Source organism: Streptomyces sp. NBC_01689 (genome assembly GCF_036250675.1).
Taxonomy (GTDB): Bacteria; Actinomycetota; Actinomycetes; order Streptomycetales; family Streptomycetaceae; genus Streptomyces.
The window spans coordinates 2,877,405-2,935,075 of sequence record NZ_CP109592.1 but is presented as its reverse complement, the minus strand read 5'-3'; the positions used below and the strand labels follow the sequence as shown (position 1 = coordinate 2,935,075).

Below are 57,671 nucleotides of genomic sequence, written 5' to 3'. Positions count from 1 at the left end.
GTCGGGCAGGCGGGCCTGGGGCCCCGGGCACCCGGTGTCCCGTCGGCGGGTGGACAGGCGGGCACGGGGCCCTGGGCACCCGGCGTCGCGGCGGTGGGTCGGACAGGCGGCACCGGGGTCCCGCGTGCCTGCCATTCCGGGCGGTGGGTCGGGCAGGCGGGTGCCGGGGTCTTGTGCGGCTGCCGTCCTGGCTGGGGGTTGCGCAAGCGTGTGCGGGGGTCGTGCGTGCTCGCCGTCGCGGGTGGTGGGCCGCACAGGCGGGCATTGGGGTCCCGCGTGCCTGCCGTCCGGGCTGTAGGTCGCACCGGTGGGGGCTCCGGGCGCCTGCTGTCCCGGGCTGGGTCGGGCAAGCGGTCCTCGGCACCCCGGGCACCCGCCGTCGCGGCTGGGGGTCGCGCAGGCGGGTGCCGGGGTCTTGGGTGCCTGCCGTCCCGGTCAGTGGGCTGCACAGGCGGACGCGGGTACCCCGCTGCCCGCCGTCCCGGACGGCGGGTCGTACAGGCGGGCACCGGGGTCGTGCGTGCTCGCCGTCGCGGGTGGCGGGCCGCACGCGGACCATGCCGCCCCGGGCGCCCGCGATCGTGGGTCGCGGGCATCGGGGTGCCGCCCCGCGCACCCGCGGCCCGGGCGCGTGAGCCGCGCAGCGGGGACCGGGTCGGGCTCCGGCCGCTCCGTCCACGCGGAGGGAGGCCAGGGCCCGCTCATGCGCCGGCGCGGGGCCGGGGGCGAAGGTCGCCCCGGCCCCGCGCGGCCCTCACCCGCCCGCGGTCAGCGACTCCCTGATCCGTGCGATCGCCCCGGGACCGACCCGGCAGCAGCCGCCGATCAGCCGGGCCCCGCCGCGCCGCCAGCCGGCCACCTGGGCGGCGGTGAACGTCGGACGCCCGCTCCACGCACGGGCCTCCGCGTCCCACACCTCGCCGCTGTTCGGATAGACCACCACCGGTCTGCCGGTCACCCGTGCCGCCGTCGCGACCGCGCCGTCCACGTCCTCGGGCGCGCAGCAGTTCACACCGACCGCGATGATCTCGTCCGCGTCGGCGGCCACCGCGAAGGCCTCCTCCAGGGGCTGACCGGCCCGGGTACGGTCACCGGCGACGCTGTACGACAGCCACGCGGGCACACCGAGACCGCGTACCGCCCGCAGCAGCGCCAGGGCCTCGTCGCTGTCCGGCACGGTCTCCAGGGCCAGCACGTCGGGCGCCGCGGCGGCCAGCACCTCCAGGCGGGGGCGGTGGAAGCGCTCCAGCTCGGCGACGCTCAGCCCGTACCGGCCCCGGTACTCGGACCCGTCGGCGAGCATCGCCCCGTACGGGCCCGCCGACGCGGCCACCCACAGGGGCCGTGTCACGCCCTTCGCCCGGGCGCGGCGGGCCGCCTCGCGCGCCGACCCGACGCTGAGCCGCAGCAGGTCGGCCGCCCGGTCGCGGGCGATCCCGCGCCGTGCGAAGCCCTCGAAGGTGGCCTGGTAGCTGGCGGTGATCGCCACGTCGGCGCCCGCCTCGTAGTAGGCGAGATGGGCCTCGGTGATCGCCTCCGGCCGCTCGGCGAGCAGCCGCGCCGACCACAGTTCGTCGCTCAGGTCGTGTCCGGCGGACGCGAGCTGGTTGGACATCCCCCCGTCCAGCACGACCGTTCCGGACGCGAGGGCGTCGGCGAGAGCGGGGGGACGGTCACCGCGGGGGGTGTCACTGGTCATGCCACGACGCTAGTCGACCGCCGGGGAGGCGCCCGCCGGTGTCCGGTGCGCGAACGCACCGCCCACGAGGCGCGACCGGGCGGGCGACGGTGAGTGACGCGGGCGGACCCGCTCCGCCCCGGCCCGCCGCACCGCCACTCGGCTCTCCGACCGGGGGTGCCGGCCGCCCCCGGCGCCCGCGCGCGGGCCGCCGGACCCGTTGACCTCCCCGGACCGCACCTCTACGTTTTCGGCGTTCCCCCGGCACAGAAAGGAAGTCCGCCGGTGCCGCCCCTTTCACCGCCGTCGTTCCTCGCCCTCCCCGAGGACCGCGGCCTCAGCCCGTACACCGGCTGCACACGAGCCCACTGGGAGGCGGCCGCCGACTCCCTGCTCGCGGCGGTCGCGCCGTACGCCACCGCCGACGGCGCGCTCTACCATCTGCCCGGGGACCGCACGAGCTGGTCGGGCAGGCTCTCCGACGGCCTGGAGGGCTACGCCCGTACCCTGCTCCTGGCCGCCTTCCGACGCGACGAGAAGGTCCTGGAACGCTACGCGGACGGCCTCGCCGCGGGAACGGCCGGCGTCTGGCCACGGATCCGGGACCGCAGCCAGCCGCTCGTCGAGGCCGCGTCCGTCGCCCTCGCCCTGCGACTGACCCGGCCCCTGCTGTGGGACCGGCTGGACGACGCCGTGCGGCAACGCGCCGCGGGTTGGCTCGGCGACGCGCTGACCGCCGAACCCTGGCCCTGCAACTGGGAGTTGTTCCCGGTGACGGTGGGCGGGTTCCTGGCCGAGATCGGTCACGAACCGGAGGCGGCCCGCGCCGCCGTCGACCGCGGCCTCGACCGCGTCGAGCAGTGGTACCTCGGCGACGGCTGGTACAGCGACGGCCCCGGCCGGGCCTTCGACTACTACAACGGCTGGGCGATGCACCTGTATCCGGTGCTGCACGCCCGGTCGGACGGCGACGAGCGGCTGCTCGACCTGTACGGCGGCCGTCTCGCGCGCCATCTGGAGGACTACGCCCGGCTGTTCGGCGCCGACGGCGCGCCGGTGCCCCAGGGCCGCTCCCTGACCTACCGTTTCGCGACGGCCGCACCGCTGTGGCTGGGGGCCCTGACCGGACGTACCCCGCTGGCGCCGGGCGAGACCCGGCGCCTCGCCTCCGGAGCCCTGCGTCACTTCCTCGACCGGGGTGCCGTCGACGCCCGGGGGCTGCTCACCCTCGGCTGGCACGGCCCCGACGGGTCGGTCCTGCAGGGCTATTCGGGCCCGGCGTCCCCGTACTGGGCGAGCAAGGGGTTCCTCGGCCTCCTCCTCCCGCCCGACCACGAGGTGTGGACGGCCCGCGAGGAACCGGGCCCGACGGACCGCGCCGACGCGGTCACCCCGGTCGGCCCGCCCAACTGGCTGCTCCAGAGCACGGCTTCGGACGGTCTGGTCCGCCTCCACAACCACGGCAGCGAGGACGTCCGCTGGGACCCGTACTACACGCGGCTCGCCTACTCGACGGTGACATGGCCCGCGGAGCCGCCCGGGGACAGCACCCCGGCCGCCGACGACCCGCCCCGCGACAACAGTGTGTCCGTCGGCGGTGATCCGAGCCGTACGCACATCGAACCGCTGGGCGCCGGGAGCGGCTGGGCCGCGTCCCGGCACACGAACGGGGACGGCGTCCGGGTCACGAGCCTGGTCGTCGCGCACGGCGCGGCCGAGGTGCGGGCGCACCTGGTGGCGGGCGCGGCCCCCGGCACACCGGTACGGGTGACGGGCTGGCCGCACGACGGCGCGGCCCGGTCCGAACTCCTGCCCCTGCACGGCCTGTCGGAGGAGAGCAGCAGCACGGACACGGACACGGAGGCGACCGGCACGGACACGGAAGGGACGGGTGTGGTGGGGACGGGTGTGGTGGGCGCCGACGCCACCCTCTTCGTCGCCCTCGCCCGCCTCACCGCCGAACCCGGCCCGCGCCCCCTCGCCGAGCTGGTGTCCGTGACGGTGGAGGACACGTACGACGTGTGCGTGAGCTGGGCCGCCGGTCCGTCGGCGCGGTTCCGCTTCGGCGCCGTGGACGGGAGCTCCCCGGCGGCCTCGTGGTCGGTGGCGCCCCGGTGACCGCCGGTCCGCACGCGCGAGGGCCCGCACGGTTCGGCCGGTGCCGAAGAGTCGTGCCCCTAGCGTGGGGAACATGAACGCCGACCAGGCACGTCCTCCCCGTCCGGCGGTCCGGGGCACCGGTGAACCCGAGCGCTCCGCCCCGGGAACCGTGCGTCCCGCCTCCGGCCCGGGCCGCTTCGCCGCGCTCCACCGCACCGGCGCCCCGCTGCTCCTGCCCAACGCGTGGGACCACGCCTCGGCCGCTCTTCTCGCCGCCGAGGGCTTCGAGGCGATCGGGACGACGAGTCTCGGGGTGGCCGCCGCGGCCGGGCTGCCGGACGGCGCGGCGGCGACCAGGGACCTGACGGTCCGGCTGGCCCGGCGGCTCGCCACCGGACCGTACCTGTTGTCCGTGGACGCCGAGGACGGCTTCGGACCGGACCCGGACGAGGTCGCCGCGACGGCGCGCGAACTGGCCGCCGCGGGCGTCGCCGGGGTCAACCTGGAGGACGGGCTCGGCCCGGCCGAGGAGCACGCCGCGAAGATCACGGCGGTCAAGGCCGCCGCACCGGACCTCTTCGTCAACGCCCGCACCGACACCCACTGGCTCGGCGACGCCCGGGACGCGCGGGAGACACACCGCCGGCTCGATCTCTACCGACAGGCGGGCGCCGACGGCGTGTTCGTGCCCGGCCTGACCGATCCCGCCCGGATCGCCGCCCTCGTGAAGAGCCTCGACGTGCCGCTCAACATCCTCTACTCACCCTCCGGACCGTCCGTCGCCCACCTCGTCGACCTCGGCGTACGCCGGGTCAGCCTCGGCTCGTTCCTCTACCGGCGGGCGCTGGGCGCGGTCCTCGACGCGGTCGGCGACATCCGGGCCGGCCGGCCCGCGCGGGGCACGGCGCCGACGTACGACGCGGTGCAGGCGTTCAGCAGGCCGGCCGCCGGCCGGTGAGGGGAGGACCGTCAGACCGCCTCGGACCCGGTGAGGAGGCCGGCGAGCCGGTCCGCGAATTCCACGGGGTGTTCGACGACACCGAGGTGCCCTCCGGGGAACCCGGCGAAGCCGCCACCGCTGAGCTCCGCCAGCAAGACGGCCGTACGGTGCGGGAGTTGGCCCCGCGAGTCGTGTCCGGCACCGAGGGTGAGCCGGGCGGCACGGGACTTCAGGGCGGGCAGGTCCGGGCTGTGGCCGGTGAAGGGCTCCAGCACGCGGGTGAGGAAGACGCCCATGGGGGTGTCCGGGTCCACCGCGGGGACCGGTGTGGGCGGCCCCTCCCACGCATGGCCCAGCAGCCCGGCCTGGAGGCGGCTCATCGCGGCACCGAGGCCCCGCGTGCGGCCGGTCTCCGCCACCTCGGCGATCATCGCCCGCTGCTCCGCGGCGTCGGGCAGCACGGCCAGGCTGGGCGGCTCGTGGGCGATCACGTGCCGCAGCCGCCGCGGGTGCCGGGACAGCAGGTCCAGGGCGACGATGCCGCCGGAGCTGCTGCCGAAGACGTACGGGCTCTCGCCGTCCGGAAGCAGCGAACCGAGGAGAGCGTGGGCACCGTCGCCCCACTCCTCCACGCGCTGCTCGCCGACCGGGCCGTCGAGCGGGCCGGCGGACAGTCCGAGTGGGTCGAAGGTCACCACGGTGAACCGTTCGGCGAGGCGCTCGGTCGCGCCCTCCAGCCCCATGGGGTGACCGGCTCCGCCCGGTAGGACCAGGAGTACGGGCCCGCTGCCGCGCACGTCGTGACGGGATCGGCGATCAGGCATGGAAGGGGTCCTCCGTGGTCCGTGGCCAGTGCGTGCATACGTACGTGATTGCGTGTCAAAGTCAGTGCCGGGCACGGGCCGTCCGGCGCCCGCTCCCTTCCGGCCGTACGCCCCTGGAGGTGCCGCGGCCGCCGAACCGCCTCCGGGCCCGGTCCGGGTCCGAGCATGCCGTGGGCGGCGGTCTCGGCGGCCGGGAGGGGGAGGGCGACGGGGACGTCATGGGCGCCGTGCCCGGACTCGCGTACGCCCGGGGCTCGTTGCGCGGTACCCGAGTCGCTCCGCACGGTTTCGGCCCGTTTCCGGCACTCGGTGCCGGCATCGCGGCGAGGGTCCGGGTTTCGCCAAATATACACAGCCGTGTGGGGAGTGGGAGGCTGGTGTGGTGGTGGAACAGTTGCCCGAGGGGCTTGTCACGCCGGTCCTGGTCGTCGACGCGGACGTGCTGGACCGGAACATCGCACGGATGGCCCAGGCGGCCAGGACCGGTGGGTTCGCCCTCCGGCCGCACGCCAAGAGCCACAAGTGCGCGGAGATCGCGGGGCGTCAACTGCGCGCGGGAGCGGTCGGGTTGTCGGTGGCGACCCTGAGCGAGGCGGAGGCGCTCGCCGCGGCCGGCGTGGACGACCTGTTCGTCGCCTATCCGCTCTGGCTGGACGCGGGCAAGGCGCGCCGCCTGCACCGGCTGGCCGACAAGGTCGCGTTGCGGGTCGGCGCGGACTCGGCGCAGGCGGTACGCAGGCTCGCGGACGCGGTGCGCGGCAGCGACCGCCGGGTGGAGGTGCTGGTCGAGGTGGACTGCGGGGCGGGCCGGACCGGGGTGCCGGCCGCCGACGCGGGCCGTGTGGCCGAGGCGGCCGCGGAGGCCGGTCTGCTGGTGGTGGGGGCGTTCACGTTCCCCGGCCAGGGCTACGACCATGATCCCGGAGCCCGCGAACGGGCGGCCCGGGACGAGGAACGGGCGCTCGCGGAGGCCGCGGAGTCGCTGCGGGAGCGGGGTCTTCGGGCCGAGGTGCTGAGCGGCGGCTCCACCCCGACGGCCGCCCATCGCAGACCCGGACCGGTCGGTGAACTCCGGCCCGGTGTCTACGTGTTCAACGACGCCCAGCAACTGGCGATCGGCACCTGCACCGCCGACGACCTGGCCCTCTGCGTCGCCACGACCGTCATCAGCCGGCCCGCTCCGGGCCGGCTCGTCCTGGACGCGGGCAGCAAGGTCCTCGGCAGCGACCGTTCGCCGTGGGTGACCGGGCACGGCTACCTGCCGCGGTATCCGGACGCCGTCGTCACCGCCCTCTGGGAGCACCACGCGGTGGTGCGCCTGCCCGAGGGGGTTCCCGCCCCCGCCCTCGGGTCGGTCCTCGCCCTGGTCCCCCACCACGTCTGCACCCCGGTGAACCTCGCCGACGAACTGCTGATCGCCCGCGGGGGAGTGGAACTCGACCGGTGGCGGGTGGCCGCGCGGGGGGCCAACACCTGAACTCCGGTCGCCCTCCAGGCTGTTCGGGAAGCCCATCACGCGGCCGCGTCTCGTGCGGGCCCGGTCGGTCCCGTGCCGTACCGACCGGCCGCGGGGACGGGGACGGTCCCGGGCCCCCGCGCCGGGGTCAGCCGTCCGTCGTCGTCATGAAGAAGAAGGTGAACTCGGCCGGAGCGGCCCGCAGTCGGTATCCCGGTAGCACTCCGGGGCCGCACGACTGGGAGCCGATGCCCTGCTGGCCGTGGTCCAGATTGACCCACACGGTGTCGCCCGCCGTCAGGTCCGTGAGATGCCGGGCCGCGTCGAGCTGTTCCGACGTCCAGCGGCGCGCGGTGAACCAGAACTCCGGCTCCCCGTCGATCCGCAGGCCGCCGATCTCCGCCCAGCGGACGTCGGGGCGGGCGCCGTTCTCCTGCGGACGGACGTACGGCGTCTGGAGCCCGTCGACGGTCGACTCCCAACGGGCCACCAGGCAACCGGATCGCGTGTCGGGGTAGCCCTCGCCGGGGCCCCCGCCGAACCACCGCACCCGGTCGGCCGTGCCCGCGAGCCCCAGCCGGACCCCGAGGCGGGGCAGCGGCAGGGGCCAGTCGCCCTCCGGCGTCACCGACACGGTCAGCCGCAGCCGGGTCCCGTCGGACGTCCACCGGTACGCCGTGCGCAGGGCCGAGCGTGCCGCCGCGGGCGCCACCCGGGTCCGTACGGTCAGGGCGTCGTCGCCGGGCTCCACCGCCTCCAGACGGTGCCGCATCCGGTGCAGCCCCAGCCCCCGCCAGAGCGGGCCGAGGCGCGGATCCGGCTGCCAGTCGGCGCCGTCGTCGTTGTCGGTCGTCGCCCGCCACACGTCCAGGCGCAGACCGGTGATCCCGACCCCGCCGACCGAACGCAGCGCGCCCGTACGGGCGTCGAAGGTGCCCGGACCGAGGGTGATCAGGCCGCCGTCCGGCACGGGCCGCTCGCCGGCGGCGAGGGCGACCGGTGCGCGCGCGGCGACCGGGACCCGGGTCCAGGCCACCTCGTGTCCCTTCGGCGCCCAGGCCGTGTCCGCCGCCAGCAGCGCCCGTACCGTCCACGCGGTCTCGGCGCCCCAGCCGTGGACGGGCCGCCGCGGCAGTCCCACCACGGCCGACCCGTCCGGCGGCAGGGCGGGTACCGTCAGCGGCCCCGACACGACGGTCTCGCCGTCGGCCTGGAACGACCAGACGAAGGCGAGTGCGGAGAGGTCCGCGAAGTCGTGGGCGTTGGTGATCCGCACGGTGCCGTCCGCGGCGTCTCCGTCGATCCGGACCGGTTCGATGACCTTCTTGTACTCGACGAGTCCGGGCGAGGGCGTGCGGTCGGGGAAGAGCAGTCCGTCGCAGACGAAGTTCCCGTCGTGCAGCTCCTCGCCGAAGTCACCGCCGTACGCGAACCCGTACCGCTCGTCCTTGATCCCGTGGTCGATCCACTCCCAGACGAAGCCGCCCTGGAGGCGGTCGTGGGCGGCGAACAGCCGCTGGTAGTCGGCGAGTCCGCCGGGGCCGTTGCCCATGGCGTGGCCGTACTCGCACAGGAGGAAGGGAAGCCGGCGCCGCTCCGGCGGGCCGCCGTCCAGGCCCCGGCCGATCCGTTCGACCTCGTCGTGGGCGGTGTACATCCGGGTGTACACGTCCGTGTCCCGGCAGTCGTGGTCGCCCTCGTAGTGGATGAGCCGCGAGCGGTCCCGGCCGCGGATCCACTGGGCCATCGTGGTGAGTCCGCGCCCGGTGCCTGCCTCGTTGCCGAGCGACCAGATCACGACCGAGGGGTGGTTCTTGTCCCGCTCCACCATGCGGGACGCGCGGTCGAGCAGGGCAGGGGTCCAGCGGTCGTCGTCGGCCGGGTTGTCGTGCCAGGCCCGCGCCACGAAACCGTGGGTCTCCAGGTCGCACTCGTCGATCACCCACAGGCCCAGCTCGTCGCACAGATCGAGGAAGGCGGGGTGCGGCGGGTAGTGCGCGGTGCGGACGGCGTTGATGTTGTGCCGTTTCATGAGCAGCACGTCGGCGCGCATGGTCTCCGGGTCCAGGGCCCGGCCGCGCTCCGGATGCCACTCGTGCCGGTTGACGCCCCGGAAGAGGACCGCCCGGCCGTTGACCTTGATCAGGCCGTCCTCCAGTGCGACCGTGCGGAAGCCGATCCGCAGGCCGACGCGCTCGCCGCCGGTCGCGAGCACCCCGTCGTACAACCGCGGTGTCTCCGCGGTCCACGGCCGGACCGGCACGGTCGCGGACTCGCCCGTCGCGATGTCGATGCCGAGGGCGGGCACGGTGACCCGCCCGTCCACGTCGGAGTCGACGCGCAGGGTCCCGGTGCCCGTGCCGTGGTCGTACGAGGCGTGCACGAAGAAGTCGAGCACCGCGTCCGCAGGACGGTGCAGCAGCGTGACGTCACGGAAGATGCCCGGCAGCCACCACTGGTCCTGGTCCTCCAGATAGGAGCCCGCCGACCACTGGTGGACCCGGACGGCCAGCACGTTGCCGGTGGGTTCGAGCAGCGGCCCCACCGCGAACTCGTGCGGCAGCCGCGAGCCCTTGAACTCCCCGACGTGCGTGCCGTTCAGCCAGACCCGGGCGCAGGACTCGACGCCGTCGAAGCGCAGCACCGCGTCGCCGCCGGGGGGCCACCCGGACGGTAGGTCGAAGGCGCGCAGATGGTCGCCGGTCGGGTTCTCGGTCGGCACCCGCGGCGGGTCGACCGGGAACGGGTAGCGGTGGTTGGTGTAGACGGGCGCGCCGTGTCCCTGGAGCACCCAGTGGCCGGGCACGTCGACGCGGTCCCAGTCCCCGGCGTCGTAGCGCGCCGCCGCGAAGGAGTCGTCCCGCGCGTCGGCCGTGGGGGACAGCCGGAAGAGCCAGTTCCCGTTCAGCGAGAGGGAGACGGCGTCCGAGGACGTGCCACGGGCGCGTGGGGGCAGGGCCCCGCTCCCGGGTGAGACGTCCTCGACGTGGGCGATGCCGGACGGAGGGGTCCCCGGGCCGTGGGCGGCCGGGGGCCTGGGCGGGGTGCGGAAGGACATGGCTCTCCTGGGTCGGCCCCGCACGCGGGTCCGCGCGAAACCGGCACCGGCCGGTGCCGGGGGCGGAGGCGCACGGGCGGCGGGGGCGGGGACGGACGGAGCGGTGTGGCGGGGAGCCTCCCTTCCGGCGTCAGGACGGCGGCGCGGTGCGGCCCTGCACGAGGACGGGTCGCGCGGGGACCGGCGGCGTGCGGACGGACGGCACGGCGGCGGACTCGGCGGGGACGGAGCGGCGCGCGGCGGTTCTGCCGCGCGCGGGCCGGGGCCCCACGGTGTCGAGCGCCCCTTCCAGGGCGAAGGCGGCGGCGCCCAGCCAGACCGGGTCGCCCGGAACGGGTCCGGGACGGTGCGCGGGGGCCCCGGACGGCGGCGCAACGCTACGGCCGGGGAAGGACGTTCGGCAAGGGGTCAGGAAACGGGGTGGAGGAAGTCCGACACGAAGGCGTTGGCGAACTTGCCCGCCGGGTCCGTCGCGCGGACCAGCGCCCGGAAGTCGTCCAGCCGCGGATAGCGCCCGCGCAGCACGTCCGACGGCACGGTGAACACCTTGCCCCAGTGCGGCCGCGGAGCGAACGGCTCCAGCGCCGCCTCGACCTCGCGGACCACCGGCAGCACGGCCGCCGTGTCGTCGACCCAGGTGAAGTGCAGGGCCACGGTGTCCCGTCCGTAGGCGGGGCTCAGCCACTGCCGGTCCGCGGCCACCGTCCGCACCTCGCAGATCTGCAGCAGCGGGGCGACGGCACCGCGCACGCCGTCGAGCGCGCGCAGCGCCTCGGCCGCGTCGGCGCGCGGCAGCAGGTACTCCGACTGCAGCTCGGACCCGCTGCTGGGGGTGAACTCCGCCCGGAAGTGCGGCAGTCGCTCGTGCCAGGGGCCCGGGACGCCGAACTGCCGGGTGCAGTTCCCGGCGGGCATGCCCGGGACCGGGTGCACGGCCTCGGTGGCGGGCGTCCCCCACGGGAAGTCCGCCGCCGGCTGGTCGGTGCGCCGCTTCAGCCACGCCTGCCGGAAGCCCGGCCGCCTCCAGTCGGTGAACAGGCTCACGCTGTACGCGGCCGCCGCCACCGCCTCGAAGTCCAGCCCGTCCTCGGGGAGTTCGGTGAACACGTGCTGGCTCACCCCGAAGTCCGGTTCCAGGTCGAGGGTGAGCGCGGTGACGACGCCGAGCGCGCCGAGGGAGGTCACCGCCCCGTCGAAGCCCGCGTCCCCGCGGCCGATGGCCAGGACCGAGCCGTCGGCCGTGACCAGTTCCACCTCGCGGACCGCCGAGGCGAGCGAGCCGTTGCCGATGCCGGAGCCGTGCGTGCCGGTCGCCACGGATCCCGCCACCGAGATGTGCGGCAGCGAGGCCATGTTGTGCAGGGCGAGCCCGTGCTCGTGGACCCGGCGCGCCAGCTCGGCGTACCGGACGCCGCCGGCGACCCGGACCGTACGGGCCGCCGTGTCGACGTCGACGACCGGGGGCAGCGCGGCCAGCGAGAGCAGGACGCCGTCCGGGCCCGGGTCGGCGATCTCGTTGAAGGAGTGTCCGCTGCCCAGGACCCGTACCCGGGCGCTCTTCGCGACCAGGGCCGCTAGCGCGTCGGGCGACTGCGGCCGGTGCAGTTCCTCGGCGGTGTACGTGATGTTGCCGGCCCAGTTGGTCAGGGGCTTGGTCATCCCTGTCGTCCCTCCCCGGGAGATCGTGGTCCGTGGCCGTGCGGTGCGCGGTGGCCACTGCTGGAAACTACCTGGTCGCCCCGGGCGTCCCGGCGGCCCGTCCATTGACCCTCTCACGCGGCGCCGCCTAACGTGGAGAACGCTTTCCCCCGAGGCTGCCGAGCCGGAAGGCCGACTCCTTGTCCGAGCGCCCCGCCCCGTCCGAACCCCCCGCCCCGTCCGAGCGTCCCGTCGCGATGTTCGCCATGACAGCGGAGAACGTGCCGCGGATCTTCCCGCCGCACGTACTGGCCCGGCTGCGGGACCTCGTCGACATCGATCCGGCGCTGGTCGCCGAGGACTTCACCCGGCCCGCCGTCCGCGAGGCGCTGGCCGCGACCGAGATCCTGATCAGCGGCTGGGGGTGCCCGCCGCTGGACGCGGCCGCGCTGGACGCGGCGCCGAAGCTGCGCGCGGTGCTGCACGCCGCGGGCTCGGTGAAGGGTTTCGTCACGCCCGCCGTCTGGGAGCGGGGGCTCGTCGTGTCGTCGGCGGCCGGGGCCAACGCGCTGCCCGTCGCCGAGTACACGCTCGCCATGATCCTGCTCGCGGGCAAGGACGTCCTCACCCATCGGGACCGCCTGCGCACCGAGCGGGTCTTCCCGCACCAGGGGGTCGTCCCCGGCATCGGCAACTTCGGCCGCCGCGTCGGCGTCATCGGGGCCTCGCGCACCGGGCGCCGCCTCATCGAACTGCTGCGGCCCCTCGATCTGCGGGTGAGCCTGGCCGACCCGTACGTCGACGAGGCCGGGGCCGCCGCCCTCGGGGTCCCGCTGCTGCCGCTCGACGCCCTGCTCGGAGGCAGCGACGTCGTCAGTGTCCACGCACCGCAGACCGCCGAGACGCGGCATCTGATCGGACGCCGCGAACTCGCCCTCATGCCCGACGGATCGGTGCTCGTCAACACCGCGCGCGGCTCGCTCGTCGACCACGACGCGCTGATCGAGGAGCTGCGGAACGGCCGGCTCGCGGCGGTCCTCGACGTGACCGATCCGGAGCCGCTCCCGCCGGACTCCCCGCTCTACGACCTTCCGAACGCCTTCGTCACCCCGCACCTCGCGGGCTCCCAGGGCAACGAGCTGGCCCGGCTCGGCCTGGTGGTCGCCGACGAGGCGGAGCTGCTGGTCTCCGGCCGGGAACCGGAGTTCCGCGTGGACGCGCGGGAGCTCGGCCGGATGGCGTGAGGGCGCACGACGGCGACGACGGCGGCGTCACCGGAATCGGCAAGGCCGACAGGGGCGACAGGCGACGGGGCCGAAGGGATCGACGGGGCCGACGGGAGGGACGGACGCGCCAGGACCGGTGACGACCGATCTAGTCGCCCGAGGCTTGTGCGGGTACCGATTCCGTCGAATCCTGGTCCGGTCTCGACGCTATCGGTAGCATGCGACACATGGTCCACCATGCGCTGCCCGAGACCGACCTCACCCGCCACCGTCGGCTGCGCGAGCAGGGCTCCCTGGACAGGGGCGAACTCGACGCGATCCTGGACGCGGGGTTCGTCTGCCACCTGGGCGTGGTCGTCGAGGGCCGGCCGGTGGTGGTGCCGACGGTCTACGGGCGGGACGCGGAGTCGCTGTACGTGCACGGCTCGGTCGCCAGCCGGAGCCTGGCGGCGGGGACTCCGGTCTGCGTGACCGTCACCCACGTCGACGGGGTCGTCCTGGCGCGGTCGGTGTTCGAGCACGGGGTGAACTACCGGAGCGCCATGATCCACGGCGTACCGCGCAAGGTCACCGACCCGGCCGAGAAGACGGAGGGGCTGCGCCTGCTCAGCGAGCACTCGGCTCCGGGCCAGTGGGACTACGCCCGCCGCCCCAGCCGCAGGGAACTGGCCGCGACCACCCTCCTCGCCCTCTCCCTGGAGGAGGCCTCCGTGAAGATCCGTACGGGCGCGCCGGGCGACGGCGACGGCCCGGACGCGGAGCTCGGACTCTGGGCCGGGACGCTGCCGCTCACGACGGTCTGGGGCGCGCCCGACCCCGACCCACTGCTGCCGCCCGGACTGCGGCCGCCCGCGCACATCGCGCGCCGTGAGGGGACCCGGCACGGCTGACGCACGAGCGGGGGCATACCGTGAGGAGTCGAGCCACGGGGCTCGGAGCGAGCCGGGAGCGAGGAGAACGGGATGGGCGGCAGCCGCACCGCGCTGGTCGAGGATCTGATGGAGCGGTTCCCGCACGTACCGAGGGAAGCCGTCTTCAAGGAGGACCTGCTCCGGGGCGGAGTCGCCTTCGATCCCTCCGCGCTGAGCGACAACGAGAGCGGTGACGTCAAGCCGAAGTCGTACTTCATCTTCTCCTTCGACCACGGCACCCTGCCCGAGCTGGGCGAGGCCGCGCTGCGCCGGCCGCCCGAGGAGATCATCCTCACGGGCGGCCCGTACGACCTGCGCAGGACCGTCGTCTCCGTCCGCGTGAACCCTGCCTCGCCCTACCGGGTGGCCGCCGACGAGGCGGGACTGCTCGGGCTCTATCTGGACGGCGGCCGGATCGCCGACGTCGGGGTGCCGCCGATGCCCGAGTACTACCGGCACACCCTCTCCAACGGGAAGTCCGTGATGGAGGTGGCCCCCACCATCCAGTGGGGCTACCTGATCTACCTCACCGTCTTCCGTGTCTGCCAGTACTTCGGCGCCAAGGAGGAGTGCCAGTACTGCGACATCAACCACAACTGGCGCCAGCACAAGGCCGCCGGCCGGCCCTACACCGGCGTCAAGGACGTGGAGGAGGTCCTGGAGGCGCTGGAGATCATCGACCGGTACGACACCGCGAAGACCTCCACCGCCTACACCCTCACCGGCGGCGCGATCACCAAGACCGTCGCCGGCCGGGACGAGGCCGACTTCTACGGCCACTACGCCAAGGCCATCGAGGAGCGCTTCCCGGGCCGCTGGATCGGCAAGGTCGTGGCCCAGGCGCTGCCGAAGGGCGACGTGCAGCGCTTCAAGGACTACGGCGTGCAGATCTACCACCCCAACTACGAGGTGTGGGACGAGTACCTGTTCAAGCTGCACTGCCCCGGCAAGGAGCGCTACGTCGGCCGTGACGAGTGGCACAGGCGGATCCTGGACTCGGCCGAGATCTTCGGCGCGCGCAACGTGATCCCCAACTTCGTCGCGGGCGTGGAGATGGCGGAGCCGTTCGGCTTCAAGACCGTCGACGAGGCGATCGCGTCCACCACCGAGGGGCTGCGCTTCTTCATGTCGCAGGGGATCACCCCGCGGTTCACCACCTGGTGCCCGGAGCCCACGACCCCGCTCGGCAAGGCCAACCCGCAGGGCGCGCCGCTGGAGTACCACATCCGGCTGCTGGAGGCCTACCGCGCCACGATGGACGACTTCGGACTGGCCTCCCCGCCCGGATACGGCCCGCCCGGCCCCGGCAACGCGGTCTTCTCGGTCAGCTCCTTCATGGACAGCCTTCCCGCGGTGGAACCCGCGCCGGAACCCGCCGCGACGGACGCGAGCGGCCCCGCGGCTTCCTGAGGACCGGCCGGCGCCGAGACGTCCGGGCCTCCCTCCCGTTTCTACGGGAGGGAGGCCTTCCGGCGTACCCGGAGGGTGCCACCGCACACGGCCCGAGGGCTGTCACCGACGGCGCCGCAACCGCTTGCCGCGCGAATCGAATGCCTCGCTTGTCAGTTGTGTGGAACCCGTGAAAGGCTCGGGCCTCCGTCGTTGAGATGGACGCCAACTCTCGCGCAGTGAAGATGAGTTGGCGTTCGCGTTCTTTGACGTAGCACATGGAAGCAGTTGATGCAGGAGCCCCCCATGCCTGACCTGCCGACCCCCCAGGACGCCGCCGAGGCCGCGCTGCTCTCGGAGTGCTGGGACGCGGTCCTGTCGTACGCCGATCTGTGCACGTCCGGCTCGGCCTCGGCCACGCAACTGGCGACCGAGGCCTTCACCCACGGCATCACCGAACTGCGCGCCGCCACCGCGGCGTCGAAGAGCACCGGCACCGGGCGCAGAGCGCTCAGGCTGCCCCGCATCCCGCTGCTGCTCACCTCGGTCCGCGCCGCTGCCGCCGCCTGGGAGGCGGGCGGACTGGGCCACCGGCTCGACCCCGACCTGCGGCTGTGGCTCAACTCCGAGAAGGCGGCGCGCTACACCGGGCCGCCGCTGCACCGCCCCGTCGCGCTGCGGGGCCTGCAGGACATGCAGGAGCCGGACGCCGCCCTGCTGTGGCTGGCCGAGGTCGAGTCGCTGCCGCTGCCCGCCGTGGCCCGGCGGCTCGGCCTGGACCCCGGGACCGTGACCACCGAACTCGCCCAGGTGCGGGCGCTGTTCCGGGACCGTTGCCATCGCAACCACCTCGACACCCCGATGGACGCCGACTGCCGCAGCTACGCGCGGCTCCTGGACGCCGTGACCCGCTCGCCCGGCGCCGAGACGCCCGAGGACCTCTCGCGGCACCTCGCGCGCTGCGTGGGGTGCGCGGAGGCCGCGGCCTGCCTGCGGCCGCACGGCGGCGGGCTGCCCGCGGCGATCTCGGGCGGGGTGATCGGCTGGGGCGGCCTCGCCTACCTCGAACGGCGGCGCCGGGCCGCGGAGGCGGGCCTGACCGGCGGCCGTACCGACGCGGCTGTGGACACGGGTCTGGCCGAGGGCGGGGCGGACCGGCCCCGGATCGGCCGGACCGGGATCCTGGTGGCGGCCGTCGTCGTGTCGGCGCTGGCGCTGGCGGTCTCCCTGATGCCCTTCGGCGGTTCGCCCGACGGTGACACGCCGACGAACGGCGTGCCGGGCGAACGGCAGCCGGTGGCGGAGCCGGTGCCCTCCCCGCCGGTGACCACCTCGGACACGCCCGCCACCGCCACGGCCACCGCGGCCTCGACGGCACGGCCGGAGGCCGGCTCCGACCCGGAGGCCCAGGGGGAGTCCTCCGAGCCCGCGGACACGTCGGACCGCCCGGCGCACGCCACCAAGAGCGCGTCGGCGGACTGCGCGGTGAAGTACGAGATCGTCAACGAGTGGCCGGACGGGTTCCAGGCCACCGTCACCGTGACCTCGGCCGAGGCCCTCGACGGCTGGCGGCTCGGCTGGAGCTTCGACGACGGACAGCGCGTCGGCCAGATGTGGGACGCCACCGCCGCCCAGGACGGCGCCAGGGTCACCGCCACCGCGGCCGACTACGACAGGTCCGTCGCGGCGAACGGCACCTTCGCCTTCGGCTTCCTCGGCTCCTGGACCGGCAAGAACTCCGCGCCGCACGACTTCACCCTGAACAACGGCAGGTGCGCGGACGGGAATTGAGCGCGGGTGACCGAGGCGCGGGTGACCGAGACGCGGGTGACCGAGACGCGGGTGGTGGGGGCGCGGGCGGTCGGGGCGAGGACGGTCGGGCTGCGGGCCGTCGGGGGATGCAAGCGGTCGGCTGACGGGGGCCCGGCGAGGGGGCGTCCGTCGAGAGGCCGCCGGTGCGGCACGTTCCCGGCTGTCCGGCCCGTGGCCGCGTGGGCCGGCCCGGTGCCGCGCGGGGGAGGGGAGAACCGGTGCCGCGCGGGGGCGCGGAAAACCGGTGGCGCCGGGAACCGGCTCTCTCGTAAGGTGAAGATCGCTTCACGCGGTGGCCGTCGGCCGCCGTCCCAGGCCTGAGCGATGAAGGAGGTGTGACCGATGGCTGTCACTGAGATGGGCGCTGCCCGCATCCAGAAGTTCATCAAGTCCACCTCCGTGGCCGCCGGCTGACCTTCCGCTTTCTTCGCGCCCGAGTGCGCGCGCCGGGGCCGCCCTTGTGAAGGGTCTCCCTTGACTTCCTCCGCTTTTCCCCCCGTACACCCCCTCCAGCCCTATGGCTGGGACGACGCCTGGGCCGGCGAGTTCGCCCCGTACGCGGCCGAAGGGCTGCTGGCCGGACGTGTCGTCCGTGTCGACCGCGGGCAGTGCGACGTGGTCACCGCCGACGGTGTGCTGCGCGCGGACACCGCGTTCGTGACCCCGCACGATCCGATGCGGGTCGTGTGCACCGGTGACTGGGTCGCCGTCGAACCCGGCGGCAACCCGCGCTACGTACGCACATATCTGCCCCGTCGTACCGCCTTCGTGCGCTCCACCTCCTCCAAGCGCTCCGAGGGACAGATCCTCGCGGCCAACGTCGACCACGCCGTCGTCGCCGTGTCGCTCGCCCTGGAACTCGAACTCGGCCGCATCGAACGCTTCCTCGCGCTCGCCTGGGAGTCCGGCGCGCAACCGGTCGTCGTCCTCACCAAGGCCGACCTCGTGCCCGACCCCGTGACCCTCGGTCACCTCGTCCAGGACGTGGAGACCACCGCGCCGGGGGTCGCCGTGATCCCGGTGAGCGCCACCACCGGGGACGGGCTCGACGTGCTGGCGGCCGTCCTGTCCGGCGGCACCACCGTGCTCCTCGGACAGTCCGGCGCGGGCAAGTCGACCCTCGCCAACGCCCTGATCGGCGAGGACGTGATGGATGTGCAGGCCGCACGCGATGTCGACGGCAAGGGCCGCCACACCACGACGACCCGCAACCTTCTCGCCCTCCCCGGCGGCGGAGTCCTCATCGACACACCCGGCCTGCGCGGCGTCGGCCTGTGGGACGCCGAGTCCGGCGTCGGACAGGTCTTCGCGGAGATCGAGGAACTCGCCGCGGACTGCCGCTTCCACGACTGCGCGCATGTCGCGGAGCCCGGCTGCGCCGTCCTCGACGCCCTCGACTCCGGCGCCCTGCCCGAACGACGCCTCGACAGCTACCGCAAGCTCCTCCGCGAGAACCAGCGCATCGTCGCGAAGACCGACGCCCGGCTGCGGGCGGAGATCCGCCGGGACTGGAAGCGGCGGGGGGCGGAGGGGAAGGCGGCGATGGAGGCCAAACGGGGTCGTTGACACTGGGTCTGACCAGGGGGAGGTGGGTTGTGTCCCGCCTCCCCTGGGGGCTCCGCCCCCCGGACCCCCCGCCAGGGGCGCTGCGCCCCCTGGACCCCCGCCTTCGCCCGAAGGGCTCGTCCTCAAACGCCGGACGGGCTGATGGTGCGCGCCGGTGCTCAGACCCACCGGCCGGACGGGCTGGTGGTGTGCGTGCGTGCTCGTCCTCACGCGCCCCACGGGCTGGTGGTGTGCGCCCGTGCTCGGACTCACGGGCCGGACGGGTGGTGGTGTGCGGGCCCGCACTCAGAGGGGGACGGCCCGGTCGGGTGTTTCAGCCCGTCCGGCGTTTGAGGACGAAGCCGTTCAGGCCGACGCCGGGGTCCGGGGGCGGCGGCCTCCGGTGCGGCGACGGACGTCACGTCCGATTTCCGCCGGCCCGGGCGGCAGCCACCCCGCACACTGGAACGCGTGATCGACGAAGAGACCAGGTACGAGGCCGTGCGGAGCAGGGACGCCCGGTTCGACGGGGAGTTCTTCTTCGCCGTGGAGACGACCGGGATCTACTGCCGGCCGAGCTGTCCGGCGGTGACACCGAAGCGGCGGAACGTGCGGTACTACACGACCGCCGCGGCCGCCCAGCGCTCAGGGTTCCGGGCCTGCCGCCGATGCCGCCCGGACGCGGTGCCGGGCTCCGCGGAGTGGAACGTGCGCGCCGACGTCGTGGCGCGCGCCATGCGGCTGATCGGTGACGGGGTGGTGGACCGCGAGGGTGTCGGCGGCCTCGCCGCACGGCTGGGGTACAGCACCCGGCAGGTACAGCGGCAGCTCACCGCCGAGGTCGGCGCGGGCCCCGTCGCGCTGGCCCGCGCCCAGCGGGCCCACACCGCCCGGGTCCTGCTGCAGACCACCGGACTGCCGGTCACGGAGATCGCGTTCGCGGCCGGGTTCGCCAGCGTCCGGCAGTTCAACGACACCGTCCGCGCGGTGTACGCCTCCACCCCCAGCGCCCTGCGCGCCACGGCCTCGCGCGCGGGGTCCCGCACGCCGCGCGAGGACGTCCCGGCCGCCGGGGTCCCGCTGCGCCTCGCCCACCGGGGGCCGTACCGGTCGACGGCCGTCTTCGACCTCCTCGCCCGCGAGACGGTCGAGGGCGTGGAGGATCTGACCGGCACCCGCGGCCGCCGGACCTACCGGCGCACCCTCCGCCTTCCGTACGGCACCGGGGTGGTCGCGGTGGACGAGTCCCCGGACAGCCCGGCGTCCCGGCCGGGCGGCTGGCTCGACACCCGGCTGCACCTCACCGACCTGCGCGACCTGACCACCGCCGTGCAGCGGGTGCGGCGGCTGTTCGATCTCGACGCCGACCCGTACGCGGTGGACGAGCGGCTGGCGGCCGATCCGCGACTGGCGCCGTCCGTCGCCGCCCGCCCCGGCCTGCGCTCGCCCGGCGCGGCGGACCCCGACGAACTGGCCGTGCGCGCGCTGGTGGGGCGGGCGGCGGCGGAGCGGCTGGTGCGCCGCTACGGGAAGGCACTGGACGCCCCGCACGGGACGCTCACCCATCTGTTCCCCGAGCCGGCCGTCCTCGCGGAGGCCGAGCCGGACGGGCCTCTCGGCACGCTCACCGCCGCGCTCGCCGACGGCACGCTGCGGCTCGACGCGGGAGCCGACCGCGACGCGGCCGAGGCCACCCTGCGCGCGCTGCCGGGTCTGGACGCGCACACCGTCGCCGTCATCCGGACACGAGCCCTCGGCGACCCCGACGTGGCGCCGCCCGGCGAGACGGTCCCGGAGGCGTGGCGCCCGTGGCGTTCGTACGCGGTGCGTCACCTCAGGGCGATGGAGCGGGAGACGGCGGCACGGGGAGAGAAGCGCCGGGACGGCGGCCGTCCGGGCCCCGGCCGCGGATCCGCCACGGGTGGACACGGATCGGCTCCTCGCTGAGCCGGAGCCGGGGGCCGAGGGGTCGTAGGGGCCGTAGGGGTCAAGTCGTGGGGGACGGCGGGGAGTTCGATCTCACCGGGGGTGTCGGCACCGCGCGTCCGGCCCCGCCGCACCGGGCCGGGGCGGCGACCGAGCACGTCGGCGCACGCCACGCCCCGACCGAGGGACCAGGGCCCGGGAACGCGGGCGGACGGGTGCCGCGGGCCAATGCCCTTGATTCCGGGTGCGGCTGACGGTGTGACATACCGTTGGGGGCGCCGGTGGCCGGGGAAGCCATGCCGCATGACCCGCGTGATCATGGCCCGGCATCTTGTCGCCGCACTGGCGACCGTCCTGTCCCTCGCCACACCGTGCGCGAGAGCCGACGAGGGGATCGGCCCGGCCCCGGCGGGCGCCCCCGCCAGGGGCCTGGACTGGACCGGCACCTGGGAGGCCGCCCCGTCCGGCACCGCCCCCGCCCGGCCCGGCGCCTCGTTCCGCAACGTCGTGCACACGAGCGTCGGCGGCACGGCGGTCCGGGTCCGGATCTCCAACCGGCTGGGCACCGAACCCCTGCGACTCGGTGCCGTCACCGTCGCCTTGCGGGAGCCGGGCGAGCCCGCGGGCCCCCCGGACGCCTTCCCGGGGTCGATGCGCACGGTGACCTTCGCCGGCGCCGGTTCGGCGGTCGTCCCACCGGGCACGGACCTGGTCGGCGACCCCGTCCGCCTGCGGATCCCGGCCGGCGCCGATCTCCTGATCTCCGTCCACACCCCGGGCGATCCGGGCCCGGCGACGTACCACCGTTCGGCCCACCAGACCAACTTTCTCGCCCTCGACGGTGATCGGACCGCCGACGAGCGCGGCACCCGGTACACGACCGACCTCCACAGCTGGTACTACGTGACCGGTGTCGACGTCCTGGGCGCCCCCGCCGCGGGCAGCGTCGTCACGCTCGGGGACTCCATCACCGACGGGACCGGTTCGACCCCCGGCACCAACCGCCGCTGGCCCGACCGGCTCGCCGACCGGCTCAGCGGCCTCCCGCCGCGGCAGCGCCTCGGTGTCCTCAACGCGGGGATCTCCGGCAACCGGCTGCTGCGCGCGGGCAGCGGTCCCAGCGCCCTGGACCGGCTCGACGCCGACGTGTTCTCCCGCGCCGGAGTGCGGACGGTGATCGTGATGGAGGGGATCAACGACATCAAGGGCACACCGGAGGAGCGGGACCCCCGGGCGCTGGAGGACGCCTACCGCCGGATCGTGACGCGCGCCCACGCCCTCGGCATCCGGGTCGTCGGCGCCACGATGACGCCGTACGGCGGCCATCCGGCGTGGACGGCGGCGCGCGAGGCCGTCCGGCAGGAGGTCAACGCGTTCGTCCGCGAGGGCGGCCTCTTCGACGCGGTGGCGGACTTCGACGCCGCCGTCCGCGACCCGGCGGACCCGTACCGCATCCGCCCCGCCTACGATCCCGGCGACCACCTCCACTTCGACGACGCGGGCATGCGCGCGATGGCCGACACGGTGGATCTGGGCACCCTCGTTCCCTAGGAGGGCCCCGGGGGGCACGGGAGGGGCCGGGGGCACGGGGAAGGCGCCCGGGGGGCACGGGAAGGCAGCTGGGAGGCCGTGAGGGAGTCCTGGGGGTTGGCGGCCTCTGGAAACCCCTGGAGGCCCTGGCGGCTCCGGGAGGACCCTCGGGCCCGGACGGGGTCAGCCCCGGACCACCGCGCCCAGCCACACGCCCGCGATCAGCAGACAGGCGAACAGCTCCGTCAGCACGCTCCAGCCGCCGGACCGCATCAGCGTCCGGGTCGCCGACCACGCCCGCTCATGACCTCCCACGCCCAGCCGCTCGTGGAGATAGATCCCGCCGAGGAATCCCGGCAGCGCGCCGACCACCGGCAACAGGACGAAGCCGAGCAGCGCGCCGGTGCCCGCGTACAGCCCGGTACGCGGGGTGGCACCGCCCTCGCGGAGCCGCCGGGGCGGCAGCGCCCAGCGGATCGCCTGGGCCACCAGCAGGACCAGCGTCGCGCCCACGAGCACACCCCACGCCAGGGGCTGCGGGTCGCTGAGCGCCCACCACAGGACCGCGGCCCAGACGAGCCACGACCCCGGCACACCGGGCACCAGCACTCCGCAGACGCCGAGCGCGATCACCACGCCGACCAGCAGGAGTTCCCACGCTCCCATCTGACAAGCGTGCCGGAGCGGGCCGGAGGGCGCAGGTCAGTGCCGGGCCACCCAGCCCTTCTCGTAGGCGTGCCAGCCCAGCTGCAGCCGGGTCGTCACGGCCGTCAGCTCCATCAGCCGCTTCACCCTGCGCTGCACGGTCCGCAGCCCCAGGTCGAGCTGCTTGGCCACGCTCGCGTCGGTGAGCCCGGCCAGCAGCAGCGAGAGGATCTCCAGATCGGTGCCGTCCGGTCCGTCCGGACCCTGCTCCACGAAGCCACGGCTGCCCAGCCGCAGCGGCAGCGCCTCCCGCCACACCGACTCGAACAGTCCCGACAGCAGTTCCAGCAGCCCGCTGGCGTGCACGACCAGTGCGGCGGGCTGCGAGGCGGGGGCCGTGAGCGGCACCATCGCGAGCGTCCGGTCGGCGATCACCAGCTTGGTCGGCACCCTGTCGACCACCCGCACCTGCTCCTCGCGCCCGAGCGCGGCGGACAGCTCGGTGACACCGGTGGGCTCGTCGAGGACGGCGCGTTCGAGGACCACGCGGTAGCGGACACCGCGTCCGGCCGCCTGCTCCTCCGCGTCGTTGTCCGTCCCGGAGACCGCGACCGGGGTGCCCGTGACCAGCGCGCACACCTCCTCGCTCGCGCCGAGCTGGAGCTGCAGGAACCGCTGGCTGACCGCCGCCGCGCCGATCACCACCTCGACGAGGTCGTGCACGGCGGGTTCGGTGGCCTGCGCGCGGTACTCCTCGGCGAGCAGCGCGGCCGCCAGTTCCGCCTTGTCCAGCTCGTGCCGCTGCTGGGTGAGCAGCGCGCCGAGGGCGACCCCCGGAGGCGCCGCGACCCAGCGTCCCGGACGAGCCGACGACTGGGCCGCGAGCCCGTGCTGTTCGAGGCGGCGCAGGGCGCGTTCGGTGTCGTACTCGCCGAGCGTGAGCCGGCGCGCGAGATCGGTCACGTCCGCGGCGCCCACGGACACCAGCGCCCGGTACGCCGACTCGTGCGCCTCGTCCAGACCTATCGCTCCCAGCATGCGGCGATGCCCTCCCCAGTGTTCCGTTCCGGCCGGACCGTGGCGGAAACCGGCCACGGCGCAAACCCGCCTCCGCCCATCATCGCCGCAGCACCCGCACCTCTGCCAAGCTCACGTCACCGGGGCACCGGTTCCCGCCGGGGGAGGTCCGCCGGACCGCACAGCCGATCCCGCGATCGCCGAGCATCCCCGGGGTCCGCGAAGTCTCCAGGGTCCGCGAACGCTCCGGGGTCCGCAGGGACTCCGGAGGGAAGCGGGCCGCGCGCGGGTCCGAACCGGCCGAACCGGCCGACACGGACCGCGCGTCGCCGGGCCGTGCCGTCGCCGGGCCGTGCCGTCGCCGGGCCGTGCCGTCGCCGGGGCCCGCGACGCGCGGGGGCCGGTCACTCAGGCGCCGCCGGGCGGTTCTCCCGTGGGGGGTGGGATCGTCCGGCGGTCTTCTCCACGGCCTCCCCAACCTCCCTTGTCCACAGCGTTGTTCGAGATATCGGAGGCGGGGTCCCGGGCGGCCCGGTCCGGGTGGCCGGATTTCCGGATGCCCCGTTTTCAACCGGCTCCCGCGGTGACAATTAGGGGCATGAGCCAGCAGGGGGAGAGCCGCACCGGTCACGAGGACGATTGGTGGGGGCAGCTGTACGACGACTCCACCCACGACACCGGGCCCGCCACCGCGCCCGATTCCCTGGACGACCGGTTCGCGTCGGCCGCGGGGACGGTGGGGGTGGACCCGAGCGGTACCGACCCGGGCGGTGTCGGCGCCGACGGGGCCGACACCGGCGGGGCGGGTTCCGTCTCCCGGGCGCGGGCGCCGGAGCGTGACGCATCGCCGCGGGCGGAGGGGCCTCCCGCGCCGCCGGAGCGGCGCGGCGGCGGTCCGGGGCCCTGGCACGGGGCCTCGCGCCGCGGCGCCGCCCCCGTGCCGCTCCCGGCCCCACCGCGCCAGGACGACCCGGAACGCCCAGGTGCGCCCTGGGGGCCACCGCCGGCCGACCCTCCGGCACCGTTCACCCCGCCCGCGCCCGCCGGACCCTGGCCCTCCACGGACACGTCCGCGCCCGCCGGCCCGCCGAGGCCCGCGCTTCCACCGACTCCCACCGGGAGGCCGGCCCCCACGGCACCGCCCGCGTCCGCCGGGCCGTGGGCCGGTGCCGGTGCGGGTACCGATGGCGGTGACGGTGGGAGTGCCGGTGCGTCGTCGTCCGACGGGCGGTGGTCCTCCGCGGACCCGTCGACGCCCGTCGACCCGCCGAGGCCCGCGGCTCCGCCGCCCTCCGCCGGTCCGTGGGCGGGTGCGGGTGCCGGCGCGTCGACGCCCGGCGTCCCGAGTGCGCCTGCCGCCCCGACCGCGCCCGGCGTCCCGTCCGGGCCCGCCGCCCCACCGAGGTCCGCCGCTCCGCCGACATCCGCCCGGCCGTGGGCCGACGCCGACCGGCCGACGCCGACGGGCCCTTCCGTGCCCGGGAACCCCTCCGTGCCCGCTGCCGCCGACCGGCCGACACTCACCGGCCCCTCCGCGCCCACGGGTCCACAGGTGCCTTCCGGCCCCTCCGCGCCCACGGACCCGCAGACGCCTTCCGACCCCTCCGCGCCTACGGCCGCCCCACAGGCACCCACCGCCCCACAAGCACCCCCCACCGTCCCCTCGGCGCCCGCCCTCCCGGCCCCGCCCGCGGCCTTCCCGCCCGGGCCGACGCCGCCCGGTTTTCGCGCCGGGGGCCCGCGGGGTTCCGTGTCCGCGCCGGGGGGAGGCGCACCCCCGGCCCCGACGGCCTCGACCCCGTCCGCCCCGCCGCCCACGGTCCCGCCCGCTCCGGCCGGGGACCCTCGGGACGCCGGGGCGGGGCGTCCGCCGGCGCCGGTCTCCCCGGGCGGTGCGCGGCCCGACACCTGGGCCCCGCACGCCCCGGCCCGCGCCGACTCCTCCTCCCGCTCCCAGGACGCCCCGCCCGTCGCGCCGACGTCCGCCGGTTCCGGACCGGCCGGCCTCGTGCCCACCGCGCCCGCGTCCACCGTCCCCCGGGAGCGGCCCTCCGTGGCCCATGTGGGCTCGGGTCCGCCCACGTACGACGCCGAACCCACCCAGCTTCCGGCGGCCGATGCGGACGCTCTCGACGACCTGGTCCCGGACAGCGTCCTGGACGGGGCGCGGTACGGGAGCAGCACCCTGCGCGCGGTCTCCGTGCGCGGGGACTCCGCGCGCTACCGGGGTGAGCCGCGCCGGGACGCCCTGCTGACCGCCCGTTTCGGGACGGGGGAGGAGGCGCTGGTCCTGGTGGCGATGGCGACCGGCGCCCGTGCCACCCCCGGCGCGCACCGGGCGGCCGCCGAGGCCTGCCGGTGGATCGGGCGTGCCGTCGGCCGCAGTCACGGACGGCTGGCCGAGGACATCCGCGCCGCCCGGCGCGGCGACCTGAAGTCGGGGCTGCACCGGCTCACCGACCGCAGCCTCGGCAAGCTGCGCGCGAGCGCGGCCGAGCAGGGCGTGGAGCCCGAGGACTACACCGCGAGCCTGCGCTGTCTGCTGCTCACCGCGGACCCCGAGTGCCGTACCCGGGTGTTCTTCGGCGTCGGGGACGGGGGTCTGTTCCGGCTGCGCGACGGCGAGTGGCAGGACATCGAGCCGCGGCCGGGCGACGCCACCGGGGAACCGGTGGTCGGTTTCGGGTCGCTGCCCCACGAGACCCCCGAGGGCGACCGGCTCACCATGGACCTGGGCATCACGACGCCCCCGAGCCCGTACGAGCCCGCGCCCGCGCCGCCGCGTGCCCCGTTCCGTTTCCGGGCCTCCGTCGCCCGGCCGGGCGACACGCTCCTGCTGTGCACGGGCGGGCTGGCCGATCCCCTGCGCGGTGAGCCGGACCTCTGCGAGCACCTGACGACCCGCTGGTCCACCGGCGGCCCGCCGGGGCTGGCCGCCTTCCTGGCCGACACCCAGGTGAGGGTCAAGGGGTATGCCGACGACCGGACGGCGGCGGCCGTGTGGGAGGCGTAACCGCGCTCCCTGTGCATTCATGGACCCCAGAGGACGGACTCGAGGATTCCAGGACCGCTGAGGGGTGCGTGCAGCATGGCCAAGCAGAACGTCGCCGAACAGTTCGTCGACATCCTCGCCCGCGCCGGGGTCAAACGCCTGTACGGCGTCGTCGGTGACAGCCTCAACCCGGTCGTGGACGCCATCCGGCGCAACTCCGCGATCGACTGGATCCACGTCCGGCACGAGGAGACCGCCGCCTTCGCCGCGGGCGCGGAGGCCCAGATCACCGGCAGGCTCACCGCCTGCGCGGGCTCCTGCGGCCCGGGCAACCTCCACCTCATCAACGGCCTGTACGACGCGCACCGCTCCATGGCCCCGGTCCTCGCCCTCGCCTCGCAGATCCCCTCCAGCGAGATCGGCCTCGGCTACTTCCAGGAGACCCACCCCGACCGGCTCTTCGCCGAGTGCAGTCACTACAGCGAGCTGATCTCCCACCCGAAGCAGATGCCCCGGCTGCTGCAGACGGCCATCCAGCACGCGATCGGCCAGTCGGGTGTCAGTGTCGTCTCGCTGCCCGGCGACATCGCCGCCGCGCCCGCGCCGGAGAAGACCGTCGAGACCGCCCTCGTCACCTCCCGGCCCGGCGTCCGCCCCGCCGACGCCGAGATCGACAAGCTCGTCGCCCTGATCGACGAGGCCGACCGGGTCACGCTCTTCTGCGGAAGCGGGACGGCGGGGGCGCACACCGAGGTCATGGAGTTCGCGGAGACGATCAAGTCGCCGGTGGGGCACGCGCTGCGCGGCAAGGAGTGGATCCAGTACGACAACCCGTTCGACGTCGGCATGAGCGGTCTGCTCGGCTACGGCGCGGCCTACGAGGCCACGCACGAGTGCGACCTGCTCATCCTGCTCGGCACCGACTTTCCCTACAACGCCTTCCTCCCCGACGACGTGAAGATCGCCCAGGTCGACGTCCGGCCCGAGCATCTGGGCCGGCGCTCGAAGCTGGACCTCGCGGTCTGGGGCGACGTCAGGGAGACCCTGCGCTGTCTCATCCCGCGGGTGCGGCCCAAGGGGGACCGCCGCTTCCTGGACAAGATGCTGAAGAAGCACGCGGACGCGCTGGAAGGGGTGGTGAAGGCGTACACCCGCAAGGTCGAGAAGCACGTCCCGATCCACCCCGAGTACGTCGCCTCGGTGGTCGACGAACTGGCCGACGAGGACGCGGTGTTCACCGTCGACACCGGCATGTGCAACGTCTGGGCGGCGCGCTACCTCTCGCCCAACGGCCGCCGTCGCATCATCGGTTCGTTCTCGCACGGCTCGATGGCGAACGCGCTGCCGATGGCGATCGGAGCCCAGTTCAGCGACCGCGGACGCCAGGTCGTGTCGATGTCCGGCGACGGCGGCTTCTCCATGCTGATGGGCGACTTCCTCACCCTCGTCCAGTACGACCTGCCGGTGAAGGTCGTGCTGTTCAACAACTCCTCCCTGGGCATGGTCGAGTTGGAGATGCTGGTCGCCGGGCTTCCGTCGTACGGGACCACCAACAAGAACCCCGACTTCGCCGCCGTGGCGCGGGCGTGCGGCGCCTACGGGGTGCGCGTCGAGAAACCCCGGCAACTGGCCGGGGCCCTGAAGGACGCCTTCAAGCACAAGGGTCCCGCCCTGGTCGACGTCGTCACGGACCCCAACGCCCTGTCGATCCCGCCGAAGATCAGCGCCGAGATGGTGACCGGGTTCGCGCTGTCGGCGTCGAAGATCGTCCTCGACGGCGGCGTGGGCCGGATGCTGCAGATGGCGCGCTCGAACATCAGGAACGTACCGAGGCCGTAGGCCGCGGCCGGGCTCCCGTGCGCCGGTCGAGTACGGCCGGACACGCAGCGGGGAGTCGGTGGATGAGCCGAGCGCCCGTGCTCGGTACGCGGTGGCGCATGGGAGGCTCCGGGTGGTGCGCCACGGTGCGACGCGCTGCCTCCGCGAGCCGTCCGCGCCCCCGCTCACCTCTCCCACGCGCCCCACGGGAGGGACGGGAGGAAGGGGCCCCCGGCGGCGGGGGAGACCGTGACCGCGCCGTCCGGGTCCGCGCCGAGGCACGCGGGGCGTTCCCCCGGCAAGGCCCGGGGCGGCCGCGCCCGAGCGCCCGCGGGCGCACCGTCCCGTGCCGGATCACGCCCTTCCACCAGGGCGTTTCCGGTGGTTCCGCGACCGTCGCGCGGGCCGGGAACGCGGCCCGGAGCAGAGGTTCGACCGCTCACCCGACCCGGCGGGGTCCATCGACCGTACGACCTCGACGGTGGTCTGCCCGGACCCCGCACTCCGGCGGGCCGCATCGCACCGGCGGGGGTGCGCCGTCCGGGGCGGCCGCCGGTCGCCGGACCGCGCACGGGCGGGTTCCGGAGGTCACCCGCCCCGCGGGACCGCCGCGTCCGCCCTCCGCACGGCGAAGGCCGACGAATCGACATGACTGGCGCCTCGCGTAGGAGGGCATGGATTCCCGTGAACATGTTCGATCACGAGGGGAATCGGTATCGGCATGCAGGCGGGGGTCATGAGAAGGCAGGTACGAGGACGCGGTCCCGCGGCGATCGGGACCTCCACGGCAAAGGCGATGATGGAGGAGACGTCCGGGAGTGCGGCGGGCCAACCCGCCACCGCGCAGCTCAGGCGGAGACTGGCGAGGGCGGACCTTCGGGCGGTGCCCGAGGCCCGCAGAGCGCTGAAGGAACTCTTACGGCACTGGGGGAGGCCGGGCAAGTCCGAGATAGCCGAGCTGCTGACCAGCGAGCTCGTCACCAACGCCCTCATCCACACCGATCACGACGCGATCCTGACCGCCACCGTCCGGCCCTCCGGACTCCGTGTGGAGGTACGGGACTTCGTGGGCCGCAGGCCCAGGCCGCGGGTACCGGACGCCGACGACGGTACGCACGGCAGGGGACTCGTCCTCGTCCAGTCCCTGGCCGACGCGTGGGGTGTGCGGGCCCACGGCGTGGGCAAGTCGGTCTGGTTCGAACTGGACGGCGGCGCGGTGTAGTCACCGCGCCGCCGTGAATCCGGTCCGGACGGAACCCCGTCCGGGCTTCACCCCGGTGTCCGGGCGGAACCCCCGTCCGGGTGTCGATCATGTCCGGGTCCGGCCGGTATCCGGCCGGACCGTCCGGAGCTCACTCGGTCCCGTCCGACGGGACGTCAGCCGAACTGCTGCTCCAGGTCCTTGAGCTTGCGCTCCAGGGAGTCGAGCCGCGGCAGGGCCATCGTGTCGTCCTCCGCGGTGAGGTCGACGGTTATCGGGTCACCGCTCTTGCGGACCGGCTGAAGGGAGGGCCGCGAACGGACGGGCAGGGGCTCCGACCCCGATAGGGCAGGCTCCGTAGAGGCCTGAGCGGGAGCGCGCTCCACGGTGGTCTCCAGTTGCGCCCGCGCGTTCGCGCGGCCCGGCAGGCCCCGGTGCCCGCGGCTGAGCGCCTTCAGGTGCGCGCGCTCGACCCGCTCCTCGTTGCGCCGGCGCAGACGCGTCTGCTCCTTCTGGCGCTTGTCCTCGCGCACCTCGTCCACGGCCTCGTCCAGCGTGCGGACGTTCTCCAGGAGCATCAGCGACCAGGCGCTGTACGTCTCACGGGGAGCGCGCAGCCAGCGGACGATCCGGATCTGCGGCAGCGGACGCGGGACCAGACCCTGCTCGCGCAGCGCGGCCCGACGGGTCTGCTTCAGCGCCCGGTCGAACAGCACGGCGGCCGAGAGGGACATGCCCGCGAAGAACTGGGGAGCGCCCGAGTGGTCCACACCGCGCGGCGCGTGCACCCAGTTGAACCAGGCGGCGGCACCGGCGAAGGTCCACACGAGTATGCGTGAGCCGAGCGCCGCGTCGCCGTGGCTGGCCTCGCGCACGGCGAGCACGGAGCAGAACATGGCCGCGCCGTCCAGGCCGAAGGGGACGAGGTACTCCCAGCCGTCGGTGAGCCCGAGGTTCTGCTGCCCGAAGCCGACCAGGCCGTGGAAGGACAGGGCCGCGGCCACCGCGGCACAGCAGAACAGCAGCACGTAGGAGGCCGTGCCGTAGACGGCCTCCTTGCGCCGGCGGCGCTCCTCGCTGCGCTCCCACGATTCGTCGTTACTGCTGCCCGCGCCGTCCCCGGACCGCTTGCCGCGCGCGAGCACCGCCACCGCCGCCAGCAGTCCCAGGAGCAGAACGGCGCCCGGAAGCAGCCAATTCAGCGATATGTCGGTCAGTCTCATCTGGGGTCCCTTGCATTGGGATAGGGCGTGACGCCCGCCATATTGGCCCAAGCCCGCCGCCCCTCAGGGGGTTTCGCGGCAAGAGGCCGCCAAGGGAGTGCCAAGGGATGCGCAGGGCGACATTCTGCTCGAACTGCCGCGCGAGGGACGGGAGTTGAGTGCGAATTAGATTACCCGTACGGATGGTTCAACGGAAAGTTCCTGCGGCAAGTGAGGAAGTTGTGAAGCACCTGTGACCTGAGGGGTGTCTCCGTCGAAGTTGATCTTAGGGCATCCGGGGCCCCGTGCCGACGGCGGGGCGCCTCAACCGGCGAGGGCCGCGGTCGACTTGGCGGCGCGCTCGGCGTCACAGACGCGCGGGCAGGTGGGGCAGGCGTCGTCGGGGCGCAGCGTGTAGAAGAAGCAGCAGCTCGCGCGGTCGCGTGTGGTCAGGGTCGCGCCGTCCGGGCCGGTCAGCTCGCGAAAGGCCGCGGACCCGACGTAGGGCCGGGTCGTGCCCGGCAGGAGGAGCTCCAGTTCGCGCAGCGCGCGCTCCTCCTCGCCGAGGAGGCCGGCCACGTACCAGAGGCCCTCGACGACCTCGTCGGTGGCCATGCCCCACAGGGCGCGGCCGCGGCGGCGCATCCGGGGGCCGAAGCCGCCGAGGAGCGGCTCCAGGTGCTCGGCCACCGCCGCCCGCACCTCGGCCCGCAGGGCCTCCTCGTCGGGAACGGTGCGGGCGCCGGGCAGGGTCGCCGCCGGGTCGCCCGGAAGGCAGGCGAACTCGCCGGTCCGCACGGCCATCCGGCCGAGGGTGCGCTGGAATGTGACGTGCTCCACAGGGAGCCGGGGCACGCGGCGTTCCAGGAACCACGGGACGGTGATCAGGAGGCAGGCAGGCCAGGCGTACCAGTGCAGGCCGAACGTGGCGACGACGTCCGGGCGTGCCCGCTGCCCGTAGTCCCGGACGATCTGCTCCTCGTCCCAGGCGAGGAAGGCGTCGAGCTCCGGACCGCCCGCCGCGAGCCGGGCCGCGGCCGCCCAGCCGCCGCCCTCGGGGGGCGCCTCGCCGGGTGCCAGCTCCGTGACGCTCAGCTCGGGAAGGACCTCGGTCAGCCGGGTGTAGGCGGCGGTGACGGCCGAGGGGGCCGGGCGGGCGTCCGGCCGGGCGGGGGCGCCCGTGGCCAGGGTGGGAGCGGACATCCGGTGACCACCGCTTCACGATCGTTGACAGGTAAGGCTTACCTTACCCGTAATTCCGGATGTTTGAACTGGGGCCGTGTGCGCCTATGGTGCTTGACGGACAGGTGACAACCGCCGCATTGACGCCCAAGTACCACCAAGCCCGGAGGAGGCCCCGTGGAGCAGACCGGTTCGCTGGACACGCACGGCGCCACCGGGCACGGAGCCCCCGACCCGCGTACCGCGGCCGTCCGGGTCCCCGCCCAGTCCCGGGCACCGGAGCGCGGCCGGGAACGCGGGCCGGAGCGCGGGCAGGCGCGAGGCCGGGACCGCGACGTCGCCGCGGGCGCGTCCACGGTCGGCGCGGCGGCCCGCGGTGAGCACACCCACAGCGAGACGCCTCTCCCGCCCGCTCCCGTGCGCCCTCCCGGGGAGAACCCGCCCGCCCGTACGCCGAGCGCACGGCCGGTGGTCCAGCGCACCTCGGTCCGCGGTCAGATCCTCGCCGCCCTGCGCACCGCGCTCGTCGAGGGGGAACTCGCCCCCGGCGAGGTGTACTCGGCGCCCGTGCTCGGCGAACGGTTCGGCGTGTCCGCGACGCCGGTACGGGAGGCGATGCAGCAACTGGCCTTGGAGGGCGCCGTCGAGGTGGTGCCGAACCGGGGCTTCCGGGTCGTCCGGCGCGGCACCCGCGAACTGGCCGAACTCGCCGAGATCCGCGCGCTCATCGAGGTCCCGGTGATGCTCCGTCTCGCCCGCACGGTGTCCGCCGCGCGCTGGTCCGAGCTGCGCCCGCTCGCCGAGGCCACGGTGCGGGCCGCGTCCACCGGCTGCCGCGCCACCTACGCCGAGTCCGACCGCGCCTTCCACCGCGCCGTGCTCGCCCTCGCGGGCAACGCCCAGCTCGTGCAGATCGCCGAGGACCTGCACCGCCGCGCCCAGTGGCCGCTGGTCGGCGGTCCCGTCTCCCGCGGCCGCGCCGACCTGGTCGCCGACGCCGCCGAGCACACCGCCCTCCTGGAGGCCCTGATCGTCCAGGACCTGCCGGTCGTGCAGTCCCTCGTGCGCGAGCACTTCACGGGCGCCTGAGACCCGGCGCGCGGACCCGGGCGACGGCGTCCCCGGACGGCCGGTACGTGACGTTCCGGGCCTGGACGTAACGGCTCCGTACGGGCCCGGTCGCGAGTCGCCCGGAGGGGAACCCCGACGACCCGGCCCGCGTGCCCACCGGTACACGGCGCGAGCCGACCGAGTACCGGGGGAGACACCGATGCCCGACCCGTCCTGGCAGGCGAGGCAACAGGCCCAGCAGGCCCACCGGATCCATCAGAACCATGTACGGCACCACCAGGAGCTGCACGACCGGGCGCGGGCCCGTCACACCGGCGCGTCCCGTCCGCACCGCCCCACGTCCCACGGTCCTGTCCGGGGCGCCCGGCGCGGCGGCCGCGTAGGTCTCCTGCTCCTCCTCCTGGCCGTGGCCGCGGTCGTCCACGTGGCCCACGACCCCGAACTCCGGACCACCGTCGGGACGTTCGTACGCGACCTGCTGTCGGCGGTCCAGAGGGGCTAGGGCCTCTCTTCCGGATCACGCCGGAGTCGCGGCGCCCGGACCCAACGGCGACACGCCCCGCACGCGCGGCACGCCCCACCCGCCCTGTCGGCCAGGTCACGGCATCGCCGCGCTCCGTGCGTGCCGTCGGTGTCCGGCGGGCGGGACCGGTCCCGTACGCCCGCCCGCCGGACACCGCCCGGTCAGGCGGTCGCCGCGGGTGGCGTCAACTGCCGTGCCAGCCAGGTCGGTACGCCTCCGAGGAGCCGGAACAGCCGGCCCGCCTCCGCCCGCAGCCGGGACGCCTCCGGTTCGGTCTCGGCGTCCGCGAGGGACGCGAGGGCAGGAGCGGTTCCCACCAGGTAGCCCAACTCCTCGCGGATCCGCAGGGATTCGCCGAAGCCGTGCCGTGCCTCCGCCAACTCACCCTCGCGCAGGGCGAGTCCGGCCAGATGGCGCCAGGTGAAGGAGAGCAGCAGCGGGTCGCCCAGGGCGGAGGCGCCCGCGTGGGCGCGCCGGTACGCGGCGCGGGCGGCCTGCGGGGACTGCGCGAGGTTCTCGGCGAGCAGCCCGCGCCGGAAGTCCAGGAGCGCCCGGCCCGGGGCCCCGGGGGCGATCAGGGCGGCGGCCCGGCCGAGTGCGGCCCGTGCCTCGTCCGCCCGGTCGCGCACCCCGAGCAGGGTGGCGGCGTAGGCGAGTTGTCCGCGCTCGCAGGCCGCGGCGCCCCGCTCGTCGTCGCTGCGGGCCACCGCCTCGGCGGTGCGCAGCGCGTCCTCGGCCTCCGCCCAGCCCTGCTCGGTGTACAGGCACCGCTCGACGAGCAGCGAGGCTCTCTGCAGCGAGGCCTGGGCGGTCAGGGGCTGGATCAGCGCGGCCGCGTCGACCCAGCAGGCTCGCGAGCGCAGCCGCCATACCGCGGTCTGGAGTGGATCGTCCCCTGCGTTCGTTCCGGAACCAGACATGGCGGTATGCGCCACGTTGCCCTCCCCGAGCACGCCATTGAGCTGTTGAGTGGTGGCATCTCAGCACGGATCGCGGCACCCGGCCAAGGGGCTGGGTGAAGGATTTCACAAAGTCGTGCGACAGGGGTGCCACTCGGCGACACGCGCCTCACCACCCCGTGACCTCAACTCATGCGCAGGGCCAGGAAGAAGTCGAGCTTGTCCTCCAGGCGTGACAGGTCCCGACTCGTCAACTGCTCGATACGTCCCACCCGGTAGCGCAGCGTGTTGACGTGCAGGTGGAGACGGGCGGCGCAGCGCGTCCAGGAGCCGTCGCAGTCGAGGAAGGCCTCCAGGGTGGGGATCAGTTCGGCGCGGTGGCGGCGGTCGTAGTCGCGCAGCGGGTCCAGGAGCCGGGCGGTGAAGGCCCGGCGCACGTCGTCCGGCACGAAGGGCAGCAGCAGGACGTGGGAGGCCAGTTCCTGGTGTCCGGCCGCGCAGACCCGGCCGGGGCGGGCGGCGGCGACCCGGCGCGCGTGCCGGGCCTCCTCCAGGGCGCCGCGCAGCCCCTCCGCCGAGTGCACCGCGGCGCTGACGCCGAGGGTGAGCCGTCCGTCGTCGTTCAGGCCCGCCGTCAGCGGATCGCGGACGGCCGCGAGCAGGGAGTCCGCGAGCAGTCCGGTCTCCGAACCGTCGTGCTCGGAGGAGACCGCCGGAAGGGGGACGAGCGCGATGGCCTCGCCGTCCGCGTGGGCGACGGCGATGCGGTCCGCGTGGTCGGGGCCGGTCGTCAGCGGGTCGACGAGCATCTCCTCCAGGAGCGACTGCGCGACCGGCCCGCCGTCCATCGCACCGCCGTCCCACTCGACGCGGGCCACCACCACCTGCCAGTGCGGGGCCGCGCCGAGTCCGGGCAGCAGCACCGGCGCGGCGACCCGCAGCCGGGCCGCGATCTCCGCGGGCGCGGCCGCCGACTGCACCAGTTCGAGGACCTCCTGCGCGAGGCGCCGGCGTACCGTGCGTGCCGCGTCCCGGCGGTCGCGTTCGACGGCGATCAGCTGGGTGACCCCCTGGAGCAGATCGAGCCGCTCCGCGGGCCAGTCCCCGGCGTCCGCCTCGACCGCGAGCAGCCAGTCGGAGAGCACCGTCTCGCGCACGTCGCGCCCCGCGCCCGCGGACCGTCCGGACGACCGGACCGCGAAGAGGGAGTACGCCGTCGCGCCGACCACGACGCGGTACGGGCCGCGACGCCCGGTGCGCAGGGCCGCCAGGTGCTCGGCGGCCAGCCGGGCGCACACGTCGGCGGGCGGCGCCGCCCCCGCGAGCTTCGAGCCGGCGACGGGCCGTCCGGTGGGCGACAGCACCCAGGCCCGCAGGTCCAGGTCGGAGCCGAGGAGATCGAGGACCACGTCGGGTCCGCCGCCCGCCGGGCCGGAGGTCATCATCCGCCGGTGCCGGTCCACGACGGCCGCCAGATCCCCGGCACGCTCGCCCGAGACCTGCCGTACGACGTGCTCGGTGATCGTCGCGAAGGCCACCGACTCGTTCACGGCGAACAGCGGCATGCGGTGCCGGGCGCAGGCCAGGACCAGGTCCTCGGGGATGGCGCCGAGCTCGGCCTCGCCCGCGGCGAGGGCCGTCACCCCGGCGCTCGCGAGGATGTGTACGAAGGACTCGGAGTCCGCGGCGCCGTGCCGCCAGGCGAGACCGGTGAGGACCAGTTCACCGCCCGAGAGATAGCGGCTGGGGTCCTTGAGGTCGGTGGTCATCACGCCGCGCACGGTGCGGTCGAGCTCGCCCTCGCCGCCGAGCAGGCGCAGGCCCAGCGCGTCGGTGTCCAGCAGTGCGCGCAGCCGCATTCTCGTCGCCGCCGTTCTTGTCTCGAAATCTACGATGGACCGGAAGGTGGGCTCCGGGCGGACGCGCCCGTGAGCCGTATTCCCAGGTCCCGGCAGGTGCTGGGTGTTTCACTGGGAAACCGGAGAGGTTACTGACGCCTCCCGTTCATATGAATCTACAAGATGAGTGCCCTGGCCAGCCAACTCCTTCATGGTTTCGGTGACTGACCCCGGTGGAGGACAGGCCTGTGTACTGGCCTCGATCCGCGTGAACATCTCATGAACGAGCCGGGGCCGCCGCACACGATCTGGCTTGATCGATACGACCTTCGACGAAGAAGAAGAGAGCCACTCATGGACTTCCTTCGCCCCGCCAGCTGGGAGGAGGCGCTCGCCGCGAAGGCCGAGCACCCCACCGCTGTGCCGATCGCGGGGGGCACCGATGTGATGGTTGAGATCAACTTCGACCACCGTCGGCCCGAGTACCTCCTCGACCTGAACCGCATCGGTGAGCTGAGCGAGTGGGAGGTCGGCGGGGAGAGCGTGCGTCTGGGCGCCTCCGTCCCGTACACCCAGATCATGGAGAACCTGCGCGGCGAGCTCCCCGGCCTCGCCCTGGCCTCCCACACCGTCGCCTCCCCGCAGATCCGCAACCGCGGCGGAGTCGGCGGGAACCTCGGCACCGCGTCCCCGGCCGGGGACGCCCACCCCGCCCTCCTCGCGGCCGGCGCCGAGGTCGAGGCCGAGTCGGTACGCGGCTCCCGGCTGATCCCGATCGACGCGTTCTACACCGGGGTGAAGCGCAACGCGCTCGCCCCCGACGAACTGATCAGGGCCGTCCACGTCAGGAAGGCCGACGGCCCGCAGCAGTACTCCAAGGTCGGCACCCGCAACGCGATGGTGATCGCGGTGTGCGCCTTCGGTCTCGCCCTGCACCCCGCGACCCGCACGGTGCGCACCGGCATCGGCTCCGCCGCGCCGACCCCGGTCCGGGCCGGGGCCGCCGAGGAGTTCCTGAACGCGGCGCTCGACGAGGGCGGCTTCTGGGACAACGGCAGGATCATCACCCCGTCCGTCGCCAAGCAGTTCGCGGGCCTGTGCGCCGCCGCCTGCAACCCGATCGACGACGTCCGGGGCACGGCGAGCTACCGCCGCCACGCGGTCGGCGTGATGGCCCGCCGCACCCTGACCTGGACCTGGGAGTCGTACCGCGGCGCCGCCGCCACGGAGGGAGTCGCGTAATGCGCGTCAATTTCACGGTCAACGGCCGTCCGCAGGAAGCCGACGACGTGTGGGAGGGCGAGTCGCTGCTGTACGTGCTGCGGGAGCGGCTGGGCCTGCCCGGCTCCAAGAACGCCTGCGAACAGGGCGAGTGCGGTTCCTGCACCGTCCGCCTGGACGGCGTGCCGGTGTGTTCGTGCCTGGTGGCGGCCGGTCAGGCCGAGGGCCGCGAGGTCGTCACCGTCGAGGGGCTCGCGGAGTACGCCCAGCGGCGTTCCTGCGGGACGGCAGCGGGGCCGTGCGGCACGTCGCTGGACGAGGCCAGGCGCTGGGGCGCCAAGGGCCAGGACTCGCATACCGGCGAGGGCACCGAACTCTCCCCTGTCCAGCAGGCGTTCATCGACGCCGGCGCCGTCCAGTGCGGCTTCTGCACGCCGGGCCTGCTGGTCGCCGCGGACGAGATGCTGGAACGCAACCCGACCCCGACCGACGCGGACATCCGGGAGGCGCTCTCCGGCAACCTCTGCCGCTGCACCGGATACGAGAAGATCATGGACGCGGTCCGCCTCGCGGCCGCCCGGCAGTCCGAGGCGGTCTGACCATGGGAACCACCGGCACACCCACCAAGATCACGCAGGGTACCGAGTCCAAGGGCGGCATCGGCGAGTCCACGCTCCGCCCGGACGGCATCCTCAAGGTCACCGGCGAGTTCGCCTACTCGTCCGACATGTGGCACGAGGACATGCTCTGGGGCCAGATCCTGCGCTCCACCGTCGCCCACGCCGAGATCGTGTCGATCGACACCTCCGAGGCCCTCGCGCAGCCCGGCGTCTACGCGGTCCTCACCTACGACGACCTGCCGACCGCCGTGAAGACCTACGGGCTGGAGATCCAGGACACCCCGGTCCTCGCGCACGGCAAGGTCCGCCACCACGGCGAGCCCGTCGCGATCGTCGCCGCCGACCACCCGGAGACCGCCCGCCGCGCCGCCGCCAGGATCAAGGTGGATTACAAGGAGCTGCCGGTCATCACGGACGAGGCGTCCGCGACCGCGCCGGACGCGGTCCTGGTCCACGAGGGCCGCGACGACCACCACATCGGCCATGTTCCGCACCCCAACATCGTGCACCGGCAGCCGATCGTCCGCGGAGACGTCGAGGCGGCCGCACGGAAGGCCGACTTCGTCGTCACGGGCGAGTACACCTTCGGCATGCAGGACCAGGCCTTCCTCGGCCCGGAGTCCGGTCTCGCGGTCCCCGCCGAGGACGGCGGGGTCGAGCTGTACATCGCCACCCAGTGGCTGCACTCCGACCTCAAGCAGATCGCCCCCGTCCTCGGCCTGCCCGAGGACAAGGTCCGCATGACGCTCTCCGGCGTCGGCGGCGCCTTCGGCGGCCGCGAGGACCTGTCCATGCAGATCCACGCCTGCCTGCTGGCCCTGCGCACCGGCAAGCCCGTCAAGATCGTCTACAACCGCTTCGAATCCTTCTTCGGACACGTCCACCGGCACCCCGCGAAGCTGTCCTACGAGCACGGGGCGACCAAGGACGGCAAGCTCACGCACATGAAGGCCCGTATCGTGCTGGACGGCGGCGCCTACGCCTCCGCCTCCCCGGCGGTCGTCGGCAACGCCTCCTCGCTGAGCGTCGGCCCGTACGTCGTCGAGAACGTCGACATCGAGGCCATCGCGCTCTACACCAACAACCCGCCCTGCGGCGCCATGCGCGGCTTCGGCGCCGTCCAGGCGTGCTTCGCCTACGAGGCGCAGATGGACAAGCTGGCGGACGCGGTCGGCATGGACCGGGTCGCCTTCCGGCAGCTCAACGCGATGGAACAGGGCACCCTGCTGCCGACCGGACAGCCCGTCGACTCACCGGCCCCGGTCGCCGAACTGCTGCGCCGCGTCAAGGCGATGCCGATGCCGCCGGAGCGCCAGTGGGAGAGCTCCGAGGGGGCCGACGTGCGCCAGCTGCCCGGCGGCCTGTCCAACACCACGCACGGCGAGGGCGTCGTCCGCGGTGTCGGCTACGCCGTCGGCATCAAGAACGTCGGCTTCTCCGAGGGCTTCGACGACTACTCCACGGCCAGGGTCCGCATGGAGGTGGTGGGCGGTGAGCCGGTCGCGACCGTGCACACCGCGATGGCGGAGGTCGGCCAGGGCGGCGTCACCGTCCACGCGCAGATCGCCCGCACCGAGCTCGGTGTCGCGCAGGTGACCATCCACCCCGCCGACACCCAGGTGGGCAGCGCCGGTTCGACGTCCGCGTCACGCCAGACGTACGTCACCGGCGGTGCCGTCAAGAACTCCTGCGAGCTGGTGCGCGAGAAGGTGCTGGAGCGGGGCCGGCGCAAGTTCGGCACCTACCACCCGGCCTGGGCGACGGCGGAACTGCTGCTGGAGGACGGCAAGGTCGTCACCGACGCGGGCGAGGTCCTCGCCGACCTCGCGGACGTGCTGGAGGACGAGGCCGTCGAGGTCGAGGCCGAGTGGCGGCACCGTCCGACCGAACCCTTCGACCTGCGTACCGGACAGGGCTTCGGCCACGTCCAGTACTCGTTCGCCGCCCACCGCGCCGTCGTCGAGGTCGACACCGAACTCGGCCTGGTCAAGGTCATCGAACTGGCCTGCGCCCAGGACGTCGGCAAGGCACTCAACCCGCTGTCGGTGATCGGCCAGATCCAGGGCGGCACCACCCAGGGCCTCGGCATCGCCGTCATGGAGGAGATCATCGTCGACCCCGTCACGGCGAAGGTGCGCAACCCCTCCTTCACGGACTACCTGATCCCCACGATCCTCGACACGCCGACCATCCCGGTCGACGTGCTCGAACTCGCCGACGCAAACGCCCCGTACGGGCTCCGTGGCATCGGCGAGGCCCCCACCCTGTCGTCCACCCCGGCCGTCCTCGCGGCGATCCGGAACGCGACGGGGCTGGAGCTCAACCGGACGCCGGTACGGCCCGAGCACCTCACCGGCACGTAACCCCCAGGGGCGGGGCGGCACTTGTCCGCCCCGCACCCTCCTCCGTTCGTCTCGGGCCGTCCCCCGGGTCGTGCACCTTCCCAAATCCCGCAGCCGCAACTGCGGTTCACCTCAGTCGCCACCGGCGGCTGATGCGGGTGCCCCTGTGAACCTTGGGAGTTGGCACCATGACCCACCAGTCAGTGGAACCCAGGACCGTCGCCGACGACGCGGGTGCGGGTACCCGCGCCCCGGCCGGACGGTCCTGGCTCGACCGGTACTTCCACATCACCGGACGGGGATCCACCGTCGCGCGCGAGGTGCGCGGCGGCGTCACCACCTTCATGGCGATGGCGTACATCCTCCTCCTCAACCCCCTGATCCTGTCCGGCAAGGACGCGGCCGGGAACACCCTCGGCCAGCAGGCGCTGATCACCGCGACCGCGTTCGCCGCGGCCTTCAGCACGCTCCTGATGGGCTTCGTCGGCAAGGTGCCGCTCGCCCTCGCGGCCGGACTCTCCGTCTCCGGAGTGCTCTCCTCCCAGGTCGCCCCGCAGATGACCTGGCCGCAGGCCATGGGCATGTGCGTGCTGTACGGGGTGGTCATCATGCTGCTCGTCGTCACCGGCCTGCGCGAGATGATCATGAACGCGATACCGCTGGCGCTGAAGCACGCGATCACCATGGGCATCGGCCTGTTCGTCGCTCTCATCGGCTTCTACAAGGCCGGCTTCGTGCACCAGGGCAAGGCCACCCCCGTCACCCTCGGGGCGACCGGCGAACTCGCCGGCTGGCCGGTGCTGCTCTTCGCCGTGACCCTGCTCGCCATCTTCATGCTCCAGGCGCGCGGCGTCCCCGGCGCCATCCTGATCGGCATCGTCGGCGGCACCGTACTGGCCGTGGTCCTCAACGCCCTCGGCGTCATCGCTCCCGGACAGTGGGCGAGCGGCGCGCCCGAACTGCACGGCAGCGCCGTCTCGATGCCGGACTTCTCGCTCTTCGGCGACGTCGAGTTCGGCGGGTGGGGCGACGTGGGCGCGATGACGGTCGGCATGATCGTCTTCACCCTCGTCCTCGCCGGGTTCTTCGACGCGATGGCCACCATCATCGGCGTCGGCACGGAGGCCGGACTGGCCGACGCGCAGGGCCGGATGCCGGGACTGTCCAAGGCGCTGTTCATCGACGGCGCCGGCGGAGCGGTCGGCGGGGTCGCCGGCGCCTCCGGCCAGACCGTCTTCGTCGAGTCCGCGACCGGGGTCGGCGAAGGGGCCCGTACCGGCCTCTCCTCCGTCGTCACCGGCCTGTTCTTCGCCGCCTGCCTCTTCTTCACACCGCTGACCGCCATCGTCCCCGGCGAGGTGGCGGCGGCGGCCCTGGTCGTCATCGGGGCCATGATGATGATGAACGCCCGCCATGTCGACTGGGCCGACCGCGCCACGGCGGTCCCGGTCTTCCTCACCGTCGTGATCATGCCGTTCACCTACTCCATCACCGCGGGCGTCGCGGCCGGAGTGCTCTCCTACGTCGCCGTCAAGGCCGCCCAGGGCAAGGCCCGGGAGATCGGGGCGTTCATGTGGGGCCTGACGGTGATCTTCCTCGTCTTCTACGCCCTGCACCCCATCGAGAGCTGGATGGGCGTCCACTAGACGCCCGCCCCGAGACCCTCCCCGCAACCGCCGCCGAAGGAGACCGAGACATGCTGGACATCGCCGAGGAGCTCCACCGCTGGGCCGCGCAGGGACGCGACTTCGCCGTCGCCACCGTGGTGGCCGTCGGCGGCAGCGCACCCCGCCGCCCCGGCGCCGCGCTCGCCGTCGACACCGACGGCACGGCGATCGGCTCGGTCTCCGGCGGCTGCGTGGAGGGCGCGGTCTACGAACTGTGCCGACAGGCCCTGGAGGACGGCGAGAGCGTCCTGGAGCGCTTCGGCTACAGCGACGAGGACGCCTTCGCCGTCGGTCTGACGTGCGGCGGAGTGATCGACATCCTCGTCACCCCGGTCCGGTCGGGCGACCGGACCCGGCAGGTGGCGACCGCCGCGCTGGCCGCCGCCGTACGGGGAGAGACGGCGGCCCTCGCGCGGATCGTGAGCGGTCCCGCGGAACTGCTCGGGCGAGGGCTGCTCGTCCGTCCCGACGGCTCGTACGAGGGGGGCCTCGGCGCCCACCCGGCACTCGACGGGACCGTGGCCGCCGAGGCGGGCGCCTTCCTGGACGCGGGGCGGACCGGGACCCTGGAGATCGGCGAGCAGGGCACCCGGTGCGGAGCGCCGCTCCTGGTCCTGGTGGAGTCCTCGGTGCCGCCACCCCGGATGATCGTCTTCGGCGCGATCGACTTCGCCTCGGCGCTGGTGCGCATCGGCAAGTTCCTCGGCTACCACGTGACGGTCTGCGACGCCCGCCCGGTCTTCGCGACCGCCGCCCGCTTCCCCGACGCCGACGAGATCGTCGTGGAGTGGCCCCACCGCTACCTGGAACGCGCCGAGGTCGACGCGCGGACCGTCCTGTGCGTCCTCACCCACGACGCCAAGTTCGACGTACCCCTGCTCCGTCTCGCCCTGCGCCTGCCGGTCGCCTACGTCGGCGCGATGGGGTCCCGGCGGACGCATCTGGACCGCAACGCCCGGCTGCGCGAGGTCGGTGTCACGGAGCTGGAACTCGCCCGCCTCCGGTCGCCCATCGGCCTCGACCTGGGCGCCCGCACCCCCGAGGAGACGGCGCTGTCCATCGCCTCGGAGATCGTGGCGGGCCGCCGCGGCGGCAGTGGCGTCTCCCTCACCGGGGCGCACACGCCGATCCACCACGACACGACGCCCGTCCCGGTCCGCAGGATCGGATCGCTCGCCTGACCCGGGCGGTCACGCCGAGGGCGACCCGGGAGCACGCCGCGGGACGGGCTCCCGCAGCAGACCGTCCACCGCCCGCCCGAACATCCACCGGCCCGCCCACGCCAGCGGCCGGTCGCAGATCCCGGGCAGCCACCGCACGCGCAGATCCTCCCGCCACAGCACCCTTGAGCCCCCGCCGGCCGCCGGCCGCACCTCGATCTCGGCCCACCCCGTGACGAACGTGCCCCGCTTGACCAGCCGGCACCGGCCCGCCGCCGCTCCCCGGGGCGGCTGCCAGTCGACGACCTCCATCGGGTCGTCGAACGCCACCGGTCCCACCCCGGACCGGGCGACGAACACCGTGCCCTCGCGCGTCGGCGGCGCGGTGACCACCTCGACCCGGGTCAGCGGCACGACCTCCGCGTGCCGGGGCCACTCGGTGAGACGGCGCCAGGTGTCGGCGGCGGAGGCCGGGGACACGCGTTCCAGCAGGAAGAGGACCACGGGGCGATCGTAGGCGGCCGGACGCCCGGCGGATTCCCGCGCGGCCGGACGAAAGGGCGCGCCGCCGACCTACCATTCCCTCACGGAAGGCCGAACCGCGTTGTCTTCAGGGGGAGTTGACCGACATGCCATTGAAGGCCTACGGCGTACTGATCACCCGGGCGGTCGATGTCCGGCGCGAGGGATCCACCGGCACCCCGCACTACCAGATCCATCTGACGGACGATCAGGGCACGCATTACCGGGCGGCGGTCAACGTGCGGTCCCAGGAGGAGCCCTCCGAGCTGCTCTACCTGGTGGCCGACGACCTCCGGCATCCGGTCACGGAGCGCCTGGAGGGGCTGGCGTCCGGCTGGCACACGCTGCCGCCGGGGCCGGACGGCCCCAACCTGGACTTCGTGCGCGGCAACCTCTTCGACCCGGCGGCGATGCGCTCTCTCCCGCCGGACGCGCAGGGCCCCGACAACGACCTGGCGGATCTGCTCGACCACTACGTGCGGCGCGCCGTGGCCGATCCGGCCGCGCGGATGTACGTGTTCGGCGAGCGCTTCGGACCCGAACCCGCCGTCCGCGACAAGGTCTTCGGCTTCCTGCCCGGGAACGGCGTCCACGACATCCACATGAACCAGGGCAACAGCGGGCGCTTCCGGGGCGACGACGGTGTCTGGCAGGACGGCGGCCTGCTCCTGCACTTCCCGGCGCAGTCCCGCTGGGTCGGGATCTTCCTCGCCTTCCAGAGCCAGGCCTGGCACACCGACGACATCACCGGTCACACCCTCCCGGTGGACGGCCCCCGCCCCGACCGGGAAGCGCCGCCGGTGCGCATCCTGGCGGCGCTGGCCAACCCGCGCGGTCCGGCCCCCGAGTCCGAGACCGTCACGCTCCTCAACGCCTCGGCCGATCCCCTCGACCTCACCGGCTGGCGCGTCGCCGACCGGCTCGGGCACGGCTGCGCGGTGCCGCCCGGCCCGCTCGCCCCGGGCGCCTGTCTGGTGGTCCCGCTCACGGACGGGGTCCTGCTGGGCAATCAGGGCGGACGGATCACCCTGCTCGACGCGCACGGCCTCAAGGCCGACGGCGTCTCCTACACGGCGGAGCAGGCCGGGCGGGAGGGCTGGACCGTCGTCTTCTGAGCGGCCGCGCGGTCCGGTACGGGCCGGACCCGGGCCGCGTCAGGGGCGGTAGACCGTCCCCGGCTTCGGCTTCCCGGGCGCCAGCAGCTGGGGCACGGTCACGAACACGTAGCCGCGCTCCTTGAGCGCGTCGATGATCCCGGGGACCGCGGGCACGGTACCCGGGTAGAGGTCGTGCAGCAGGATGATCCCGTCCCGGCCGGACTGCTTCAGGACGCGCTCCTTGATCACCTCGGGGTCGTACGTCTTGTAGTCCTTGGCGGTGACGCTCCACAGCACCTCCGAGAGACCCATCTCCTTGCAGATCTTCTGCACGGTGTCGTCGGTCCGCCCCTGCGGCGGCCGCATGAGGGTGGGCCGGTGTCCGGTGAGCTTCTCTATCGCGTCGTTCGGGCGGCGCAGCTCCGCGCGTATCTCGTCGGGCTCGATCCGCGTCAGGATCTTGTGGTCCCAGGTGTGGCTGGCGACCTCGTGGCCCTCGGCGGCCATCCGTCGGACCAGCTCCGGGTACTTCTCGATGTGCCGTCTGCCGAGCAGGAAGAAGGTGGCCGGGACCTTCTTCTCCTTCAGGATGTCCAGCAGCTTCGCCGAGTGCTCGCTCGGTCCGGCGTCGAAGGTCAGCGCGATGCACTTGGCCTCGCGGCAGTCCACGGTCCCGAACCGTGCGGCGGCCGCCGCGGTGCCGGACGCGGTCTGTGCGCGGGCGGCCGCCGGGGCGGTGGTGTGGACGGTGGTGCACCCGGTCAGCGGCAGTGCGAGCGCGGCGGCCGCCACGAGGGCGGCCGCCGGACGGAACCCGGGGCGCGGTCTTTTCATCTTCCTGGTCAGCAGAGGCATGCGGCGACTATACCTTTGGTGTATACATCCTATGTATACAGGTGTGCGTGTCCCTGACCACACTCGTCGCGGCCGCCGGTGGGACACGGACCGGTGCGGGGTGCGGTGCGCGGCACGCGGTGCCCGGCGTCGCGTCCGGAGAGGCGGCCTCCCGACCCTGGCGCGGGTCGTGGGCGCCGGCCGGCCCGGGGCCGCGGACTGCCACGGGGGAGTCTGGGCCCCGTGAGCGCCTCGGCCCGCGTTCCGGTCCGCGACGTGAGTTCGCCGGGGGCGAGTCGGCCGGCGGCGTCAGGCGGTCAGCCGCGGGAGTGCGCCAGGGACACGAGATGGTCCGCGGCGGACTCGCCGCCGCCCGCCGCCCGGAAGGACTCCCCGACGGCCTCGGCCGCTTTGCGGTGACCTCCCGCCGGGTCGAGCACCGCCTCCACGGCGGCGCCGATCCTCGCGGCGTCGGCCCTGCCGAACCGCAGCCGTACCCCGGCACCCGCCGCCACGACCTGGCCGGCGACGATCGGCTGGTCGTCCCGGATCGGTGCCACGACCAGCGGGACACCGTGCCACAGCGCCTCGCACACGGTGTTGTGACCGGCATGGCAGACGACCGCGTCGATCCTCTCCAGCAGGGCGAGCTGGGGCACGTGCGGGCGTACGAGGAGATGCCCGGGAAGCCCGCCCCCGGCCCCGGCCGGTCTGCGAGGACCGACGAGTCCGCCGGGACCGACGAGTCCGCTTGGCCCGCCGTGTCCCCCGGGACCCTGGCGTTCCCCGGAACCCACGAACGCGCCGGGATCGACGACTCCGGCGGGGTCGACGAGGACGGTCCGTACCCGGTCGCCCAGGGCAGCCAGCGCCCGCGCGGCCGCGTTCAGGAAACGGGCCCCGGCCTCGTTGTTGGCGGTGCCGAGACTGACCAGGACGGTGGGCAGCGCCGAGGCGTCCAGCCACTCCCAGGGGAAGTCGTCGTCGCCCGCCGGCCGGGCGGTGACGGAGGGACCCACCAGCCGGACCCCGTCCGGGAGTCCGACCGGACCGAGCAGCGCGCGCGTGGTGTACGCGAGCACGCCGTACGGCGAGAACCGGGGGTCGGCCCTGCCCTCGACGCCCCCGACCCGGTCCCGCAGGTCCGCGAGCAGCCCGTCCAGCCAGGCGGCCACCTTGGGCATGGCGGCCAGCGGATCGACCAGTTCGGCGGAGGTGGTCGCCGACGTCACCCAGGTCCGCCCGAGCGACTCGGCGACCAGCGCACCCGCCACCGCCTGCTGGTCGCAGACGACGACGTCCGGGTCGAAGCCGCCGATCGCCGCGCGCACCCCGGGGGCCATGGCGTCGGCCAGCGGGACGAGGAAGCTCTCCCAGAGAAAACGGAAGGCCGCGGGGCCCTTCAGACCGGCGGGCCGGGGCGGCACGTCGCCGGGGAGCGCGCACGGGTGGACGACGGCGTCGGCGCCCGCGAGCTTCCGGACCAGATCCGGGTGGCCGGCCCAGGCGACCTCGTGGCCGCGGGCCGTGAGCGCCGCCGCGGTGCCGACGGCGGGGTTCACGTGCCCGACCAGCGGCGGCACCACGAACAGGAACCTGCCCATCTACCGGGCCTCCCGCAGGGTGTGCGCCTGCTGGTCCAGCAGCCAGTCGCGGACGAGGACGTACGTCTCCTCGGTGGCCTCCACCAGCACCGAGTGGCCGCGGTCGGGCAGCACGACCGTGCGGCAGTCGGCGAGCGCGGCCTCCAGCGTCCCGGTCTGCGCGCTGAGCCGGGACGCGCCGCCGAAGACGGCGAGGACCGGGCAGCGGATCGCGGACAGGTCCTCGTCGAGGAGGGCGCTGAGCGGGATCTCCCGGGCCAGCGCGGTCTCGTCGAGCACCCTGCCCGCCGCCCGGAACGGCCGGGCGTTGCGCTCGCCCGGGTTCTCCCGCAGCCACTCGGTGACCTCGCGGACGACCTGGCCGCCCTGCTCCCCGACGAGGCCCTCGTACATGTTGTCCGCCCAGGCCCGGGCCGGCGGTTCGGCCTCGATCGCGACGACCCCGGCGACCCGTCCGGGATGCGCGGCGGCCATGGCGTACGCGACGGCACCGCCGAAGGAGTTGCCGACCAGCCGCACCGGGACGTCGACCCCCAGTGCGTCGAGCAGTTCGTCGAGGTCGCGCACGAAGTCCTCCATCCGGTAGCCGGTCGCCGGACGGGTGGTCCTGCCGTGGCCGCGCAGGTCGTACATGACGACGTCCATGCCCTCCTCGGCCAGCCGCGGCGCGAGGCTGAAGTAGTAGCTGGCGAGGCTGTCGATGAGCAGGCCGTGGATGAGCACCACGACCGGACGCGGGACGCGGGGGTCGTGACCCAGCCGCTGGACGTGGACGTCGATGCCGTTCACCCGGAGCGTCGTCACGGTCAGCGCACCTCCGCGACGGCGAGCGTGTCCACCACATGGCCGACGAGATCACCGACGGTCAGACCGATGATCTCCTCCAGCCCGCGGTCGGCGATGAACGCGGCGAAGTTGACGCGCTCGCCGTAGAACTCGCGCAGCTGGGCGGAGAGCGTGACCAGGTCGATGCTCTCCAGCTCCAGGTCGTCGTGGAAGGACGTCTCCATGGTGATCTCGAAGTCGTCGAGCCCGTACTCCTCCAGTACGACGCGCAGGATGGCCGAGAGGTCCGCGAGGACGGTCGCCGCGTCCGGGGCCGGTGCCGGTGCCGACCGGGGGTCCGTTCCGGGGCCTTCGAGGTCAGTGGTCATCTTCGCTCTCCTGGTCGTTGACGGCCGTCCAGGCCACGACGTACTCGGTGCCGGGTCCTGTCGACGGCTGGGGGGCGGTCAGCGCGCAGTGCCGTACGCGGTGGTCCTCGCCCGCGACGCGGACGGTCAGGCGGGTGTCGTCCGCCGCGGTGACCTCGAACCGTTGGGGCTCGCCGCCGAGTCCGGTGCCGCGCGCCTTCGCGACGGCCTCCTTGGCGGCCCAGAAACGGGTGAACCAGAGCCGCTCCGCGCCGGACGCGGAACCGGTACCGGACTCCTGCCCGGCGACGGAGCCGTGCCCGGCACCGGGTCCGTCCTCGTGCCGGGTGTCGGGTCCGTGGCCGCCCCCGCACCCGCCTCCGGCGTCGTGCTCGCGCCCGGCACCGGCCGCCGTCCGCCGGACGAGCGTCCCGAGCAGCGCTCGCTCGCGGGCGCCGAGGGCGACGGCGAGGGTGGCGGCGGGGCGGTCGGTCACTTCCTCGATGTCGATCCCGCAGGGCCCGTCGGTCCTCGCCATCGCGACGGCCGTGGTCCCGCGGTGGGCGATCGAGACGTGCAGCGCGGGCAGTGTCCTGCCGTAACCGCCGTTCACCCGCGGCCGGCCGCTCGGCTCGTTCGACACCCGGATCTCGGCGGGATACAGGGGGCCCGCGCCCCGGTCCCAGAGCAGGTGACGCACCGCGTCCTTGACGGCGATCCGGCCGAGCAGCCACTGCCGCCGGCCGCGCGGGGGGTGCGCCCCGTACTGCCGGCGCTCCTCGCCCGCGAGAATGTTCCGCATGATCAGCTCGCGGGTGGCCAGATCGGGCCACTCCTCGTGGAGCAGGGCCCAGCCGCCGGGCCGCATCCGTGACAGCGTGTACCGCTCGGGCTCCCGGTCCACCGCGCGGATCCACGGGTTGCTGTCGAAGCGCCGGTCCTGCCAGCCGCTGAACTCGGCCCACACCCTGCCCCGGTGGACGAGCTGCATATCGGCTTCGAGGCCGCTGTCGGTGACGGAGGTGATCCGGACGAGGCACTCCAGCCGCTCGCCGGCGGCCGGATGCGGGCCGTGGAAGCGGATCTCCCGCATGCCCACCGGGAACACCGTGGTGCGCACCGGCAGTCGGGACATGATCCAGTAGCCGAGGAGCTGTCCCACGTTGTCCAGCAGGGCGCCGGGCGCGGGCGGAGTGACGAGCACTCCGCGTACGTGCCGGTCCCCGACCGCGGTCAGTTCGGCCAGGCCCTGGAAGAGGGGACCGTGGAACATCCAGCGGCGGGTGTAGAGCTCGGCGGCGGTGAGCTCGGGCCTCTCCTCCTCCGCCGCCGGAAAGGTCCAGGGCCGCGCGGGAGGGAACAGTCCGTGTTCCGGGGCGAGTTCGACGCGGGCCTGGGCGTAGGGGCCGAGCGAGGCGGCCACCCGGTCCGGTCCCTCGGGGACGACCCGTACGGGGATGTCGACCGGCGGCACGGCCGTGATCCACTGGTGCAGCCGCACGTCGTGGACGGCGACGGCGCGCCGGCCGGGCGCGGCCCGCTCGGCGTACTCCATGAGATGGGCGATCACGGTGGTGCCGGGCACCACCGGCCACCGGTCGGCCGGGTCGGCGTGCGCGGGCTGCCGGAAGAAGCAGTGGTCCAGCAGGTACGGCATGCTCTCCACGGAGACGTGCAGGGTCGCTTCGAGCGGCCGCGGTCCCGGGGGCGGGGCGGGCGTACGAGGGGCGGGGACACCGGCGTCCCGGGCGGCCGACGCGGACGGGTACCGGGCCACGCGGCCCGCCGTCACCACCTCCGAGGCGAGCGCCGTCGCGTCCCGCAACAGCGCCGACAACTCGGCCCCGAGCACGCCGTGTTCGTTCAGCGCGCCGAGTTCCGCGGGCGTCGCGGCCGGGGTGTGGTGCCGGGCCAGCGCGGCGGCCACCCGGTCGCGGGTCGCCGCGTCCAGTGAGACGTTCGCACCGCCGAGGTCCAGTCGTACCGGCCGCGCCGGCCGCCGGCCGGTGCGGGCCGGTGCGGGGACGGCCTCCGGCGGCCCGCCGAGCAGCGGGGCGAGATCGGGCGTCGCGCCCTCCGCCCACAACGCGCTGACCACCCGGTGGAGTTGGGACAGACCCGAGCGGTGCGGGGAGTGCGCGGGGACCACCAGATGGTCGCGCCCGTGCAGGGTGTCGGCGATGAGGGAGCCGAGCTGTCCGGCACCGAGCTGGACGAAGGCGCGGAAGCCCGCCGCGTACATGGTGTCCACCAGCGGCCGGAAGCGGACCGGTTCGAGCAGGTGGCGGACGAACAGCTCGCGGATCGCGGCCGGTTCGTCCGGGTACGGGGCGACGGTCGTCGCCGACCACAGCGGCAGCGCGGCCGGGCGCAGGGTGTAAGCCTCGGACGCCTTCCTGATCGGGTCGAGGTAGGGCTCCAGCATCGGGGTGTGGAACCCGGAGCGGAACGGCAGGATCTGCGAGACCACCGCCCGGGAGCGGAAGACGCCGACGAGCGCCGCGACGGCGGGTTCCGGGCCGCAGATCATCGACTGGTTGGGGGCGTTGTCGTGCGAGAGCACCACATCCGTACGGCCGGCCAGTTCCGCGAGCACCTGACCGGCGGGGGCGCCGATCGCGGCGAACGCCAGCCCGGGCACGGTGAGGGCGTCCGGGTCGAAACCGTCGAGGAAGGCGTCGACCTCGTCGGGCGGATGGATCCCGGCGACGGCCATCGCGGTCCACTCGCCCAGGCTGTGCCCGGCGAGGGCGTCCGGCACCACACCGAGCCGGCGCAGCGCCGCGTCCAGGAGCCGCCCGAGCTCGAAGACCCCGGTGCCCTGCCGGCCCACGTGCCCGACCGTCGCGTCGGTGACGGCGGCGGACCAGGGAAGTCCGAAGTGGGCGGCGATGTCACCGGAGTTGGGCACGAACTCGGCCTCCAGGCCGGGGAAGACGAACGCGAGCCGGCCGCCGCCCGGGCCCAGCAGCGGCCGGGGCGCGAACCACACGTCGTTGCGGCCCCGCCAGCCCTTGCCCTTGGCGACCGCCTTGCGGGCCAGTGCCAGCCGCTTCGCGGTGGGCCCGACCACGGCGAGCCGCACCGGATCGGCGCCGGGCGCGGCGGCCCGCTCGTCGAGACCGAGGGCGAGCAGCGCGGAGTCGGACCGGTCGAGCAGCGCGGCCATCGCCGCCGGTGTCGGCGCGGTCAGCCGCAGTACCCGTTCCGGCTCGTGGACCTCCAAGGCCGGTCCCGTCCCGCGGACCGCCGCCTGTTCGAGCACCACGTGCGCGTTGATGCCGCCGAAGCCGAAGGCGTTGACCGCGGCCCGGCGCACCGGCTGCCGGTCGTCCGTCCGCCAGGGGCGGGCGGCGCCGATGGGCGCGAACCGGGTGCGGGCCAGCGCCGGGTGCGGTGCGTCGCAGTGCAGGGTCGGCGGCAGCACCCCGTGGTGGACGGCGAGCGCGGCCTTGATCAGCCCGGCGATCCCCGCGGCGGGCATGGTGTGCCCGATCATCGACTTCACCGAGCCGATGACGGCGGACGGTCCGGCGGCGGGCGCCTCCCCGGTCGGTCCCGGGGCGGCCCGCTCGTCCGGGGGCGGGCCGAACACCTCGGCGAGGGTGGCGAGTTCGGTGCCGTCGCCGGCCGGGGTCGCGGTGCCGTGCGCCTCCAGGAGCCCGATCGAGCCGGGTGCCGCCGGGTCGAGCCCGGCGGCCTGCCAGGCCTGGCGCACCGCCCGGACCTGGCCGCCCGAGTCGGGCGCCATCAGACTGCTGGTCCGGCCGTCGGAGGCGACGCCGGTGCCTGTGATCACCGCGTAGACCCGGTCGCCCGCGCGCTCGGCGTCGCTGAGCCGCTTGAGGACGACCACCCCGGTGCCCTCTCCGATCAGCACCCCGTCCGCGTCCTTGTGGAAGGGCCGGATGCGCTCGCTCGGGGAGAGCGCGCCGAGCTGGCTGAACACGCTCCAGAAGGTGATGTCGTGGCAGTGGTGCACCCCGCCGGCGAGCATCACGTCGCAGCGTCCGCCGCCGAGTTCACGCACCGCGTGGTCGACGGCGATGAGCGAGGAGGCGCAGGCGGCGTCCACGGTGTAGGCGGGGCCGCGCAGGTCGAGCCGCCCGGCCAGCCTGGACGCGGCGAGGTTCGGCACCAGCCCGATCGACGACGCCGGTGCCTCCGGGCCGAGCCGGTCGGTGAACGCCTCCCGCACCGCCTCCAGTTCGTCGCCGGTGAGGCCGGGCAGCAGCTCGCCCAGGGTGCGGACCAGCTGGCTCGCGGTCCGCACCCGCTGGTCGAGCCGGACCAGGCCGGGGGTGAGGTAGCCGCCGCGCCCGAGCACCACGCCGACCCGGTGCCGGTCGGCGGGCAGCCGGTCCGCGCCGCCCGCGTCGGCGAGCGCCTGCGCGGCCACCCGCAGGGCGATGAGCTGGTCGGGCTCGGTGGCGGGCACCGCGGCCGGCATGATCCCGAACTCGGTGACGTCCAGCTCGGCCAGTTCGTCCACGAAGCCGCCGCGCCGGCAGTAGACCCGGTCCGCGCGGGGTTCCGCGCCGGGCGCGTAGTACTCGTCGGTGTCCCAGCGCCCCGGGGGCACCTCGGTGATCGCGTCGACGCCGGAGACGAGGTTGTGCCAGTAGGTGTCGAGGTCGGGGGCGCCGGGGAAGAGCACCGCCATGCCGACGATGGCGACGGGTTCGGCGCGTGTGTCCGTCATGCCGGTCACCAGCCCGAGGCGGTGTGGACGACGGCCGTGTCGGCCGCGGGACCCCACGCCAGCTCGCGCAACAGGCTGGCCGTGCCTTCCTCGGGGTCGATGAGCCGGATGCCCCGCCCCGCGTAGTGCCGCATCAGCTCCGGGGTGACCATCCCGTGGTTCCCGTCGCCGGTCGGTGCCCAGGGCCCCCAGTGGACGGTCAGCCCCCTGCGGCCCGCGCCGGACGCGGCCCATCCGGCGCCGAGGGACTCCAGGGCGTCGTTGGCGGCGGCGTAGTCGCTCTGACCGCGGTTGCCTAGCACCGCCGCGATGCTGCCGAACAGGACGGCGAACCGTGGGCCGTCGGGCAGTTCGCCCACCGCGTCGAGCAGTTCGCGCGCGCCGTCGGCCTTCGTACGGAACACCCGGTCCCAGGAGGCCGGGCTCTTCTCCGCGATCAGCCTGTCCTCGATCACACCGGCCGCGTACACCACGCCGTCGAGCCGGCCGTGCTCGGCGTGGATCTCCTTGACGGCCCGGCGCACGGCGTGGCCGTCCAGCGCGTCCACGGTGCGGTAGCGCACCTCGGAGCCGAGCGCGGCGAGCCCGCGCAGGGTGGCGCGCACCTCGCGCTCCGCCTGGATCCGGCCGGTGACCCGCTCGATCTCGGCGGGGACGCGTAGACCGCCCGCGATGAGCGCGGCCCGCAGTTCGTCCGTGCCGCGCGCGGCGGCGACGGAGGGGTCCTCCTCGCCGTCGGTCAGGGCGGTCCGGCCGAACAGCTCGATCCGGCAGCGGCTCGCGGCGGCCAGCGTCGCGGCGAACCGGGCGGTGATGCCCCGAGCGCCGCCCACCAGCAGGACCACCGACGTGGCGTCGAGGCCGAGCGCGGCGGCCTCGGCCGCACCGTCCCCGGCCGGGCCCGCGCCCGTGCTCCCGAGCAGTCCGAGCCCCTCCTCGGTCATGCGCAGCCCACGCCGGGCCCCGGGCGCGCGCAGCACCACCGGCTCACGGTCGGGAGCGGTGAGTTCGGCGACGAGTTCCGCGGCGCGGTCCTCGGGCGCGGTGCCGGGGGCGTGCTCGACGACCCGGGCCACGGTGTCGGGGTACTCGCGCGCGACGGTGCGGAAGAAGCCGCGCAGCCCCGGCGAGGCACCCGAGGCCAGGACCCAGCGGGGACGGCCGGACAGTACCTGCCGGTACGCGGGGTAGGCCTCGGGCAGCACGGGCGGGGAGTCCGGGCCGACGAGGTGGACGAGACCGTCGAACTCCGCCCCGGCGGGGGGCTCTTCGGCGGTCACCGCGTGGGCGCCGTGCGCGGTCAGCCGTGCGGTCAGCGCGTCGGCGAGCGGCCCGCGGCCGAGCAGCAGGAATCTTCGCCCCACCAACTCGTCCGTGTGCTGCCCCGGTTCGGCCGGTGCGAGGTCGTACTCCCGCATCACCAGCCGTCCGGGCGCCGTGACGACGGGTTCGGTGACGGCGGGTCCGGCGACGACCGGTTCCGTGACGGCCGGGCCGCTCTCCGCGGGACCGGTCGGCTCGCCGCGGACACCCGCGAGCAGTGCGGTGAGCGCGGTGGCGGTGCGGGCTTTGGCGAGTTCCTCGATGCCGGTGTCGTCGGTGGTTGCGGTGGTGGTGAGTCCGAGGCGGGTGGCGAGTTCGCCGGCTATCTCGGCTCTTTTGATGGAGTCGACGCTGAGGTCGGCTTCGAGGTCGAGGTCGGGTTCGATCATGTCGACGGGGTAGCCGGTGCGCTCGCCGATCACTTCGAGCACGAGGGCGAGGACGGCCCCCGCGTCCGGGAAGGCCTCCGCCCCGGGGCCGGCGGGGGCCCGGTCCGGCAGGGTCGCGCGGGCGGTGCGTGTCCCGGTCGCGCGTTCCAGCAGTGCGGTGAGCGCGGTGGCGGTGCGGGCTTTGGCGAGTTCCTCGATGCCGGTGTCGTCGGTGGTTGCGGTGGTGGTGAGTCCGAGGCGGGTGGCGAGTTCGCCGGCTATCTCGGCTCTTTTGATGGAGTCGACGCTGAGGTCGGCTTCGAGGTCGAGGCCGGGTTCGATCATGTCGACGGGGTAGCCGGTGCGCTCGCCGATCACCTGGAGCACGACGGACAGCACCGAGTTCCCCGCCGGTCCGGCCGGCTCGGGGACGGGCGCGGGGGCGGGCAGCGCGGTCACCGTGACGGGGGCGTCGGCGTAGGTGACGGGTGCGGGTGCGGGGGCGGTGGCGTACGCGGCCGAGGCGGGGGCAGCGGGCCGCGCCCCGGGGACCGCGCCCAGGTACCCGAGCATCACGTCCCGTTGCGCCGCGATCATCTCGCGGCCGGCCCGCAGGAACTCGCTGACCAGAGCCTCGGAGCCGGTCGCGGCCGCCGGATCGCGGGTGGTGTCGCCGCTGGTCATGAGGGCCTCCGGGATGCGCTCGGCGGGGTGGAGCGCGGCGGCGGGGATCACGCCGTCCGCGGTACGGAGCAGATGGCCGTCCACCGTCCAGGCGGCGCGCCGGGGGCGCGTGGCGCGGGCGGCGTCGCGCGCGTCCCGGTCCTGGAAGAGCCACCCGGTCCTGATGTCCACCCCGGCGACGGCCAGCCGGGCGAGCGCGGAGAGGAACCCGGGGAGTCCGCCGCGGCGGCGGTCCTCCAGGGCGATCGTGCGGTGCGGCCGGTCACCGAGCACCGCGTCCACCAGCCGGGTCAGCACCGAACCGGGGCCGGCCTCGACGAAGACCCGGGCGCCGGCCTCGTACATCGCCTCGATCTGGTCGGCGAACCGGACCGGTGCGCCGATCTGGGCGGCCAGTTCGGCCCGGATCGCCCCGGGGGTCACCGGGTAGGGCTCGGCGGTGCGGTTCGACCAGACCGGGAAGTCGGGTGTGTGCAGGGGGACTTCGGCGAGCGACTCGGCGAACCGTTCGCCCGCGGCCGCGACCAGGGGGCTGTGGAAGGCGCAGGCCACCGGGATGCGCTGGGCGCTCAGCCCCCGGGCGCGCAGCCGATCCACCGCGCGGAGCACGTCCTCGGTGGGACCCGAGATCACGGTCTGGCGGGGGGAGTTGCGGTTCGCCGTCACGACCGTCGCGGTGAGGCCCGCCTCGGCCAGGGCGCTCGCGACCTCCGGTTCGGACGCGGTGACGGCGGCCATGGTGCCGGGGTCGCCGCTTCCGGTGGCGCCCAGGACCGCGGCGGCGCGGTCGTGGCTGGCCCGCAGCAGGTCCTCCGGCGCGAGGACACCCGCCGCGGCGAGCGCCGCCAGCTCTCCGTAACTGTGCCCCGCGGCCATCGCCGGGCGTACCCCGGCCCTGTTCAGGAGCTGGACGGCGGCGAGCGAGGTCAGGCCGAGGGCGGGCTGCGCGCGTGCGGTGTCGGTGATCCGCTCCCGCTGTTCCTTGCGGCTCGCCTCGTCGAAGGGCGCGGCCGGGAAGAGCACCCGGGCCGTCGCCGGGTCGAGCCGGAGATGACGCTGCAGCTCGGGGAAGGCCACGAACAGCTCCGCGAACATCCCGGGCCGCTGGCTGCCCTGTCCGGGGAAGAGCATCGCGACGCGCGCGTCATCCGGTCCGAAGAGCCGCGGATCGTCGGACGGTCCCGGCCCGCTCCCGGCGGCGCGCGGGGTCTCGACGGGGCCCCGGGCGGCGAAGGTGTCGGTGGTGCGGCGCTCCGCCAGGACCGACGCGGACGAGCCGATCTCCGGACCGGAGGTGAACAGACCGTCGTCCGGGCTGTGTTCGCCCGCCACCGCCCGCCCGAGCAGACCGCGCAGTTCGTCGGTGGAGGCGGCGACCAGCGCGATGCGTACGGGCAGAGCTCGGGGCGCGGCCGCCTCGGCCCGCAGGGACGCGGCGAGGGCGAGGTCCCGCAGCCGCCAGGGCTCGTGGGCTCCGGCGTCCGCCTCGGCGAGGGCCAGCAGCTCGGCGGCGGCGCGCCGGGCGGCGTCCGGATCCGCGCCACGGAAGGTGAACAGCTCCGCGGGCCACCGCCGGGCGGCCGTGACGGGCGGGGGGCCGTCCTCGTGGGCCCGCAGCACGACGTGGAAGTTGGTGCCGCCGAAGCCGAAGGCGCTGACACCGGCGACGCGTTCGGCCGGTGCGGCGGCCCACGGCCGGGCCTCGGTGTGGAAGGCGAACGGGCTGCTTTTCGCGTCCCAGGCCGGGTTCGGTTCGGTGAGGTGCAGGGTCGGAGGCCGTACGCCGGTGTGCAGGGCCAGCGAGGTCTTGATGAGTCCGGCCAGCCCGGCGGCGCATTTGGTGTGACCGATCTGCGACTTCACCGAACCCAGCGCACAACTCCCGGGCTCGGCCCCGGCCTCCTGGAACACCCGGGTGAGGGAGCCGAGTTCGGTGCGGTCGCCGACGACGGTCCCGGTCCCGTGCGCCTCCA

General features: G+C 74.5%; 38 protein-coding genes (1 of these 38 only partly in view). 21 read left to right on the top strand and 17 right to left on the bottom strand.

All coding sequences use genetic code 11. The features are described 5' to 3' along the window. Positions 1–754: 754 nt before the first annotated feature. On the bottom strand, positions 755–1,699 hold the full coding sequence (gene mmuM / locus OG776_RS12405) for a homocysteine S-methyltransferase (protein ID WP_148013162.1): 945 nt from the start codon (positions 1,697–1,699) through the stop codon (positions 755–757). Between the two features lie 264 nt (positions 1,700–1,963). Between mmuM and OG776_RS12400 the strand changes: the two genes are divergently transcribed. Further along, entirely contained in the window at positions 1,964–3,796 is a 1,833-nt protein-coding gene (locus OG776_RS12400; protein ID WP_329320628.1) for a DUF2264 domain-containing protein, read from the top strand. Between the two features lie 73 nt (positions 3,797–3,869). After that, positions 3,870–4,736, top strand: a complete 867-nt coding sequence (locus OG776_RS12395) for an isocitrate lyase/PEP mutase family protein (protein ID WP_329320627.1) — start codon at positions 3,870–3,872, stop codon at positions 4,734–4,736. An 11-nt stretch (positions 4,737–4,747) separates the two neighbouring features. Here the strand turns inward: OG776_RS12395 and OG776_RS12390 are convergent, their stop codons facing one another. Continuing rightward, the gene (locus tag OG776_RS12390) at positions 4,748–5,542 is read right to left on the bottom strand and encodes an alpha/beta fold hydrolase (protein ID WP_329320625.1); all 795 of its coding nucleotides are present in this window, start codon (positions 5,540–5,542) and stop codon (positions 4,748–4,750) included. A gap of 382 nt (positions 5,543–5,924) precedes the next feature. Here OG776_RS12390 and OG776_RS12385 point away from each other — a divergent pair, with 382 nt between their 5' ends. Continuing rightward, complete coding sequence (locus OG776_RS12385; protein WP_329320623.1) at positions 5,925–7,019, top strand: alanine racemase; 1,095 nt, start codon at positions 5,925–5,927, stop codon at positions 7,017–7,019. Between the two features lie 127 nt (positions 7,020–7,146). Here OG776_RS12385 and OG776_RS12380 read toward each other — a convergent pair whose 3' ends face one another. Then, positions 7,147–10,056, bottom strand: a complete 2,910-nt coding sequence (locus tag OG776_RS12380; RefSeq protein ID WP_329320621.1) for a glycoside hydrolase family 2 TIM barrel-domain containing protein — start codon at positions 10,054–10,056, stop codon at positions 7,147–7,149. Positions 10,057–10,464: 408 nt separating this feature from the next. Beyond that, entirely contained in the window at positions 10,465–11,715 is a 1,251-nt protein-coding gene (locus tag OG776_RS12375) for an FAD-binding protein (protein ID WP_329320619.1), read from the bottom strand. Between the two features lie 245 nt (positions 11,716–11,960). Between OG776_RS12375 and OG776_RS12370 the strand changes: the two genes are divergently transcribed. The 7 genes from OG776_RS12370 (at position 11,961) to OG776_RS12340 (ending at position 22,054) form a co-directional block, all read left to right on the top strand. Further along, positions 11,961–12,938 (top strand): hydroxyacid dehydrogenase, encoded by a 978-nt coding sequence (locus tag OG776_RS12370; RefSeq protein ID WP_329320617.1) that lies wholly within the window; start codon positions 11,961–11,963, stop codon positions 12,936–12,938. Positions 12,939–13,147: 209 nt separating this feature from the next. Next, the gene (locus OG776_RS12365) at positions 13,148–13,810 is read left to right on the top strand and encodes a pyridoxamine 5'-phosphate oxidase family protein (RefSeq protein ID WP_148012624.1); all 663 of its coding nucleotides are present in this window, start codon (positions 13,148–13,150) and stop codon (positions 13,808–13,810) included. Between the two features lie 72 nt (positions 13,811–13,882). Then, on the top strand, positions 13,883–15,241 hold the full coding sequence (locus OG776_RS12360) for a radical SAM protein (RefSeq protein WP_148012623.1): 1,359 nt from the start codon (positions 13,883–13,885) through the stop codon (positions 15,239–15,241). Positions 15,242–15,526: 285 nt separating this feature from the next. Continuing rightward, complete coding sequence (locus OG776_RS12355; RefSeq protein ID WP_148012622.1) at positions 15,527–17,011, top strand: cellulose-binding domain-containing protein; 1,485 nt, start codon at positions 15,527–15,529, stop codon at positions 17,009–17,011. Positions 17,012–17,506: 495 nt separating this feature from the next. Beyond that, complete coding sequence (gene rsgA, locus OG776_RS12350) at positions 17,507–18,598, top strand: ribosome small subunit-dependent GTPase A (protein ID WP_329320613.1); 1,092 nt, start codon at positions 17,507–17,509, stop codon at positions 18,596–18,598. Between the two features lie 453 nt (positions 18,599–19,051). Further along, positions 19,052–20,524, top strand: coding sequence for a DNA-3-methyladenine glycosylase 2 family protein (locus OG776_RS12345; protein WP_329323700.1), 1,473 nt, complete (start codon positions 19,052–19,054; stop codon positions 20,522–20,524). A gap of 282 nt (positions 20,525–20,806) precedes the next feature. After that, positions 20,807–22,054 (top strand): SGNH/GDSL hydrolase family protein, encoded by a 1,248-nt coding sequence (locus OG776_RS12340; RefSeq protein WP_261994877.1) that lies wholly within the window; start codon positions 20,807–20,809, stop codon positions 22,052–22,054. Positions 22,055–22,216: 162 nt separating this feature from the next. On the opposite strand, the gene OG776_RS12335 is transcribed toward OG776_RS12340, so the two are convergent. Together OG776_RS12335 and OG776_RS12330 are read right to left on the bottom strand one after the other, a co-directional pair. Continuing rightward, entirely contained in the window at positions 22,217–22,699 is a 483-nt protein-coding gene (locus OG776_RS12335) for a DUF456 domain-containing protein (RefSeq protein ID WP_148012621.1), read from the bottom strand. Positions 22,700–22,735: 36 nt separating this feature from the next. Then, complete coding sequence (locus OG776_RS12330; RefSeq protein ID WP_148012620.1) at positions 22,736–23,716, bottom strand: helix-turn-helix transcriptional regulator; 981 nt, start codon at positions 23,714–23,716, stop codon at positions 22,736–22,738. Between the two features lie 577 nt (positions 23,717–24,293). Here OG776_RS12330 and OG776_RS12325 point away from each other — a divergent pair. From OG776_RS12325 to OG776_RS12315, 3 genes are all read left to right on the top strand, one after another. Continuing rightward, complete coding sequence (locus OG776_RS12325; RefSeq protein ID WP_329320610.1) at positions 24,294–26,708, top strand: PP2C family serine/threonine-protein phosphatase; 2,415 nt, start codon at positions 24,294–24,296, stop codon at positions 26,706–26,708. 75 nt (positions 26,709–26,783) lie between these two features. Beyond that, positions 26,784–28,526, top strand: coding sequence for a pyruvate dehydrogenase (locus OG776_RS12320; RefSeq protein ID WP_329320608.1), 1,743 nt, complete (start codon positions 26,784–26,786; stop codon positions 28,524–28,526). Between the two features lie 778 nt (positions 28,527–29,304). Then, complete coding sequence (locus OG776_RS12315) at positions 29,305–29,727, top strand: ATP-binding protein (protein ID WP_148013311.1); 423 nt, start codon at positions 29,305–29,307, stop codon at positions 29,725–29,727. A gap of 155 nt (positions 29,728–29,882) precedes the next feature. Here the strand turns inward: OG776_RS12315 and OG776_RS12310 are convergent, their stop codons facing one another. Together OG776_RS12310 and OG776_RS12305 are read right to left on the bottom strand one after the other, a co-directional pair. Further along, positions 29,883–30,929 (bottom strand): DUF2637 domain-containing protein, encoded by a 1,047-nt coding sequence (locus OG776_RS12310; RefSeq protein WP_148013156.1) that lies wholly within the window; start codon positions 30,927–30,929, stop codon positions 29,883–29,885. 303 nt (positions 30,930–31,232) lie between these two features. Continuing rightward, positions 31,233–32,111, bottom strand: a complete 879-nt coding sequence (locus tag OG776_RS12305; RefSeq protein ID WP_329320606.1) for a (2Fe-2S)-binding protein — start codon at positions 32,109–32,111, stop codon at positions 31,233–31,235. Positions 32,112–32,267: 156 nt separating this feature from the next. Here OG776_RS12305 and OG776_RS12300 point away from each other — a divergent pair, with 156 nt between their 5' ends. After that, entirely contained in the window at positions 32,268–33,179 is a 912-nt protein-coding gene (locus OG776_RS12300; RefSeq protein WP_261994933.1) for a GntR family transcriptional regulator, read from the top strand. A gap of 181 nt (positions 33,180–33,360) precedes the next feature. Next, positions 33,361–33,663 (top strand): hypothetical protein, encoded by a 303-nt coding sequence (locus tag OG776_RS12295; protein WP_329320603.1) that lies wholly within the window; start codon positions 33,361–33,363, stop codon positions 33,661–33,663. Between the two features lie 182 nt (positions 33,664–33,845). Here OG776_RS12295 and OG776_RS12290 read toward each other — a convergent pair whose 3' ends face one another. Both OG776_RS12290 and OG776_RS12285 read right to left on the bottom strand, forming a co-directional pair. Then, positions 33,846–34,619 carry a hypothetical protein gene (locus OG776_RS12290; RefSeq protein WP_148013153.1) on the bottom strand — a complete coding sequence of 258 codons (774 nt, stop codon included), beginning with the start codon at positions 34,617–34,619 and terminating at the stop codon, positions 33,846–33,848. A 149-nt stretch (positions 34,620–34,768) separates the two neighbouring features. Further along, on the bottom strand, positions 34,769–36,442 hold the full coding sequence (locus tag OG776_RS12285) for a PucR family transcriptional regulator (RefSeq protein ID WP_329320600.1): 1,674 nt from the start codon (positions 36,440–36,442) through the stop codon (positions 34,769–34,771). Positions 36,443–36,775: 333 nt separating this feature from the next. Between OG776_RS12285 and OG776_RS12280 the strand changes: the two genes are divergently transcribed. From OG776_RS12280 to OG776_RS12260, 5 genes are all read left to right on the top strand, one after another. Beyond that, entirely contained in the window at positions 36,776–37,663 is an 888-nt protein-coding gene (locus OG776_RS12280; protein ID WP_148013151.1) for an FAD binding domain-containing protein, read from the top strand. Further along, on the top strand, positions 37,663–38,241 hold the full coding sequence (locus OG776_RS12275) for a (2Fe-2S)-binding protein (protein WP_148013150.1): 579 nt from the start codon (positions 37,663–37,665) through the stop codon (positions 38,239–38,241). Before OG776_RS12280 ends, OG776_RS12275 begins: the two co-directional genes overlap by 1 nt. Positions 38,242–38,243: 2 nt before the next feature. Next, positions 38,244–40,625: a xanthine dehydrogenase family protein molybdopterin-binding subunit gene (locus tag OG776_RS12270; RefSeq protein WP_148013149.1), complete on the top strand. Its 2,382-nt coding sequence runs from the start codon at positions 38,244–38,246 to the stop codon at positions 40,623–40,625. Between the two features lie 167 nt (positions 40,626–40,792). Further along, positions 40,793–42,250 carry an NCS2 family permease gene (locus OG776_RS12265; RefSeq protein WP_148013148.1) on the top strand — a complete coding sequence of 486 codons (1,458 nt, stop codon included), beginning with the start codon at positions 40,793–40,795 and terminating at the stop codon, positions 42,248–42,250. 50 nt (positions 42,251–42,300) lie between these two features. Next, entirely contained in the window at positions 42,301–43,452 is a 1,152-nt protein-coding gene (locus OG776_RS12260; RefSeq protein WP_148013147.1) for an XdhC family protein, read from the top strand. A 9-nt stretch (positions 43,453–43,461) separates the two neighbouring features. On the opposite strand, the gene OG776_RS12255 is transcribed toward OG776_RS12260, so the two are convergent. Beyond that, positions 43,462–43,935 carry an SRPBCC family protein gene (locus tag OG776_RS12255; protein WP_148013146.1) on the bottom strand — a complete coding sequence of 158 codons (474 nt, stop codon included), beginning with the start codon at positions 43,933–43,935 and terminating at the stop codon, positions 43,462–43,464. A 125-nt stretch (positions 43,936–44,060) separates the two neighbouring features. Between OG776_RS12255 and OG776_RS12250 the strand changes: the two genes are divergently transcribed. Continuing rightward, positions 44,061–45,068, top strand: coding sequence for a DUF2278 family protein (locus OG776_RS12250; protein ID WP_148013145.1), 1,008 nt, complete (start codon positions 44,061–44,063; stop codon positions 45,066–45,068). A 39-nt stretch (positions 45,069–45,107) separates the two neighbouring features. Here OG776_RS12250 and OG776_RS12245 read toward each other — a convergent pair whose 3' ends face one another. The 6 genes from OG776_RS12245 to OG776_RS12220 all read right to left on the bottom strand — a co-directional run. Continuing rightward, a complete protein-coding gene (locus tag OG776_RS12245; protein ID WP_148013309.1) occupies positions 45,108–45,884 on the bottom strand; it encodes a polysaccharide deacetylase family protein in 777 nt (258 codons plus the stop codon). A 317-nt stretch (positions 45,885–46,201) separates the two neighbouring features. Further along, positions 46,202–47,488, bottom strand: a complete 1,287-nt coding sequence (locus OG776_RS12240) for a glycosyltransferase (RefSeq protein WP_148013144.1) — start codon at positions 47,486–47,488, stop codon at positions 46,202–46,204. After that, complete coding sequence (locus OG776_RS12235; RefSeq protein ID WP_148013143.1) at positions 47,489–48,292, bottom strand: alpha/beta fold hydrolase; 804 nt, start codon at positions 48,290–48,292, stop codon at positions 47,489–47,491. It abuts the gene before it with no gap. A gap of 2 nt (positions 48,293–48,294) precedes the next feature. Next, on the bottom strand, positions 48,295–48,642 hold the full coding sequence (locus OG776_RS12230; RefSeq protein WP_148013142.1) for an acyl carrier protein: 348 nt from the start codon (positions 48,640–48,642) through the stop codon (positions 48,295–48,297). After that, on the bottom strand, positions 48,632–53,323 hold the full coding sequence (locus OG776_RS12225; RefSeq protein ID WP_329320594.1) for a polyketide synthase: 4,692 nt from the start codon (positions 53,321–53,323) through the stop codon (positions 48,632–48,634). The genes OG776_RS12230 and OG776_RS12225 overlap by 11 nt, the downstream gene beginning before the upstream one ends. A gap of 5 nt (positions 53,324–53,328) precedes the next feature. Continuing rightward, positions 53,329–57,671: the 3' portion of an SDR family NAD(P)-dependent oxidoreductase gene (locus OG776_RS12220; RefSeq protein WP_329320591.1), read on the bottom strand. 2,917 nt of this gene lie beyond the right edge of the window; only the last 4,343 of its 7,260 coding nucleotides appear in the window; its start codon lies beyond the right edge, outside the window; the stop codon is at positions 53,329–53,331.

Bases quoted from the DNA above. Each gene is read 5' to 3' on its own strand.
- mmuM (WP_148013162.1), bottom strand. From the start codon at position 1,699: ATGACCAGTGACACCCCCCGCGGTGACCGTCCCCCCGCTCTCGCCGAC.
- OG776_RS12375 (WP_329320619.1), bottom strand. From the start codon at position 11,715: ATGACCAAGCCCCTGACCAACTGGGCCGGCAACATCACGTACACCGCC.
- OG776_RS12285 (WP_329320600.1), bottom strand. From the start codon at position 36,442: ATGCGGCTGCGCGCACTGCTGGACACCGACGCGCTGGGCCTGCGCCTG.
- OG776_RS12245 (WP_148013309.1), bottom strand. From the start codon at position 45,884: ATGAAAAGACCGCGCCCCGGGTTCCGTCCGGCGGCCGCCCTCGTGGCG.
- OG776_RS12240 (WP_148013144.1), bottom strand. From the start codon at position 47,488: ATGGGCAGGTTCCTGTTCGTGGTGCCGCCGCTGGTCGGGCACGTGAAC.
- OG776_RS12265 (WP_148013148.1), top strand. From the start codon at position 40,793: ATGACCCACCAGTCAGTGGAACCCAGGACCGTCGCCGACGACGCGGGT.
- OG776_RS12250 (WP_148013145.1), top strand. From the start codon at position 44,061: ATGCCATTGAAGGCCTACGGCGTACTGATCACCCGGGCGGTCGATGTC.
- OG776_RS12225 (WP_329320594.1), bottom strand. From the start codon at position 53,323: ATGACGGACACACGCGCCGAACCCGTCGCCATCGTCGGCATGGCGGTG.
- OG776_RS12270 (WP_148013149.1), top strand. From the start codon at position 38,244: ATGGGAACCACCGGCACACCCACCAAGATCACGCAGGGTACCGAGTCC.
- OG776_RS12335 (WP_148012621.1), bottom strand. From the start codon at position 22,699: ATGGGAGCGTGGGAACTCCTGCTGGTCGGCGTGGTGATCGCGCTCGGC.
- OG776_RS12280 (WP_148013151.1), top strand. From the start codon at position 36,776: ATGGACTTCCTTCGCCCCGCCAGCTGGGAGGAGGCGCTCGCCGCGAAG.
- OG776_RS12360 (WP_148012623.1), top strand. From the start codon at position 13,883: ATGGGCGGCAGCCGCACCGCGCTGGTCGAGGATCTGATGGAGCGGTTC.
- OG776_RS12325 (WP_329320610.1), top strand. From the start codon at position 24,294: ATGAGCCAGCAGGGGGAGAGCCGCACCGGTCACGAGGACGATTGGTGG.
- OG776_RS12295 (WP_329320603.1), top strand. From the start codon at position 33,361: ATGCCCGACCCGTCCTGGCAGGCGAGGCAACAGGCCCAGCAGGCCCAC.
- OG776_RS12260 (WP_148013147.1), top strand. From the start codon at position 42,301: ATGCTGGACATCGCCGAGGAGCTCCACCGCTGGGCCGCGCAGGGACGC.
- OG776_RS12370 (WP_329320617.1), top strand. From the start codon at position 11,961: ATGACAGCGGAGAACGTGCCGCGGATCTTCCCGCCGCACGTACTGGCC.
- OG776_RS12355 (WP_148012622.1), top strand. From the start codon at position 15,527: ATGCCTGACCTGCCGACCCCCCAGGACGCCGCCGAGGCCGCGCTGCTC.
- OG776_RS12340 (WP_261994877.1), top strand. From the start codon at position 20,807: ATGACCCGCGTGATCATGGCCCGGCATCTTGTCGCCGCACTGGCGACC.
- OG776_RS12315 (WP_148013311.1), top strand. From the start codon at position 29,305: ATGGAGGAGACGTCCGGGAGTGCGGCGGGCCAACCCGCCACCGCGCAG.
- OG776_RS12230 (WP_148013142.1), bottom strand. From the start codon at position 48,642: ATGACCACTGACCTCGAAGGCCCCGGAACGGACCCCCGGTCGGCACCG.
- OG776_RS12275 (WP_148013150.1), top strand. From the start codon at position 37,663: ATGCGCGTCAATTTCACGGTCAACGGCCGTCCGCAGGAAGCCGACGAC.
- OG776_RS12330 (WP_148012620.1), bottom strand. From the start codon at position 23,716: ATGCTGGGAGCGATAGGTCTGGACGAGGCGCACGAGTCGGCGTACCGG.
- OG776_RS12320 (WP_329320608.1), top strand. From the start codon at position 26,784: ATGGCCAAGCAGAACGTCGCCGAACAGTTCGTCGACATCCTCGCCCGC.
- OG776_RS12365 (WP_148012624.1), top strand. From the start codon at position 13,148: ATGGTCCACCATGCGCTGCCCGAGACCGACCTCACCCGCCACCGTCGG.
- OG776_RS12310 (WP_148013156.1), bottom strand. From the start codon at position 30,929: ATGAGACTGACCGACATATCGCTGAATTGGCTGCTTCCGGGCGCCGTT.
- OG776_RS12395 (WP_329320627.1), top strand. From the start codon at position 3,870: ATGAACGCCGACCAGGCACGTCCTCCCCGTCCGGCGGTCCGGGGCACC.
- OG776_RS12305 (WP_329320606.1), bottom strand. From the start codon at position 32,111: ATGTCCGCTCCCACCCTGGCCACGGGCGCCCCCGCCCGGCCGGACGCC.
- OG776_RS12390 (WP_329320625.1), bottom strand. From the start codon at position 5,542: ATGCCTGATCGCCGATCCCGTCACGACGTGCGCGGCAGCGGGCCCGTA.
- OG776_RS12380 (WP_329320621.1), bottom strand. From the start codon at position 10,056: ATGTCCTTCCGCACCCCGCCCAGGCCCCCGGCCGCCCACGGCCCGGGG.